This window comes from Weissella cibaria (assembly GCF_004521965.1).
Taxonomy (GTDB): Bacteria; Bacillota; Bacilli; order Lactobacillales; family Lactobacillaceae; genus Weissella; species Weissella cibaria_A.
Genome location: NZ_SDGK01000045.1, coordinates 1 through 57,671, shown reverse-complemented (window position 1 = coordinate 57,671; position 57,671 = coordinate 1). Strand labels below are relative to the sequence as shown.

Genomic DNA, 57,671 nt, shown 5'->3' with positions numbered 1-57,671 from the left:
ATGGTTGGCGAGAGTTTGACTTCAGTTCGGATTCCCTCAATTTATACTGATCATACAGCCTTGCTAGAGCCCACAATGGACCATATTGTCATTCGTTTTCCAGTGTTTGCATTTGGTGAACTTGAGACAGCTGGTATTAAGACTGAAAATCGGTTAGATACGGTTCAAAAGTCAGTTGGGGCAACAATTGGTGTGGGGCGCAGTGTTGAAGAAGCATTGGAAAAAGCGATTCGAGCAGCACACTTTAATAACCGTAATTTTTCACCAACATTGATGAACGCGTTAACGGATAACGAGATTGTTGAGCAGTTAATTCACCCACGTGATAATCGAATTTTGGTTTTACTTGAGGCTTTGCGACGGGGATATACTGTTGATGAATTGGCAGAATTAACTAAAATTAATGCTTTTTATTTCTATAAATTGCAACGACTTAATAATCTGGAGCAGGCTGTGAAATATAATCCGTGGGAAGCGGATGTGCTCCAACAAGCCAAGTATTACGGCTTGTCAGACGGGTTAGTTGCTAAATTATGGGATGAAAAGTACGAAGCGGTGCGCCGTTATCGTTGGGATAATGGTATTTTACCAACCTACAAGGCGTTTGAACCATCGGCAGGTGAGTTTGAAGAGTCGGTCTCACAGTTTTATTCGACTTTTGAATCCGAAAACGAAAGTGAGCGATTGGGTGACGATTCAGCTTTGATTATCGGAACTGGTGCCTTTCGCTTAGGTGATGGTGCGGCGGCATCATATGTGATAGCGACAGTGGCTGATGAGCTTCGTAGTCGAGGGTTAAAAACAATTTTGATGAATAATAATCCGACTGATTTGACTTTCATACCGCAATTAGGCGATAAGCAATATTATGAACCGCTTGAAATTTCAGATGTGATGAATGTGATTGAAATTGAACAGCCAACCCGTGTTTTCGTCCCTGGTAATCGCATTAAGTTGATTACTCAGTTACGTAAGATGGGTATCAATGTGCAAGTGATTGCTAAGGAAAAATACTTACCAAGTAGCATGCTGAGTGAAGGTGAACAGACGGTCGTTAATTATTTCTATGACGGGGTCGAATTGCACATCATTGGTATTGGACATCAAGATAATGGTGGCATTTTATTAGATCAGTCTGCAATGACGCCTTCGTTATGGGAAACCTTACCCCGGCCGGAACTTGAAATCGACACGCCGGGAATGTACCAATTAATTGTTGATCGGTTACCAATAGATGGTGAGATTACCGCGGCTGATATCCGGCCCATGCCTTTCACACATATTGCCTTTCTAGATAAGGTGACGGGTGTATCATGGTTGCGACTGGTTATTCGCTATATGCTTGGAACGCCATCTGCGGCTGATGAACAGTTGGTTGATCAACTCATGACACTACAATGGCGTCTTAAAACGGCACGTCTGCGGTATCGTGATGCGGATTTTGCTGAACATCTCAATACAACGCAACCCTTAGACAATGGGCGCTTTGCAATGGGCGCAACGTATCAGGTACTATAAGCAAACTTAAAGATAGTATGGTAAACTGATACACATAATAAATTTTTGAAAGAAGGAATTTTTCCATGTGGAAGAAAGTAGTGGCTATTTTGGTTGTCGTTGCGGCAGCCTTGGGATTGGCTGTTTGGGGCGTAGGCCCTAAGTCAATCGCAACTACCGATTCAGGAAGTATTTCGCAAGCGGATTACTACAAGAAGTTAAAGAGCACCACTGAAGGACAGCAACAATTGGCTAACATGATTATCCACAAGGTGTTGGATAAGAAGTATGGTGACAAGGTATCGGCAAAGGCAATTACAAAGCAATATGATGACGTGAAGGCGCAATACGGTTCACAGTTCTCAACGGCTTTGGCTAACAACGGTATGACTGAAGACTCATTTAAGGAATCTTTGGAGTTGCAAGCTTTGGAGAAGGCAGCGGTTGAAGCAAACTCAAAGTTTACGACAAAGCAACTAAAGGAACAATACAAGAACTACACGCCTAATGTGAATGTTTCTGTTATCTTGGTATCTTCAGAAGACGAAGCCAAGGATATGATTTCTAAGTTGGACGATGGTGATAAATTCGCCACGTTGGCTAAGAAGTACTCAACAGACTCTTCAACAAAGGACAAGGGTGGTAAGATGGACGCCTTTGATTCAACCAACACAACATTGGAGGACAACTTTAAGACGGCTGCTTTCAAGTTGAAGAAGGGTGAATACACAAAGACGCCTGTTAAGTCAGATACGTACTCAGGTTACTTTGTCATTAAGATGGATTCACGTGAGGACAAGAAGTCATTCACAACTTTGAAGTCTAAGATGAAGGAAATTTTGGTGACAAACGAGATGTCTGATTCATCAAAGGTGCAAGCAATTATTGGTAACGAATTGGCTAAGGCTAACGTTAACATTAAGGATTCACAATTGAAGAATGTTTTGGCAACTTACACGCAAGCCGCTGCAACTGCTAAGGCTGCTAAGACGTCATCTTCTTCATCTGAATCTTCATCAAGTGCAAGTTCAAGTGAAGCAAGCTCAAGTTCAGCAGCTTCATCTGAATCTTCAGATAAGTAAACTAAAAGAGACTGGAATTTTCGGTTCAAAGTCAAATGGCACTGATGACCGGTAAAATTTAATGTTTTGAACCTTGCTTAGGCAGCTGACTTCACATTGTTGAGATTAGCTGCCTTTTGCTTATAGTTCATCAGAGATCACCAGTAGGCCGTCGATAACTTCTTTAAATCGAGTGCGGTTCCGTGCTTCATAAGTAGTTTCCAGAACCGTTTTAGTTGGCGATACTCTTTGCTATCTAATCCGAATTGCTTCATAACGCTGACTCGAACCTTATTGAGTTCGCGGTATGCTTGAGTTACAACGTGAAATCTGTCAGCCACGATGTTTGCGTTTGGAAACAGTTCCATAATCATGGCTCGGTAAGGGGTAAATAAGTCTACCATTATGGTTTTAACGGTAGCTCGAGCTGCTGGACTGTATTGGTTGAAATAGGCTCGGAGCTGACCAGCGCCACAATCCTTCATGACATCTAGAATACGATGGTTCACTGAATCGATTAAAATCATGCTCATTCCGCTAGTTGCGAACTTACCTGATTTGAAGTCATCGAACGCGATGTGCTTTTGACTAACGTCTTCACTTAGTTCCATTGCCGCGTTTTGTTTAACCTTATCGATGATATGGTTGTTTGGTTGAATGTCAGTGAGGTGTGCAATGGACATGTATCCACATTTCTTGCATAGGAATTTTTGCTTTCGAATTCTATAGTTTTGAAACTTGAAGGCGCTACGTGGCCCTTTATGAGTAACCATTTTGGTACCGTTGTTAACGATTGGAGTTCCACACTTTTCACAGCTGGTAACGTATGTCAGAAGGAGGTTCCAAGTGACTGTATCTGTTCCATTGCGGTTAGCTTCATTGAAGTGTTGTTCTGATTTTGGATCAAACTGGATATTTGGGTCTGTTAATCCAATTAAAATTCTGATATCGTTATCCATGTTAAAATATCCTTTCGTGGTTATTTTTGGACATACTGGTTGTAACCGGGCTGTCCTTTTTTTATTTTTACACCAATATTTTAGAACCGAATTTTCTGTTCTCTTTTTTCATGCGCTAAAAATAAAACATTTTTGAATCGCCTTGAAATATCATTCGGAAATAATGTACAATAATTAATGTTAAAAACGTTTCGTTCGCGTTTACGAGTTTGAGAGGGGTTATATTATGATTGATCGCTACGCGCGACCTGAAATGCGTCACATTTGGTCTTTGGAAAATCAGTACCAATCGTGGTTGGATGTTGAAATTGCCGTGACAGCGGGCTGGGTAGCAGAGGGCCACGTTCCTGAGGCAGACTTAGCAGCTATTCGGGCGAGTGCTCGCTTTGATGCCGCTCGCATTGCGGAGATTGAAGCGACAACCCGCCATGACATGGTAGCGTTTACTCGAAATGTGTCTGAATCATTGGGTGAAGAACGGAAGTGGATTCATTATGGTTTGACGTCGACTGACGTTGTCGATACAGCGCAAGCCTTACGCCTACGCCAGGCAAATGAGGTTATCAAAGCAGATTTGGTGGCATATCGTGATATTTTGGGTGAACTCGCCCTTCGTTATAAAGACACTGTGATGATGGGTCGAACTCACGGTGTACATGCTGAACCAACAACGTTTGGTTTGAAGATGGCCCGTTTCTATCAGGCAGCCAAGCGTGACATTGATCGCTTTGAACGAGTGGCCGAGATGGTTGAGACTGGCAAGCTATCAGGGGCCGTGGGTACGTTTGCGAACGTACCACCGACCGTTGAAGAAGTTGCGATGAACGAGTTGGGCTTGTCGCCCCAACCTGTTGGATCCCAAGTGTTACCACGCGATTTGCACGCCGATTACATGACGACGATTGCCTTAATCGGAACGACCTTAGAAGAAGTTGCCACGGAAATTCGTGGGCTGCAACGTTCTGAAATTCATGAAGTTGAAGAAGGCTTTAAGGGTGGCCAAAAGGGGTCTTCGGCCATGCCGCACAAACGTAATCCGATTGGATCTGAAAATATCGTTGGCTTGTCACGTGTGCTTCGTGGTTATTCAGTTACGGCGATGGAAGATGTTACGCTATGGCATGAACGTGATATTTCACATTCGAGTGCGGAACGTATTATTTTGGCAGATAGTACAACGGTTCTAGATTATATGTTGCACCGCTTGACAGGTATCTTGGCTAATTTGCAAGTTTTCCCTGAAACAATGAAGACAAATATGACCCGTACGTATGGTTTGATTTATTCACAGCGTTTGTTGTTGAAATTGGTAGATGCAGGAATGTCACGTGAAGCGGCATATGATACTGTACAACCATTGACGGCGAAGTCTTGGGATGAACAAAAACAGTTCCGTGATTTGGTGGATGCCGATCCAACCATTCAAAGTAAACTGATGGCAGCCGAAGTTGATGACGCATTCGATTATCATTGGCATCTTAAGCATGTTGATGACATCTTTAAGCGGGTCGGGTTACAGTAATTTCCCAAATGGCTAATCTTCAAATGTTTTTGGTAGCGCTTTCTTCTGAGTTCAGGTATGATTTAAGCAATCACAGATATGGAGGAATTTACTGATGGCATTAGAAGATCAAGTAAAAGGCAAGTTCGATGAAGTCTCAGGTAAGACCAAGGAAGTTGCTGGTGCAGCAACTGGTGATGCAAAGCTAGAGGCTGATGGAAAGGCCCAAGGTTTAACTGGTAAGGCGCGTGAAGCGCTAGGGGATTTGAAGGACAAGGCCGAGGATGCGGTAGATAATCTGAAGGACAAGTTCGATAAGAAGGATTAACAAGTACGGGACACGCTATAAATTATGAGCGTGTTTTTATTTATTTTTTTGTAAGTGGATGAATAAATATTGAATAAATTGTGAACACGTCATTATCACGTTACGCAGAAAACGCCCAAAAACAGGCGTTTTCTGCGTTTTTTGTGTTAATTGTAAATGGGGTATACGCATATTTATTGGAGAAGTCGTGTTGACAATTCGATGAAAGTAAAATAATATTTGAATATCGAATATTTCGATATTCGAAATACTTTCTGGAAGGAGCGGGACTATGGCGGTTTTGAGAACCATGGAAATTATGGATTTGATTCCAAATCGTTATCCAATTTTATACATGGATTACGTTGATGAGATGGTGCCTGGCGAGTCATTGATTGCGACAAAGAATGTCACTATTAATGAACAGTTCTTTCAAGGACACTTTCCAGGTAATCCAGTTATGCCTGGAGTACTAATTATTGAGTCGCTTGCACAAGCGGCATCGATTCTGATTTTGTCATCACCGCAGTTCGTTGGTAAGACGGCTTACATGACGGGTATTGATAATGCCAAGTTCAAGCGCATGGTTAAACCAGGTGACGTCTTGAAGTTACACGTAGAATTCGGTAATCTGAGAGAGAACATGGGAACAGTAAACGTCAAGGCAATGGTAGATGGCAAGTTAGCAACTAGTGCTGAACTGATGTTTGTTGTTTCACCTGAAGAGCAATCGGCAGAAAATGCCAAGAGTGAGACGGAGAAGTAAGTATGGTAGCTAGTGAAGAAGCATCATTCGAACAGATTAATGAGGCATTGGTCAACGTATTTAATAACGTTGTGTGGATTGAGGAAGCCTCATTACGCGAATCAAAATTCAATGACATCACGATTAAAGATATGCACACGATTGCGGCAATCTCGATGTATGAGACCCGGACCGCATCGCAAGTTGCAGAAATGGTGCACTTAACACCAAGTGCGATGACGAGTGTTATTGATAAATTAGTCAAAAAGGGCTACGTCGAACGTCATCGTGATGACAATGATCGACGGGTTGTCCATTTGGTGCTGACTCACAACGGACGTACAGTTTTCCGTGCCCACGAGGCTTTTCACCGCGGTATGGCGCACTCGTTATTTGATTCTCTATCTGACGATGAAACCGAGGCGGTGAAAAAGGCCGTACTTAATTTGCAAGAATATCTTCACGAGCTAATCCAGTTCTAAGAGAGGGCGATATGGAAAGATTTACCATCGTCCAGTCAGCGCGAGTCGTGCCAGAAAGGGTCGTAACTAATGATGAGTTAGCGACATTTATGGATACATCCGATGAATGGATTCAACCGCGTACCGGCATTCGCCAACGGCATATCGTAACGACTGAGGATACGAGTGATTTAGCTGTTGGTGTTGCAACAAAACTATTGAATCAAGCTGGTTTAACAGCTGATCAATTAGATTTCATTTTAGTGGGAACAATGTCTCCTGACACGTTATCACCAAGTGTGGCACAAATTGTGCAAGGAAAGATTGGCGCTACGAACGCTTTCGCTTGGGATCTAAGCGCGGCATGCTCAGGGTTTGTTTATACGCTGAGTATGGCGAGCGCGTTGTTAACGACACGTTATCGACACGGTTTAGTTATTGGAGCAGAGGTCTTAAGTAAGTTAGTTGATTGGGATGACCGATCAACAGCCGTGTTGTTTGGTGACGGTGCGGCCGGGGTTTTGCTTGAACGTACCGTAGCAGAAACAGGCTTACTAGCGGAATCATTGAAAACCTTTGGTGAACGATCAGAATTCCTGACGGCTGGTCAACAACGAAACGCAAATTATTTTGCGGGTGAGTTAAAGGTTACTGATCAGTATTTTAAGATGAATGGTCGTGAAGTGTATAATTTCGCGACACGCGAAGTGCCGGCGGTCTTAAACGAGGCGCTTGCAAAAGCAGGCCTCACACCTGATGAGATTGATTATTATCTGTTGCATCAGGCAAATGGACGAATCGTTAGCAGCATTGCGAAGCGATTCGGTCAGCCGATCGAAAAGTTTCCAACGAACATGGCGTTCTATGGTAATACTAGTGCAGCTAGTATCGGTATTTTACTTGATGAACTGCGTGAAGCTGGGACGATTAAGCCTGGGCAAACAATTGCGATTGCCGGGTTTGGTGGTGGCTTAACGGTTGGTGCCTTGATTATTAAGGTGTAGTGTAGTTTATTTAACCATTTTTGTATATGACCTATACATTTAAATTATCCAATTATTAAATTATTAAACAAAAGAAATAGAGGACAATAACATGACTGAAGCAGAAATTTTGAACAAGGTAACTGAAATCTTGGTAGACCAATTTGACTTGGAAGATGGCGAAGTTAAGCCTGAAACGAACTTAACGGAAGACATCGACGCAGATTCATTGGATTTGTTTGAAGTGTTGAACCGTGTGGAAGACGACTTCGACATTAAGTTGGCTGTTGCTGAAGAAATCCAAACGGTACAAGACTTGGTTAACAAGGTAGCTGCACAAGTTAACGCCTAAATATTCAGCACCAAGAGAAAGGAACCACAAAATGAGCGTTAAGCTAAATAATCCATTATTTGAAAAGTTGGGTATGAAGTACCCTATCATCCAAGGCGGAATGGCCTGGGCGGGTACGGGACATCTTGCTGGTGCCGTCTCTGAGGCTGGAGGTTTGGGAATTATCGGAACAGGTTATTGGAAGGCTGACAAGGTGCGTGAAGAAATTCGTCGTGCCCGTGAAGTGACTGATAGGCCGTTTGGTGTCAATGTGATGTTGCTATCACGCCACATCCGTGAAGTTTTCGATGTCATTATCGAAGAAGGTGTGCAAGTTGTGGCAACCGGTGCAGGTGATCCATCACCGTTTATTGAAGAGTTGCACAGCCACGATATCCTGGTTATCCCGGTCGTTCCATCTGTTGGCTTGGCTAAAATGATGGAAAAGAAGGGTGTTGATGCGGTTGTTGCCGAAGGAATGGAGTCAGGTGGTCACATTGGTATGTTGACGACGATGACGTTGGTTCCACAGGTGGTTGACGCGTTGAACATTCCGGTTATTGCGGCAGGTGGGATTGCAGATGGTCGTGGTGTTACTGCGGCCTTCATGCTAGGTGCCTCTGGTGTTCAAATGGGAACACGCTTCTTGGCTTCAGCTGAGTCGGAGGTCCACGAAAACTTTAAGAATGCTGTTGTGAAAGCAAAGGATATCGATACGCTTGTGACGGGGGAGTTACTCGGTAACCGTGCCCGTGTCTTGAAGACTAAGATGTCAAAGAACTTTGTCAAGCAAGAGCGCATTGAAATTACGAAGCCAAAGCCAGATGCAGATGCAATCGAAGAACTTGAGAATGGGTCTCTTCGTCGAGCAGTGCTTGATGGTGATAAAGAAAATGGGGCCTTCATGGCTGGCCAAATTTCAGGAATGATTCATGAGATAAAGCCAGTGGCTGAAATTCTAGAAGATGTTTGGTCACAAGCTGAAGATTTGCTGAAGTAACCAAACAACGAGGTAAAAAACATGAAACTAGGACTATTGATGAGCGGGCAAGGGGCTCAACAAGTTGGTATGGGTGCCGATTTGTATGCCACTCTACCTAAATATCAAGAAACAATCGACCATGCGAGTGAACTACTTGGCTACGATGTGATGACCACTATTGTGAATAGTGAAGATAACATCAAGCAAACGAAGTACACACAACCTGCTATTTTGGCAATGAGCATGGGTATCTACAACGCTTTGTCAGATGTGATGCCTGAACCAGCCGGTGCATTGGGCCTGAGTTTGGGTGAGTACAGTGCATTAACAGCCGCTGGGTCAATGACATTTGAACAAGGTATGGCCATTATTAAGGATCGTGGTGCGTACATGCAAGACGCCGGTGATGCAAACCCAGGTAAGATGGTTGCCGTAATGACGGATGATCAAGACTTGGTTGTTGCAACGCTTGAAAAATTGCGAGCTACGGGAAAGCGCGTGTACCCAGCGAACTTTAACACGTTCAATCAATTGGTCATTGGTGGAATCGAAGCAGATGTTGATGAGGCAATGGTCGCATTGACGGAAGTCGGTGTTTCACGCATAGTCGAATTGCCAGTTTCAGGTGCATTCCACACACCATTGTTGCAAACGGCGGTTGATCAACTAGCAGATCGTTTAACGGATGAAACGTTTAGTACACCAGCATTTGCAGTGTACTCAAATACAACGGGCCAAAAGTTTGACGATGTTAAAGCAACTTTGTTAAAGCAGATTACGTCACCAACTTATTTCGCACAAGCATTGCAAGCGATGGTTGATAATGGCGTTGATACGCTAATTGAGTTTGGACCAAGTGATACCTTGATGAAATTCGCAAAGAAAATCGTTGGTAAAGATATCAGGCGCTACTGCGTTAAGGATTTGGCTTCATTTAATGAGGTTCGCAATATGTTGATTGCGGCACAGGAGACAGTGTAATGGATTTAACAAACAAAAATGTGTTAATCACAGGATCAACGCGTGGTATTGGCTTAGCGGTTGCAAAAGCCTTTGATGCGGCTGGAGCTCGGGTGATTTTGCACGGCCGTTCGGCCGTTAGACCAGACATGATGGCTGAATTTGGTGAGAACACACTAGCTATTACAGCGGATATTGCTGATGAGGAAAGCGTTAATAACGCCCTTGCGGGTTTGTTTGAAGAAATTGTCGGCATTGATATTTTGATTAACAATGCTGGAATTGTTGACGACAAATTGACAATGGGCATGAAGCCAAGTGAATTTGCCAACGTTGTGAATACAAACTTAAACGGAACGTTTAATGTGACACAGCCAATCTTTAAAAAGATGTTGCGTGCCCGCTCAGGAAATATCATTAACATGGCATCTGTTGTGGGGCTGATGGGAAATGTTGGACAAGCAAATTACGCAGCGTCAAAGGCTGGTATTGTTGGTTTGACAAAGTCATTGGCTAAAGAAGGTGCAATGCGTGGCATTCGGGTTAATGCAATTGCACCCGGCATGATTGTATCAGACATGACAGATGCGTTGTCTGACAAGGTTAAGGAACAGGTCCTAGAGGCTGTGCCTTTGAAGCGTTTTGGAAACGCGACGGAAATCGCACAAACTGCCTTGTTCTTGGCTCAAAACGATTACATCACTGGCCAAACTATTACGGTCGATGGTGGATTGTACATCTAAGGAAAACGGATACGACTTAATGCACTTATTCTTTTACAACTTATTAATAAGTCGTATCCAAGCTTTAGGAAAGTAGAGGAGAACAACATGACACGAGTTGTCGTAACAGGTTTGGGTGCAGTTACACCCGTTGGTAATACAGCAAATGATTTTTTGGATGGGATTTTTAACAGCCAAGTTGGAATTGCGCCAATTACAAAGTTTGACGCAACTGAGACGGGTGTCACAGTTGCTGGTGAAGTGAAAAACTTCGATTCTGCTGCTCGCATTGGTAAGCGTGAGTCGCGCAAGATGGACTTGTTTTCACAATACGCCGTTCACGCTACTGGTGAAGCTTTGGAAAACGCCGGCTTAGCCGATGGTGTGGATAAGCCTGATCGTTTCGGCGTTATCATGGGTAATGGAATCGGTGGTTTGACGACTATCGAAGAACAAGTTATCAAGATGCATGACAAGGGACCACAACGTGTGAGCCCAATGTTCGTGCCGAACGCGATTCCTAACATGGTGTCAGGTAACGTGTCAATGCGTTACGGGGCCAAGGGAATTAACTACACATTGTCAACGGCGTGTGCCAGTGCGACGAACGCGATTGGTGAAGCTTTCTGGCGTATCCAATCAGGTAAGTATGATGTGATGGTTACGGGTGGATCTGAAGCGACGGTTAACGAAATAGGAATCTCAGGGTTCGCAGCGTTGACTGCCTTGTCAACCGAACCAAATCCACTTGAAGCATCAAAGCCATTTGATGTAAATCGGCACGGTTTCGTCATGGGTGAGGGTTCAGGAATCTTGGTTTTGGAATCATTGGAACACGCGCAAGCCCGCGGTGCAGAAATCATCGCCGAAGTGGTTGGTTACGGGGCAAACTCTGATGCTTACCACTTGACCAGCCCAACTCCTGATGGATCAGGACCAGCTGGTTCAGTTAAGTTGGCTTTGCAAGACGCCGGTATCCAAGCGAGCGACATTGATTATGTCAACGCACACGGAACGGCAACTGGTGCCAATGACGCGGCTGAATCAAAAGCCATGGAATTGGTCTTTGGTAAGAACGGCGTCTTGGTTTCATCAACTAAGGGTATGACTGGACACTTGTTGGGAGCAGCTGGTGCCATTGAGGCTATTGCCGCAATTGGTGCGTTGGTTCGTGAACAATTGCCAGTTAATGTTGGTGTAACGGAACAAGATCCTGAAACTGCTGGTGTGACGCTGGTTAATGACGACAACAAGTTTGTTGCGCCTAACTACGTTTTGTCAGCTAACTATGGTTTCGGTGGCCACAATGCCGCTGTAATTTTCAAGAAGTGGAGTGAGAATTAATGGGTTTGCAATTAGATGACATTCGCGCTTTGATGCAAGATTTGGAAAACAGTTCGATGCGTGAGTTTTCATTGCAATCAGATGATTTCAGCTTGCATTTGAGTAAGAACGAAATCACGCAACCTGTTGTCACGACACCTGCGCAGCCAACTGTTGCGAGTGTCGCGACAGCAGAGGTGCCTGTCGCAAAGGAACCTCATCCTTTGGACAAGGAACAAAAGCAAGGCGTAACGATTGATGCACCATTGGTTGGAACGGTTTACTTGAAGGCCAATCCGGATGCTGCGCCTTTCAAGCAAGTAGGCGACCACGTTGCTGTGGGTGAACAAGTTGCGATTGTTGAAGCAATGAAGCTAATGACACCAGTGAAGAGTGAAGTTGCCGGTGTCATCACTGAAATTTTGGTAGAGGAAGAGGATGTGGTTGATTACGGTCATGCAATCTTCCGTGTCGAACTAGGTGCTTAAGGAAGGGCGGCAATGTCAGTACTAAATACACAACAAATTCAAGAAATTTTGCCACACCGTTACCCAATGTTAATGTTGGATACGGTTGAGGAATTGGTGCCGGGCGAAAAAACGGTTGCCATCAAAAATGTCACCATCAATGAAGAAGTCTTCCAAGGTCACTTTCCGGGCAATCCAACATTTCCTGGTGCATTGACGGTTGAAGCCTTAGCACAAGCAGGTGCCGTAGCATTACTTTCGATGCCTGAATTTAAGGGTAAGACAGCTTACTTTGGTGGTATTAAGAAGGCTCGTTTCCGTAAGATGGTTCAACCTGGTGATCAAATGCGTCTAGAAGTGACACTTGATCGTTTGCGCGGTCCAATCGGTGAAGGTAAGGGTGTTGCTTACGTTAATGGTAAGAAGGCTACTACTGCCGATTTGACGTTTATTATTGGAGATTAAAATGTTCAAGAAAGTGTTAGTCGCGAACCGTGGTGAAATCGCTGTTCGTGTCATTCGTACACTGAAGGAAATGGGCATTAAATCTGTTGCTATCTATTCTTCAGCTGATGCGGATAGCCTCCATGTGAAATTAGCCGACGAAGCGATTTCAGTCGGGGGGCCAAAGTCTAAAGATAGTTACCTTAACATGAAGAATATCTTGAGTGCGGCGTTGTTAACGGGTGCTGAAGCGATTCATCCCGGTTACGGTTTCTTATCAGAAAATGAATTATTTGTTGAAATGGTTGAGGCTGTTGGTTTGAAGTGGATCGGGCCAAGCCCCCATGTCATCGAATTAATGGGTAATAAGGCAAATGCACGTGAATCAATGCGTGCGGCTGGCGTACCAGTTATTCCGGGTTCTGAAGGGTTCATTCGTGATGCTAATGAAGCTAAACCGGTCGCTGACCGGGTTGGCTATCCGTTGTTGCTGAAAGCTGCCGCCGGTGGTGGTGGTAAAGGGATGCGATTTGTTTATTCAGAAGATGAATTAGCAGATAAGTTCGATGACGCCCAACGTGAAGCAAAAGCTGCGTTTGGGGATGAACACATGTACGTCGAGAAGGTGATGGAGAATGTTCGTCACATCGAGATGCAAGTGATGCGTGACCAGTTTGGTCAGGTGTTGTACTTCCCAGAACGTAACTGCTCACTTCAACGTAATAACCAAAAGGTCATGGAAGAAAGTCCAGCGCTCGGTGTGACGCCAGCGATGCGTGAAAACCTCGGTGACATTGCAACTAAGGCTGTGAATGCTTTGCAATATGAAAATACGGGGACGTTGGAGTTCTTGCAAGATCATGATGGTCATTTCTACTTCATGGAGATGAATACGCGTATTCAAGTTGAACATCCAGTAACCGAAATGGTCACCGGGGTGGATTTGATTCGGATGCAAATTGAAGTGGCTGCGGGTGAACCTTTGAAGGTGTCACAAGCTGATATTGCCCTTAAGGGTCATGCTTTAGAGGTCCGATTAAACGCGGAGCAACCAGCTAAGAACTTTGCACCCAGTGCCGGTACAATTGATTTCGCTTTTCTACCAACTGGTGGACCTGGTATTCGAATTGACTCTGCCATTTATACGGGTGATAAGATTCAGCCATTCTACGATTCAATGATTGGTAAGCTTTTGGTCCACGCGGATAATCGTTTGGACGCGGTCACGAAAATGGACCGTATCTTGGATGAATTAGTTATTCAAGGTGTTAATACAAACGCCAATTTCCAAAAAGCTTTGTTACACGACCCAACAGTAGCACGTGGCATGTTTGACACGCGCTATCTGGAAAAGGAATTTTTGCCACGTTGGCAAGCTAGTTTGCCAGCCGCTGATTAAGGAGGCGATTCAATGGATTTATTTAATAACACCACGGTTTCAACTCCCAAGATCAAACGCGATGCGAACTTGAATGATCGTATTCCAGATGGTTTGTTCTTGGCTTGTCCATACTGTGGCGCCCAACTATATTCAAAGCAGTTAGGCGACCACCGTGTCTGCCCAGCCTGTGGCTATGGCTTCCGCCTACAAGCGCGTGAACGTATTGCGCTGATGACAACTGATTTTGAAGAGCTTGATGCTGATTTGAAGTTGGCTGATACTGATTTCCCGGGTTATGCTGGTAAATTGGAACGCGCGCAACAACAAACAGACTTGGGCGATTCAGTTCTGACAGGGATAGCGACTTTGGAAGATCAAAAGGTTGCCTTGGGAATTATGGATTCATACTTCATTATGGGGTCACTTGGTACGATTACAGGTGAAAAAATCACCCGCCTCTTTGAACATGCGACGGCAGCTAAGTTGCCGGTCACCCTGTTTACGGCTTCTGGTGGTGCCCGAATGCAAGAAGGAATTCACTCGTTGATGCAAATGGCGAAGGTTAGTGCAGCAGTTGCAGCGCATCAAGAAGCAGGGCTACCTTACATCGTGATCCTAACCGATCCAACGATGGGGGGTGTGACAGCTTCATTTGCAATGCAAGGTGACATTACTTTGGCTGAGCCACATGCGTTAGTTGGATTCGCTGGTAAGCGGGTTATCGAACAAACGATTCATGAGAAGCTACCAAAGGAATTCCAACGGGCTGAAACAGTGCTTGAAAATGGGTTTATTGATGCAATTGTACAGCGACCAGCCATGACGGCAACGCTTGCACAATTGGTCCGATTCCACCAAACGCAGGAGGTTAAGTAATGGCAGCATTATTTCGTCGTGAATTAACCCCGGTGCAGGTGGTTAAGAAATCACGTGAAGATCGTTTCTCTGCACGTGAGATTATTTCAGGTATCTTTACTGATTTTATCGAGTTACATGGTGACCGTTATGCTGGGGATGATGCAAGTGTGATTGGTGGACTTGCTAACCTTGGTGGTCAACCCGTAACGGTGATTGCTATCGATAAAGGAACTGATATTAAGGATAAGCTAGCGAAACGCAATGGTTCACCCGAACCATATGGTTATCGTAAGGCGACCCGGTTGATGGATCAAGCAGCTAAGTTTGGTCGACCAATTATTACATTCATTAATACGCCAGGTGCATTTCCTGGTAAGTCCGCGGAAGACCAAGGACAAGGTGAAGCAATTGCCGACAGTATCTTGCAAAGCATGAAGTACCCAGTTCCCATGATCGCTATCGTTTATGGAGAAGGGGGCTCAGGTGGTGCGCTTGCATTAGCAACATCCGACCAAGTTTGGATGTTCCAAAATGCGACGTACTCAATTCTCTCTCCTGAAGGCTTTGCAGCCATTTTGTGGAAAGATGCTAAACGCAGTGGCGAGGCGGCTGAATTAATGGGACTAACACCCAATGATCTTTTAGCGAACGGTATCATTGAGTACATTGTGCCAGAAAGTCGCTCACACAACCGAGTTTTCAATTTGGTTCGGGCAAAGTTGCTAGAAGAAATTCAGCAACTCCAAAGCGTAACAACGACTGAGTTAGTTGCCAAGCGACGTGCCCGTTTCCGCGCATTCTAAAATTTGCAATTATTCATTTTGAACGCCAGATTATCATAATCTGGCGTTTTGTGTGTGTGGCCGTTACAATAAAGGCAGTAAAAAACGACAGTTGTCGCGGTAAAGGGGAAAGCCATGGACAAACAAACGGAACAAAAGCGCGCAGCTGGTGAATATGCGGCAAGTCTTATTGAAGACGGGATGGTTGTTGGTTTAGGAACGGGCTCAACGGTAAAATTCTTTATTGAGCGATTGGCCGCGCGAATTAATCAAGAAGGTCTTGATATTGTGGGGGTTACCACGTCGCGTCAGACCTCCTCGCTGGCTAAGGGGTGGGGGATTAAATTAAAATCTGTTGACGAAGTACCGGGAATTGATATCACGATAGACGGAGCAGATGAAGTTGATACTGCTTTAAACGGCATTAAAGGTGGAGGTGCGGCACTGCTGTTTGAGAAGATTGTTGCGCTGAATTCAAAACGAAATGTCTGGATTATTGACGAATCTAAGTATCATTCAAAGCTGGGAACGTTTCCGTTGCCAGTAGAGGTCGTGCCGTATGGTAGTCACCAATTATTAAAACGGTTTGCAGATGCTGATTTGCATCCCCAATTCCGGCGGAACGCAGATGGGCTGCGTTTGACGACGGATGCGGGTAATTACATTATTGATTTACAGCTAGCTGAAATCACGCATCCCCAAGTGCTCGCCTATTATCTTGAGCAAACGACTGGGGTAGTCGAACACGGGCTATTTTTGCAAGTGGCCGATGCAGTGATTATTGGTGGTGATGAAATTGCAATTATAGAGAGACAGGCATAAGCGAATAGTTAAACGGATTGTGTGGGCAGTCTTATTGGTAATTTCGCTAATATTGGTGTGGGTGGGGCTTGCACACCAACTCTTGTTCACCAAATAACTAAACATTTGGCGAAAGGACAAGCTTAGCAAACACCACTGTATACTGAAAATCGGTTGCGAACTAATTTGGTACAGCCCCCCAATTACGGGCTGACATCCAACGGAGGATTCCGATGCCAGGCTTACAGGGAGCGTGGACGTTGGCCAAAAATAAATCAGTCACAGCACCGCATCGCCAAATGCTTTCGGTAATTTTACACTTGGCCAAAATGCGGGCGAGCAGGATGAGTCGACTGTAGCGGCCACTAAGGTGTATGCCTCAGTGGGGCAGTTATAGGGGTTGACTGCTAATCAGCGACATGTTCTGATGACCTCATCTTTTGGAAATGTTGATTCAGCATGACCGTGAAGCAGGTGATAAGTTCACCAAGGGGGGTCAGTCACGATGCCACCGTATTTGGAAGCTGTTTTATATGATGGCGATACAAATCGGTTCTACATGATATTTGAAAGTGCCACGCCGTTCACACCATTGTTGCAACCAGAGTTTATGGATTTAACCCGTCCCAGGACGATTAAATAGCAAACGTGTTCTGAAAGGTGCTTTGAACACGTATAAAAGCCGCCAATTTGCCGATTTTGAATCGGTAGATTGGCGGCTTTTGATTTCGTTAGTGTTGCTGATCAGGTTGACGCACCAGTTCGTCGTAAATCGCGTCATCTAAGACAACGTCAATTTCACCAATGTACTCGGTTGGGTCTTGGCGGACAAAATTGCGCTTGAACTTATACAGGCCATCAGTATTATCGGCATGATCGATGCCTCCGATGTCGTAACGCTTTAAGCCAGCATCAAGCGCCCATTGTACCATGTGGACACGGGTGGCGTAATGGGCATTGGTCAAATCGTGGTCGATTGAACCAGCGTACATATCCCAAATTTTATCGCCCATCTTGAAGCCAATTGTTGTCGCTAACAATACATCATCCTTCTTAGCTCGGTAAATCCGCATAATATCCGTACCGGCATACGTCTGCATCATGCGTTCAAAGTAGTCTTTTGGGCGGTGGGTGATGCCGTGACGATTTGACATGATGACGTAGGTTTCAAAGAAGTCGTCTAGGAACGACTGGTCTAGTCCGTAGTCAACGACGACGCCTTCACGCTCAGGCTTGCGCAACTTGTTTTTTGTTTTAGAAGGAACCATATCATACAGCGACGTTGCGTCTGGGTAGTTAGCGAAATCAATCACCATATTTAGGCGTGGCTGAATGGTTGCGTGCATCCCTTGATCTGCCACATTACGACCACGGACTTCGTAACCGTGAGCTCGTAAATCCGCTTCAAGTTGTGCATCATAGCACACTTCAGGATCCAAACGGAGCAAATAGGCGTCGTCGCCCAACACTTGCTTTGCGGTCGCGATGAGTTGATCAAAAGTGGCGAGGTCGGACATGTCCATGACGGGTCCCTTTGACGCGTACGCAAATTTTTTCCCACTCGGTGTCATCGTTAATAACATTGATAGGGCAGCCGTGATGTTTCCGGCAGCATCCTCTAGGTAGACATAGCAAGGTTCCCAATTATTTTTGACCTTTGTCCAGCCTAAATCCTGGCTGATTTGGGCATTGGGCGATTGGCGGATAAAAGCATTATATTTAGCGACAGCAGCGTCGTCATTTAAATTTAGTACAGGCATCTTTTTTTCTCCTCTAAAACATGAAGCATTAAACTAATTAACTCTAGTCTATACTTTTGGGGTTAACTGTGCCTTATCTGTGAATTAAAAATAGCTTTAATTTTTAGAAATGCTAATAAAATGCATATCGTAAAATCAGCATATGGTATAATTGTTTCATTAGTGATAAGCGTGGGGACTTATACAAAGGAGAATTTTGAAACATGACTTGGCAAGATAATTACCAAATTTGGGCAGATCGCACTGATTTGCCAGCGAACTTGCAAGCTGATATGCAACAACTTGCAAATGATGACAAAGCGGCTGAAGACGCTTTTTACCAACCACTTTCATTCGGAACAGCTGGTATGCGTGGTATCCTGGGCGCTGGAATTAACCGAATGAACATCTTTACGGTACGTCAGGCGACTGAGGGATTGGCCCGTTTGATGGATTCATTGGATGTCGCAGTTAAGGGACGAGGTGTTGCGATTTCTTACGATTCACGTCACTTCTCACCAGAATTTGCAATTGAATCTGCTAAAGTGTTGGGAGCTCACGGTATTAAGGTGTACGTCTTCGAGACGTTGCGTCCAACACCTGAATTGTCATTTACGGTACGCCACTTGAATGCGTATGCCGGTATTATGATTACGGCGTCACACAACCCAAAGGATTACAACGGATACAAGATTTACGGTGAAGATGGTGGTCAAATGCCACCGAAGGAATCCGACATCATTACCGCTTCAATTCGTGAAGCTGACATGTTCGAAGTGCCGGTTAAGGATGAAGCTGAGCTCGTGGCTGCCGGCTTGTTGGTCAAGATTGGTAAGAAAGTCGATGACGCTTACTTGGCTGAAGTCAAGACGGTGACGGTTAACCAAGAATTGATTGATACGGTTGGTAAGGACATGAAGTTGGTGTACTCACCATTACACGGAACGGGTGCTTTGATTGCGGGTCAAGCTTTGCAAAATGATGGCTTTGAAAACGTGACCATCGTGCCGGAACAAGCAGAGGCAAATGGTGATTTTCCAACGGTTAAATTGCCAAATCCTGAAGACCCAGAAGCTTTGGCCATGGGAATTGCTTTGGCAAAGGAACAAGGTGCTGATGTCGTTATTGCAGTTGATCCAGACGCTGACCGGATGGGTACGGCGGTGCGCCAACCATCAGGCGAATACCAATTGTTGACGGGTAACCAAATTGGGGCCGTGTTATTGAACTACCTGTTGACGGCCAAGAAGGCTGCGGGAACTTTGCCTGCAAACGGGGCGTTGGTTAAGTCAATCGTTTCTTCAGAATTCGCGACAGATATTGCGAAGAGTTTTGGGGTTGAAACCATCAACGTGTTGACTGGCTTCAAGTACATCGCTGAGCAAATTCAACACTTCGAAGACACAAACGAGCACACATTCTTGTTTGGTTTTGAAGAGTCATATGGTTACTTGGTGAAGTCGTTTGTGCGTGACAAGGATTCAGTCCAAGCAACGGTTTTATTGGCCGAAGTGGCGGCTTACTACAAGTCATTGGGTAAGACGTTGTACGATGGTTTGCAAGAGTTGTTCGAACAATACGGTTATTTCGTTGAAAACACGAAGTCATTGACGTTTGCAGGTGTTGATGGGGCTGAAAAGATTGAAGATTTGATGAACAAGTTCCGTGCTGAAACGCCAGCTGAATTTGGTGGTGTTCAGGTTGCTAAGGTCGAAGACTTCTCATTGCAAACTGAGACGGAAACAACGACGGGGGCTGTTACGCCAATGACGTTGCCAAAGGCTAATGTGGTGAAGTACTGGTTGGCTGATGGTTCATGGGTTGCTGTTCGTCCTTCAGGAACTGAGCCAAAGATTAAGTTCTATGTCGGTACCAAGGGGGTTACGGCTCAAGCTGCTGCTGATGAATTGGCTGCAATTCAAGCAACAATCGCGACTTATGTAGACTAATAATAACAATTGACTGCTACAACTTATCTGGTTGTGGCGGTCTTTTTTAAACGAACTGTTTTTTTCGCATGATATGATAGCCATATAAAGCAAGAGATGAGGTGATACCTAATGGTAATGAAAGCAGCTAAAAAGCTAGCCGACGGCATGCGGGACGGTAAAAAGATGATTTTTACCGAACAAGCATTCGACGACTATCAATACTTTTTGACACAAGATCCAAAGACGATTAAAAAAATTAACAAACTATTGAAAGAAGTCTTTCGCACGCCCTTTGAGGGGACTGGGAAACCTGAGTTACAAGCTGGCTTAGATGGCGGTTGGTCCCGCCGAATTGATAGTGCGAATCGCATGATTTATTTCCCAGAAGGTAATGGGGATGTGACGATTGCCCAGCTTCGGTACCACTATATGAAAAGCATGACTTCGTGAGGTTGCACAATGGATCAATTAATTGAACGGCTTGAAAAAATTGCGCAAACGATGGTTGATGATGGTCGTTTGTTTGGGGCAACAGTTGGGGTGGTTAACTTCAAAGGCCAAAAAGAAATCGCGTCAGTCGGTAAAGTTGGCACTGGTCATTTTGCGAATGAGTTATTGTCGGTTAACCACATCTATGATTTGGCCAGCTTGACGAAGTTATATACGACCATGCGTTTCATCCAACTCTTCAAAGCAGGCCAAGTGACGCCGAATGCAACTGTCAAAAGCATTCTACCGGATTACGGTAATGACCGTGTTACGGTCAGCCAGTTACTCTTACATAATGCTGGCTTACCAAGTAGTGTGCGACAAGTACCAGCATTAACGAAATCGATGCTGGAAACAGACATCATGGCTGGTGACTTAATAAATGAACCTGGCCGGGTGACGAAATACTCAGATGTTGGGTTTATATTACTCGGCAAAGTTTTAACCGCCGTGACTGGTTTGCCACTGGTGACGGATATGACGGCTAATTTGCTGACCCCGAAAAAGTTAATGGCGAGTGGGTATCGCGTCCCGGGCATTGGTGGCTTGCAGGCACCAACGTCCCGCTTTGTGCCAACAGAAGACGTGCCGGTTCGTGGCGGCATCCTACAGGGGCAAGTTGATGATTTCAAAGCGTACCTACTGGGTGGTGCGGCTGGCCATGCAGGGATGTTTGCGACCGCATCTGATGCATTGTCATTTGTACACGAGTGGTTGTTGCCAGATGATGATTTACCGGCAAACATGGCCGGCTATTTGGCAGAAAATCAGGCTGGCATTCGAACGTTTGGCTGGCATTTTTGGACCTATGGTGGTGAAGATAACCCAGTCGTCGTGACTGATTGGCTGTACCAAACGGGCTTCACAGGGACAATTATGGCGGTTAATTATCGGACGATGCAGGGACTCGTAGTTTTGGCAAATCGTGTTCACCCATCACGTGATAACACGTCTTGGTTAAAAGATCGTTATGAATTTACACAGGCATTTTTCGATCAAGTGTAATTTTGTCACGACAAAGTTGAATTTCTGGTAGAATGAAAGTAGTACAGAATAGACCACTAGGGGGATAGAACATGACGATTTTAATTATAATTGCAGTCGTTGTTGTCATTGGATTGATTTGGATGTCAATCTACAACGGTTTGGTACGTTCACGTATGCAAACCCAGGAATCTTGGAGCCAAATTGATGTGCAACTGAAGCGTCGAAATGACTTGATTCCTAACTTGCTGGAAACGGTTAAGGGGTATGCCAAGTTTGAACAAGGTACGCTAGAAAAAGTGGTGTCATTGCGTAACGCATTGACACAAGTCCCAGCCGGTGACCACCAACAAGCAATGGAGATTTCTGACCAATTGACAACGAGTTTGAAGTCAGTATTTGCGGTTGCCGAGGCGTACCCTGATTTGAAGGCATCAGCCCAATACAACAAGTTGATGGATGAGTTGACGAACACGGAAAATAAAATTGCGTACTCACGTCAACTGTTCAACACGACGACGGCAAACTACAACACGAAGTTGCAATCGTTCCCATCAAACATTGTGGCTAAGATGCATCACTTCCAACCAAGTGAATTCTTACAAACGCCAGAAGAAGAAAAGGCAGTTGTTAAGGTATCATTTGACGATCGAGGATTATAAACGGAGAACAGTGACCTATGCTATTTGAACAAATTGCCAAAAACAAGCGCAAAACGATTTTGCTATTCTTTGGTTTCTTTCTGTTCATGGGCGTGGTTGGGGCAGCGTTAGGGACCTATATGTTTGGGCGCTGGATGCCGGGTGTCGTGATAGCGTTAGTCGCAGGAATTGTGTATGCCGTCTTTATGTTTGGCCAATCAACTGATGTTGTGATGTCGATGAATCACGCGACAGAGGTGACATCAGCGGATCAAGCGCCTGACTTGTGGCATATCGTGGAAGACATGGCGATGGTCGCACAAGTGCCGATGCCACGTGTCTTCATCATTAACGATCCCAGCCCCAATGCATTTGCAACCGGAAACGATCCGCAACACGCAGCCGTGGCAGCGACAACTGGCATTCTGCAACGCTTGAATCGTGAAGAACTTGAAGGGGTTATGGCCCACGAAATGACGCACGTGCGTAACTATGATATTCGCATTCAAACGATTGCTGTGGCGATGACCTCAGCAATCGCGTTGTTGTCAAATTTAGGCACGCATTTTTGGTATTTTGGTGGTGGTAACCGTGATCGGGATCGCGAAGGCGGTGGTAGTAATATTATCGGTATCGTCGTATCGCTCTTGGTACTACTATTAGCGCCAATGGCGGCAACCTTGGTCCAGTTGGCTATCTCACGAAATCGTGAATACCTGGCTGATGCAGGGGCCGTCGAATTGACCCGTAACCCACAAGGTCTGATTAATGCGTTGACGAAAATCTCGCAGAGTGAACCTATGTCAGAACAGAATGTTTCACCAGAGAGCGCAGCCTTATACATCGCGAACCCATTAAAGGGCGATAAGTTAGCAGGTTTATTTGCGACTCACCCACCGATGGATAAGCGGATTGAAGCATTGCGTAATATGTAATAATAAAAATCCCACTCCTCAGATACAGTATGTGTATCAGGAGTGGGATTTTTTATGCGCGTGGTGTTGGGTTAGTGGCAATCTGTTCAACTTGGTTGCCGGTAACTTGTTCGAATTTTTGGATAGTTAAGGCGTGCACTTGATTGTATAACATCGTAATTTGTGGAATCGTTGGAATTTCTTGCCAGACGAACCTGGGACGTGATTGCTCAGCGGTCAGGGCAAAGTCAGCGATGTATACATCACTTTGCGCCGTAAAGAGTTTAGTGACTAAAATATTCGCACCAAATATGTCTGCTAAGAGACGTTGCATGTACCGGGCTAGTGAGGCACGTGCTGGTAAATCAACTGTCACCGTTAGTAGTGGGAAAATTTGCTCACGTGGTAAGCGGTCGATGAAGGTGTTCAGATACTCTGTGAACAATGTTTTATCTACCGTCTTGAAGGACAGTTTAAAACGTGTTGCAATTCGTCGTAGTACATGCACGTGTACGCGGTATGAAGTGGGTAAAATTGATACGCGTTCATAATGTTTGGGTGACTATCAATCGGGTGTTGGTTGAAATGAAGTAAGTGTAAATGTAACGGGTACAACGTTTGCCCAATTTTGGCTAGTATTGTGGTTTCTAAGCCATCCTGCGACTTGAAAAAATTTACGTAACTTGATTGCATAATGTCAGTAAACACATCCAATGTGGCTAAGGTTTCTGCCGTTGCACTACCAGCCGGGGTTGCCTCAGGAATAAAGCCCATGGCAACTAGAGTTGTGATTGCGTAACGAATTTCGATGTCTAATGTTTCAGCTGATAGACCGGTTTCTTTACACAGTAAATCAGTTAAAGCAGCAGTATACTGTCGAACTGAGCCAGTCAACGTTTCTGTTGTTCGGAACAAACAATCAGTAACCGTGGCGTGTAATTGATGGCCTTGAGCAATCCGAAAATGCCAAATGCCAAACTGATAATAGCAGGCTAGTTTGGCTGATTCGGGTAGTGTTTGTGACAAGGTGGCTAAAAAAGTTCCGAAGATTGCTTTGAGTTGTGGACGCTCTGCGACCGGAAAAGGTTTCTTGCGCAGCGTAGTAGTGGTAGACGATTTGGAACCCAAGTTGGCGTACGTCACGTTCATTCCCAATTAATTTTAAATCATCACTAATACTAATATCGAATTGTGCTAAGTTTTTAGCCAAATCGAGTTTAATTTCACGAACTGTAGAAATGCTGGTATTATGACGCTCAGCAAAATCTTACAAACTTGTTAGGCATTCAAAAAACAAATCGTTAAGAAACGCATTCCGCAAAGATTGGTCAAGATAGGGGGGATACAGGGCGTGTTCAACGGTTTCCAAAGCAGGATTAATTGAAAACACTTTTTTATGCTCGTCATATGCAATGAGTGTCGGTACGTCAGGCTGCAAGGCCTGTAGATCACGTACTAAGTCAATGCCATTGCTTTGGACCAGGTATCGTGATCAGCCCGCCCAATCCTTTCACAACTTGTTTGACGGCAACCGTGTTCGTATTCTGTTGTAGCAAATAGTTGTTTAACCAAATTTTTTCACGTTCTTTTTTCTGTAGCATCCAGTCTATATTGATGCCTGCTATATTGTTTTAATCATTAAGTTAATTCTCGCAAGTCTCGTTTCTGAATACGAAATGTCTTTTTTAGTTTTCATGAAATTTTCTAAATGCGGATTCTCACGGGGATTTCATTAAGTGAGAGCTGCGATTATGCTATAATGTAAGTACGTTTGGTCGTCGAAAAGGCCAACTAAAGGAGATTATGATGAAGAAAAAAGCGCCAGTGGTGAAGAACCAAGAATTTGACGCAACAGTCATCGACTTAACGTACGAAGGAAACGGAGTTGTTAAGGTAGATGATTTCCCAATCTTCGTAGCAAACGCTGTTCCGGGTGAAGAAATCCGGGTCGGTATTACGAAGGTTGCAGGAACATATGCATTTGGTCGCGTGATTAAGACGTTGAAGGAATCTACTGATCGTAATAAGGACGTTGATGTGGCTGCATTGACAACTGGTATTGCACCTTTGGCTCATTTGAACTATGACGCGCAATTGCGGTTCAAGCAAACGCAAATCCAAGAATTGTTCAAGAAGCAACACGTTGATGTTGAAGTTTCTGAGACACTCGGTATGGAAAACCCAACTGGTTACCGTAACAAGGCACAAATTCCAACACGTGAATTGCGTGGTGAGTTGACGACTGGTTTCTTCCGCCGTGGTTCACACAATTTGATGCCGATTGAAGATTTCTATATTCAAGATCCTGAAATTGATAAGGCAATCGTGGTGGTTCGTGATATTTTGCGTAAGTATCACATTCCAGCGTATAACGAGTTTGAGCATACTGGTGTTATCCGTAACATCGTGGTCCGTCGTGGTTACTACAGTCACGAAATGATGATTGTTTTGGTCACACGTTCAAAGAAGTTACCTGGAGCTGAAATGATTGTCGCGGATATTCGCGAAGCGTTGCCAGAAGTAAAGGCAATTATTCAAAACGTGAACCAAGAGAAGACGAATGTCATCTTGGGTGAAAAGAATAACACGCTTTGGGGTAAGGATGTGATTACCGACACGTTGTTCGGTAAGAAGTTCGTCATTGGACCAAACTCATTCTACCAAGTTAACCCACAAACAACGGAGACGTTGTACCAATTGGCTGCTGATAAGGCCGGTTTGACTGGTGATGAAGAAGTTATTGATGCCTACTCAGGTATCGGAACGATTTCATTGACCATCGCTGATCGTGTTAAGTCTGTTTTGGGTGTTGAAGTTGTGCCTGGTGCCGTAGATGACGCCAAGCGTAACGCCGACATTAACGGGGTTAACAATGCTAAGTTTGAACTTGGTAAGGCTGAAGAGAAGATGGTTGAATGGCACGAAGCTGGTATGCGACCAGACGTCATCTTCGTGGATCCGCCACGTAAGGGATTGACACCAGAATTGATTAATGCTGCAACTGGTATGGAACCAGAAAAGTTCGTGTATATTAGTTGCAACCCAGCAACTTTGGCACGCGATACGGTTCAAATTTTGGAGAACGGTTACCACATTCAAGGACCAGTTCAACCAATTGACCAATTCCCACAAACGACACACATTGAATCTGTTACTGTGTTCGTTAAGGACTAATTTAATAGAACTAAAAACTATCGATAACCCAATTAAACTCATTAGTCATTTCAAATGATTGATGAGCTTTTTTAGTTTTTGATGGTACAATAGCATTATTGAAAGCGCTTTAAAATCGGATATAGATTAACTAAGGAGTGAATGATGACGTTAAAGTTAGGAATTATTGGCACAAATTGGATTACGAAGATGTTGGTGGAAGCGGCGCATGAATCGCAAGCGTACCAACTGACAGCGGTTTACTCACGACGCGCCGAATCTGGTGAGGCGTTTGCCAAAGATTTTGGTGAAGTTGCGGTATATACAGATTTGGCTGCCTTTTATGAGAGTGGCATTGAAGTCGTTTATATTGCATCACCAAACAGTTTGCATTATGAGCAAACGCTGCAGGCGATTGCGCATGATCTTCATGTGATTGTTGAAAAGTCAGCCTTTTCAAATACTAAGGAATATGAAGCCATTTACTCAGCCTTGCGTGAGCACCCAAATGTCCGCTTATTTGAGGCTGCTCGGCATGTACATCAGGATAATTTTAAAGCGATTGAAGCGAAAGTTGCAGAGATGGCGCATATTTCGGGGGCAACGTTAGTGTACGAAAAGTATTCGTCACGCTTTGATGATTATTTGGCAGGCAAGGAGCCGAATGTCTTAACTCGTGAGTTTAGCGCAGGCGCATTGACTGATTTAGGCGTTTATCCACTATATGCCGCGATTAAGCTATTTGGGATGCCAAAAGAAAGTCACTACTTCGCAACGCCATTGCGTAATGGGGCAGACGGTCGCGGAATTGCCATTTTGCGTTATGCTGACTTTGATGTGACTATTCAATTCGGTAAGGGAGCCAACAGTTATTTGCATTCAGAAATTTTGGGGATGCGTGACACGATTGTGATTGATTCAATCGCTGAATTGGGTTCAGTCGTTTATAAAGATGGCGCTGGTAACAACACCGAAATTAGCACACCAGCACCAGAAAATCCAATGGTGCCAGAGATGCAAGTGTTCGCAGCGATTATTAATGACCCAGTTGGTCAAGATGCGACATATCGTGAATTGCTCACGTTGAGCCAACGCGTGAATATTGTGTTAACTAATTTGCGTCAAGACGCTGGCATTGTTTTCCCGGCAGATAAGTAATTCTTAAAAGCACGCTTCATAATCTGTTCGTGAACAGTTATGAAGCGTGCTTTTCTGTTACAATGAAAAGAACGAAAAGTAAACGAAATGACATGAGGAAAAAGAATGGATACTCGTTTTGAAGAACGTTTGGCATCAGTAGGCTTTACAACCCTAACGCCAATCCAAGAAGCCGTGGCTGAACCACTGGTAAATGGTGAATCAATCGATGCGCTGGCTCCAACAGGAACTGGTAAGACATTAGCCTTTACATGGCCCTTGTTACCGACTTTAGTGCCAGGGGATGGTGAGCAACTCCTTATTTTGGCACCATCACAAGAGTTGGCCATGCAGACGACACGGGTGGTCCGTGAGTGGGCGACACTATTAGACTTAAAGGTGTTGGCCTTAACAGGTGGCGCCAATGTTAAGCGTCAATTGGATGCCTTAAAGAAGCATCCTGAAGTGATCGTGGGGACACCAGGGCGTGTGGCTGAGCTTGTTGATAATGGTAAGTTAAAGTTGCGTCGTTTGCGCACATTGCTATTGGACGAAGCGGATGAACTCCTAACCGAAGATACGGCTAAGCAAATTGATGCCATTTGGGATACCGTCGATGAGCAAGATGTACAGGTGGCGTTATTTGGTGCCACGGAAGTCGATCGAACAATCGCGGCTGGGTTATTCAACCGTGAATTTAACCGCATTGACCAACGTAATGTGCCAATCCCAACCGCAATTGCCCATGAGTTCTGGCCAACAGCCCGTGAGCAACGCAATAAGCGGTTGCGTCAGTTAGCTGCCCGCAAGAATTTCCAAGCCATCGTGTTCTTTAACACGACGAAGCAATTGAAGATTACGGCTAGTTTCCTAGCCCACGAGCACGTCGCCATGGCAACGTTAGTTCGTGGTGATTCTAGTTCAACGCGTGCAAAGGCATTGGACAACTTCCGCAAGGGGACAGCAAAATTCTTACTGACGACTGATGTGGCAGCCCGCGGTTTGGACATTCCTGATTTGCCTGCAATTATTAACTTTGATTTGACGCGCACTGGTGAGACGTATACGCACCGCGCCGGCCGTACTGGACGCATGGGTAAGCATGGTTTGGTCATTTCGTTTGGAAATGACCATGATTTACGTGATTTGCGTCGTTTGGTTGCTGTTGACATCCAACTTGTAACGGGAGTTGAACAAGCGGCTAAACCTAAGTCATTTTCTGGCTCAACTGGCGCACCAACACCCGCGCCGGCAGAAGTGGTTGGTCAACAACCAAGTTTAGTAAAACCAAAGCAACCAGCAAAGCCCCGTCTAGGTAAGAAAGCGCCTAAGAAGCAAGCCGCAGAGGAAGTTGTGTCACGAACGGACCGCTTTGCAAAGGAGAAAAAGGCGAAGCGTAAGCACAGCAAAAACAAGGGTAAGCCAAAGCATTAATGAAAAAATATTGACTAAAAATCCGTTTGAAAAACGGCAATATTTAGGCATTGGGACCACTTTTTCGGACGAGTGGTCCATTTCTTTTGTGAAAAACAATTGTTATTTAGTTCACATAAGGGCGGTTATATGTTACTATTAACAAGGATAGAGAGTTCACAAGTGATAATTTATTTGTGAAATAACTTAGAGATAAAAAATAAAGAATAATGAGGACGGCTGACATGGCAGAACATGACATCCCACGTGCAACCGCAAAGCGATTGCCAATTTATTACCGTTATTTGAAGCTTTTGTTGGATGCGGGCACAACACGTGTTTCATCAAATGAGCTTTCTGATGCAGTAAAGTTTGACGCAGCAACAATTCGTCGTGATTTTTCATACTTCGGTGCTTTGGGAAAGCGCGGATATGGATACGACGTTAAGGCGTTGATGACTTTCTTTGGTGAAATTTTGAATCAAGATACTTTGGCTTCAGTTGCCCTAGTTGGAGTTGGAAATCTTGGTCAAGCTTTGTTGAACTTTAACTTCCACCAAAGTTCGAATGCACGAATTTCAGCAGCTTTTGATATCAATGAGGATATCGTAAATACGATTCAAGCTGGTGTGCCAGTTTATAGTCTTGATGATTTGGAAAAGCAGATTTCAGATCAACGGATTGATGTGGCTATTTTGACGGTGCCAGCGCCAGTTGCCCAAGATTTGGCTAACCGTTTGGCGAAGGCTGGTGTGCACGGAATTTTGAACTTCACGCCACTACGTTTGGATGTGCCAAGTGACGTTCGCGTGCAGAACGTTGACTTGACAAACGAGTTGCAAACATTGCTTTACTTCATCAACAATTTTGGTGGGACTGAAGCCTAAATGTACGTAAAACACTTTGTTTACCGGTACGCGCTGGTGAACAAAGTGTTTTTTACCAAAACCGGGAAACCAATTCAAAATGCGAGCGATAATTTCATAAAAAGTGTCCTATGATTGGGACATGGGCGACCTGTTTAATCACAAAAATGTTTGATATACTGCTAATAATGACTATAAAAAAGAAGTAGTGGCGTAATGAATGAGCATAGTGAACGTCTGTTACAGACCATGAAGGTGGTGCGGCTATTCAGGCTGAAATCTAACAATTGCAAGAGCAGACTTGATACCGCCGCTATGGTGGATGCTTTATTTCAGGCAAAACACAGTTCGCGAAGATGACAAGCAACGGCAAGCAATTGTGGTGTTTACAGAATTACTGGCTTTCCCTTTTTGACACGCTATGAATTGGAATTAACCCAATGTGCGCTACCGTATTTGTCACCGGAAATCACCGTGCCTGTACTTGAAGCAATCGTTAAAATTAATTTGCGTAGTCGTTTTTTCTCAACAAGACATCATGAATGAAAGATTAATGGGTTAATCTTTGATCTGTTACAGCAAGTTACGAGTGGTCATAATGCACGACTATTTGTTAGCGCCTTACGATCGATTGTGTAGCGGTTTACCTTTGCGACAAATTATTCGGCAGTGATTTATATCAAGTTTATTCAGCTATTGTTAGCCCGTTATAATGGTGAATGTGTTGAGACGGCGTATACAACCACGATGGCCGAATTATTGGCGGATATAGACTATTTTTATACAGACAGTGAAATCAAGACGTTCAAGTCGCAGTTTGCATGGTTCGAAAAAATGACATTTGCAGAGGAGTAATGGCACAACGTTTGTCAATTGTCTTATGATTTTGGCCACGTCTGCGTCTTATTTTGATGGTTTCAAATGGGTATAATGGGAAAAGAAAGGTGGGGGGACAATGACAGAAAAAAAGAAACGGCGCGTGGGAACCTGGCTACGAGCGGTCATATTTATTGTGTTGCTACTTATTTCTTTGCTGTTGATTTTTCATAATCAGATTGCTAATGTCGCGTTAAAGACCTACGAGCCAGAGGTCACAAAGACGTCGATTAAGAAAGGAGCAGCTGAAAAGAAAACTGCCAACTATGATTGGCAAAAGGTTGGGTCGTTAACGGCCCAACAAGTATTGGCTGCTCGAGTAAATGCTGGAAAGATTAATTTTATTGGCTTTGTCGCGATCCCTGAGATTGGCCTATCAGTGCCGATTTCAAATGGCACAACTGATTTAAATCTATCATTAGGGGCTGGCACGATGTTTCCAGATCAAACCATGGGTGAAGGTAACTATGCACTTGCTAGTCACTTCATTCAAGGCGACTCTGGCCGAGATGTTTTGTTCTCACCAATTTACTACAAGGGTGCAGTTGGTCAGAAAATTTATCTAACGGATATGACTCACGTTTACGAGTATCGGGCAGTTGACTTTAAAGTTATTAAACCAACTGATGTCGATTGGGTCTATCCAGTAGCTGGTAAGAAGTTGGTCACGTTGATTACATGTGATTATACGGCTGACCGTGGGCGTGTGATGATGCGTGGTGAACTTCAACGGACCACAACATGGGATAAGACGGCTAAGTCAATTCAAACAGCATTTACAGTAGATAATCGTTGGATTAAGTAAATTAAACAGAAAAAAGCGGATGAGTGTTAGTCTCATCCGCTTTTTCTATTAATCGTTAATAAAAATAAAGTCGGCAGCGTGTTGGGTGACTTGCACATCACGTGAACCGTCAGACAATACAAGTGGGCCATCGAATGGCAGACGTTCCTTAATTGTCCAAGTTGTTCCTAGTTCAAGGCCAACCGTTTCGACATATTGTAGTAGTTCCAAATCTTCAGTAAAACTGTTTAAAGTAACCGTTTCTGAATCCTTGGCCTCACGTAAAGTGCGGAACTTCTCTTGTTCATAGTTAAAGTTGACGTCAGGAATTGGTAGGCCATGAGGACTGTACTTCGGGAAATCTAAGAAACGTTCAAGGGCGTCAACAAATTCAACATCAGCATCGTGATCCAAATTGTCAGCGTTAAAGTGTGCTTCTGAAATCGACAAACCTAGCTTTGTTGCACCGAAAGTCTCAATCAAACGGTGTGATCGAATCAAGCGTAACGCTGTTTGTCGACCGGATACGGTAAGTGTTACCCCGTAGTAAGGCACAACGTCAACTTCGCCAGCTTCTTGTAACTTTGTCAGCATGTTTGATACTGAAGAAGGCGTTACATTCAAGTGTTCAGCGATTTGGTTATTTGAAATCTTAGTTGTTTCATCCCCACTGCTGAGCTCCAAAATAGTTTGGAGATACTGGGTTTTTGAAATTGATTCGCTCATAATAGCAGTCCTTTTTTGTTTGAAATGTTTCGTATGTCCATTATAACACGCGGGGTTTGATAATAGGGTTAACTGGTTGGTTAAAATATTTTTAATCGCCTTTAAAATAAAATTACATGTTATAATTAATTATAGATTAAGTCACTCTGACGTCCGTCAGATAACACGTTTTGGAGGCCCAAATGCGAGGAAACGAGATTCGCCAAGGAAACAAGTTAGTGGGTATGCAAAAGTTGCACACTCTAATGCAAAGCACCCGGGAAATGCCGGTGCAGACGGCAAAACTGCTGCAAGGAGCGGTTGAATCAACGATGACAAAGACCAGCCCAATATTTGTCGGGCGGGTCTATGACAGTTGTATCTACCGCATTGGTTGTGGCAGTATCTATGAAGAATTCGCACTTAAATTTGCGACAACCGATGAGCGAAACAAGTTTGCCAATCAGTTTGAAGCAGTTTGTCGTGAAATCGGCTTGGTCGTCCATCAAAGTTACTAAAACCTAACACAACTAATAAACCCCAGCTTTAGTGCAAAGCTGGGGTTTTTACTCAGTTGTTACTTAAATAATAGGCGTTCGCGCATCTGTTCAAGCGTGGGGTGATTCAAGAAAAAATACAAGATAATTGCTTGAATTGGCAAGAAAATAATTTGCTTAATCCCACGAACCCAAAGCAATGATGTAATCGCCTTTGGATCCGTCATCCCTCCCATAATCACAATCCATAGGGTATTCAAAACGACGTTAACCAAGAATAGGACCAAGATAACTGTGACAATGACCCGCAACCAACTAATGTGTTCGCGACCATAAAAAGCGAAACCATAAATGGCGGCGCCTACTAATGCTGAAACGGCGAATCCCCAAAAATAGCTATAACCGCTAATCATCGTTGATAGAAAGTCGTTAAAAAAGGCAACAATCATGCCCCAATAAGGCCCATACCACTTTGCGATCAAACCAACGACAATAAATGTGAAGCCCACCTTTACAGAAGCTGGGCCAAATGTAAAGCGACCGATAATAATTTCGAGGGCCATTAGAATGCCCAATAAGGCTAGCTGCGTCGTGCGTAGACGAGGTAATGCGTAACTTAATGTCTTCATATCGAAAACACCTCCTTTAGTATTTGGAGGGTTTCACTTCTTACAGTGAATGTGACAATGGTATCGCGAACACGTTGTTCTTCGTCCGTGGCCCACATTCCGTTTCCACGGCACTTAACGCACCACAGTCTACCCTGCATCTGTTACAGAATTTATTATAGCGCAATTTATGGACTGGTGACAGGAAAAGTGGGGTGATATTATAAGTAAAATGTTAAATGACGAAAATATTTTGATGTAAACGATTTAATTGTTAGTTTCATGTCCAATAATAGGCAGTGTAATGGGAAGTCTTGCACGGTTTTCTTAATAAATTAAGAACAAACTGTAGGTGAGGGGCTGTCATTTTTAGTAAAAATTGGTAAAATGTTTACAAAGTAATTTTACGAAGAAAGAGACCCGCATGATAACAATAAAAGTACCCGCAACATTAGGAGATTTTGGTCCCGGCGTCGCGTCAATTGGTATTGCGCTCGATCGCTATTTAACGCTTGAAGTTATTTCTGCCAATGATGTCTGGTTGGTAGAACACAATTTAGGTGAGACAATCCCGACCGATGCCACAAATTATATCGTCGCTGTTGCCCAAAACTTATATCCTAATATAACGCCACACCGAATCCGCGTAACGTCGGATATTCCGCTTCGTCAAGGATTGGGATCTTCAACGGCTGCATTGTTGGCTGCGATTGAGTTAGCTAACCAATTGGGTGAATTGGATTTAGACGACTATACGAAATTAACGTTGGCAGCACGGACTGAAGGTCAACCAGCCAACGTGACGGCCGCACTACTGGGAGGCGTGACGGTGAGTTATCTAGAGGCGGGGAATGTTTTTGCGAGTGGTGTTGTCGCACCAGCTTATCAAGCGGTTATTTACTTGCCTGAGTACCGTCGTGAGGTGACAACATATCGGTCGAATCAGTTTTCGCAAGAAGTGGCTATGGCGACAGCAGCAGCGGGAAACATGTTGCTAGCTGCGTGGCAGAATCAGCAAGTGGTTCTTGCTGGGCAATTATTGGAGACAGCTGGATTGGATACTGCCCGTCACGCTAAGGTACCCGAATTAGCCAAGATTCGACAAGCCTCACACGCGCTGGAGATTTATGGGACGGTATTAGCCGGTGCTGGGCCAGCGATTGTAACGTTGGTAGAGCCAGAAAAAGTCAACGATTTAGTGGATGTGTTGGCTTACTTGGCGTTGCCAGGTAAGTTTGAAGTGGTTGATATTGCAAACACGGGGATGAGTGTGAATTAAGAAGGAGACGGATAATGGGGAAGGCCTCAATTCGAGACGTTGCAAATTTGGCAGGCGTTTCAATTGCAACTGTGTCACAAGTGTTAAACGGTAAAGGGGAGCGTTTTTCGGATGCCACCAAGCAGAGGGTCTTTGCGGCACGTGATGAAGTCGGCTATGTGCCAAATGCCAGTGCCCGTAGTTTAAAGCGTGGGACGACAACGATGATTGGTGTGTTGGTACCAAGCTTGCGGAATCCTTACTTTGGGGATATTGTGCAACGTATGCAGGAAGGTTTACCGGATAATGTGTCACTATCGATTATGACTGCAGAAACGGCAACTGCTGATCAAACGGTTGAGACGTTAGTTGCTGCCGGGGTTCAAGGCATTGTGGTGGCGAGCCAGCTGTCAAATCCACCCGCCGTTGCTCGAAGTTTGAAGCGTCGCGGCATCGCGATGGTTGTCTTGGAAAATCATGATGAGCTGGCGGATGCCGACGCGGTTTATTCATCAGATACGCAGGGTGGCCGTAAAGCAGCTGAGCACTTAATTGCATTGGGACACAAACACGTGGTGTTGTTAGGTAACCAAGTGTATACCGATAATTTGTTGTATCGGACGGCAAGCTTCAAGGAAGCGATGGCCGAAGCGGGAGTCAAGGTGAGTGAAGTGGCCACTCGAAATTTGACGAAGCACGCTGGTAGGGCTGCGGCAATGGCTGTTTCGGTGACACATGCAACCGCTGCCTTTGCCCTTAATGATGAATTGGCAATTGGCTTGATTTCCGGGCTGAATGCGATTGGCATTAAGGTACCCACAGAAATATCAGTCATTGGTTATGATGATACAGACTATGCGGAATTTTTCCGTCCAGCGCTAACGACAATTGAACAACCGGTTTGGGATATTGCAAAGTCAGCATTAGATTTGGTGTTGCACCGTATTGCCCAACCTGCTGGTGAACGACAGGTGGCGGCGTTTGATGCGAACCTAATTGTCCGTGAATCAACTGCGCCATTTGCTTAATTATGGTAAGCTGGTGGGAAGAGGAGGTGTGCATATGCTTTTTAAGCGAACACGCGAACTGATAGAAAACCCTAAGGGCGTTGATGTCCACCGGGCTGCGATGTCAGCGGCACTTTTGGGCCAGGCTGAAGTACTTACGGCAGACGGGTGGTTACCAAAGGCGGTGGCGGCTTATGTTGAGGCTGTGGCAACTGCACCCGAACTAACGGATGATACGATGACGGGTGTCTTAACGCAAAAGTGGTATGAGGCGCACCGGATTGGGTCATCATTATTTACTAAAATGTTAATTTCAGGTTTCCACCGGGGTAGTGCAACGGCAACGGATCGGTTGGGAATGCTTTATCAAGTGTTGGGATTGCAACGTGATGACACGAATTTTGTCCAAATGACTCATTTGGGCGATTGGTCCAAGCGTGATATGACGCCGAACTTGTATTACCTACAGTTAGTGAATGAAACGGATTTGCAAGACTATTGGGATTTCGTTAACCGAGTTGCATTTTTGATGCGTCTGAAGTATCGGGCGTGGAACGGTATTCGGTCGCGATATGCCACGAGTAGGCAATTAACAGCAACGTTTGACAACCAGCTACGCTATTATCTAGGTAAGCCGGTGTCTGATTTTGTGCGCCACATGAGTTGGACGCGTGCCCAGTATGAGGCTAAGGTCTTGTTGTTTACCAGCAAAGAGGTTTTGCACCCAGGTGTGACTTTGCATAATCGGGGTGTAGCGGACCAAAGTAATGTTAAGGTCGTGACACCGGATTATCACGTTGAGCTAATTTTTGATCGGGATAATCACATTGTGTCGCTTTGGGATGCTTTGGAAGAGCAACAAATCGAAATGGCTGATGGTTCATTGCGATTTGTACAAGACCCTGCTGCGTACACTTTGACTCAATTGCAACAGATTGCCAACACCGAATCGGCTAATTACGCTGGTCAAGGCGGCGAAATTCACGAAGCACTGGATGTGAAGCCAGCTGCGCGGACGGCGGGTCTGGAATCAGGTCTACGCAACTATGCCAAAAATCAATTTTAATGAAAAAGACACCTGCAATGGTTGCAGGTGTCTTTTTTGGTAGCCAATAAGGACGTTAAAAGACCGCGTCATAAATCACCCGGACGGCATCTTTCACTTGTTCAGCGCGTACGCCAAGCATTAGAGAAATTTGGGAAGCGCCTTGGTTGATCATAGGTAACGTAATCCCAGCGTTGGATAATGGGGTGGCGATTTCTGAAAAGGCGCCGATACGATTATTCATTCCTTCGCCAACCACCATAATAATGGCAAAATCATCAATCCATTCCAAATGGTCTGGTTCTAAAGTAGCCTGAATTTCATCGCAAATCGCATCACGCATTGCTTCAGTAATTTGCGTCTTATCGAAAATGATGGTCATGTCATCGATACCAGATGGCATGTGTTCATAACTAACCCCATGCTTGGCTAAAATTTCTAGAATTCGCAAGGTAAAGCCGACTTCTTTATTGAGCAAATAGCGGTGTAGGTATAGGGCTGCAAAACGGATATCACTCGCAATGCCAGTCACGGGACGTGGGTTAGTAACTTGTTTGACGGGTACAATCATCGTGCCAGGCGCCGTGGGATTATTTGTGTTTTTGACGTTAATTGGAATATTAGCTTCAATTACTGGAATGATCGCTTCATCGTGGAACACCGCAAAGCCAGCATAAGCTAATTCTCGCATTTCACGGTAGGACATCGTGGTGATGGCGGCAGGATGATCAATGATGTGTGGATCGACAGCATAAATTGCTGAGACATCAGTGAAATTTTCATATAAATCTGCGCGCAATCCGCGCGCCAAAATAGCGCCGGTAATATCTGATCCACCACGTGAAAAGGTAGCCATTAACCCCTCATTGGTATAGGCAAGAAAACCGGGCACGATAATAATCTCATCAGCTGCAATTTGGAAGTTTGCTAGGCGGATATAGCTATCTTCGCGAAGACGTGCTGCGCGGGGTGTCCCGGTGACAATCATCCCCAAATCGGCTGGCGACACAAACCGGGCGTTATGACCAAGACCACGCATGACATAGGCAATCAGTTGGGCGTTTAGTAATTCACCATGGCCCATGAAGGCGGCGTATAAGTAGTCAAACGAGGGATAGTGGACCCGACTTAGCCTTGCCAGTTGTTCAGATAAGGTCCCAATAATCTCCGTTTCGTCAAGGTTGAAATACGTGACAATTTGACGGTATCGGTTAATAATTTCGGCCTGAATGGCGACGGTAGAGTCGCCAGCAATGGCTTGTTCTGCATAGCTGGCAAGTAGGTCGGTAACCTTGATGTCGTCCTTGAAACGCTTGCCTGGCGCAGACACGACTACAACTTGACGGGCGGTATCTGCGCTGATAATGGCAATAACTTTTTCTAATTGTGATCCCTCAGCTAAGGAAGAACCACCAAACTTGATTACATGCATACTAATTTCCTCTTGTGTATTCATTCATTTGTTGATGATAATTCAAAATTAAAAAATGGCAGATGTCAAGTGTTGACAGTTATAATTTTTAAGGGTATTCTAATGTTACGTTAATGATTGATAGAGGTTGCAATAGACATGAGTAACTTTGTTGAGCCGGCACAGGCGAAGATGCAAAGCGAAAGGGGACATTGCCGAAACGATTCAGCGCAACTGAATCGTTGGGCCTTTGGTTAAGAGCCAATGGACTGTCGCTGTGGAAGCAGCGGGGAGCTATCGTCACAGTCAATGAATGTTTTTTAGTGAGACGCTCAATTGATGGTGCGATGGTGCCGTTAATTGAGCGTCTTTTTTGCGGAAAAGCCTCACAATTAGCGTGACACTAATGAAAGTGAGGACACAAGTTATGGTAGTAGCAGTTACCCGACCAACCCGGTTAAACATTTCACAAGCAGCGGTGACACACAATATTCAAGAAGTGCGTCAGGCATCCCAAGCCTCGTTTATGTTCTTAGCAGTTAAGGCCAATGCCTATGGTTTCGGTTTGATTCCGATGAGTCAAGCGGCTGTTGCGGGGGGCATTGATGGCTTAGCGGTGGCTTTGTTAGATGAAGGTTTGGCGTTACGTCAAGCAGGGTTAACGGAACCAACGTTAATTTTAGGAATTACGTTACCGCAATATGCGCGGTTAATCGCGGAAAATAACTTGATTGCAACGGTCGGATCGGTGGCGTGGTTGGAAGCGGCATTACAATATCTGCCGGTTAACGGACAGCGTTTGCAAGTTAACCTAGCTGTTGATACCGGTATGGGACGCATTGGATTTCGTGAGCGCACTGAATTAAAAGCTGCGATTGCTTTTATGCATAAACATAGTGAGGCCTTCGCATATGCCAGTATCATGACCCACTTTGCCGAAGCCGATGCGCCGGAAGTTGATTATTTTCACCAACAATTAAAGCGGTGGCATGTGCTAACGGATGGTGTTGAAATGCCGCCCTTAGTGCACTTAGCAAATTCAGGGGCCGCGATGTATCACGCGGATGAAATGCCGACGGATGTGATTCGAGCAGGCACTGTGGTTTACGGTGTTGAACCGTCACGCGGTGAATTGCGATCAGATGATTACTTAGAGCCGGTCCTCACATTGGAAACGGAATTGGTGTTTGTTAAAAAATGCCATGAAGGTGAAGGTGTTAGCTATGGCCATACTTATTACGCCCATGAAGGTGAGTGGATTGGCACCGTGCCATTGGGATATGGCGATGGTCTGCCACGTAAATTGCAGGGCTTTGAGGTAATCGTTGACGGGGTGAAACGCCCGATTGTGGGTAAGCTGGCAATGGATCAAATGATGATTTCATTACCATATGAATTACCAATTGGCACTACCGTCACGATTATTGGTCGGCAAGGTGAACAAGAGAATACCTTGGAGGATGTCGGTCAATATACCGACCTGGCACCATGGGAAATTTCAACGAATTTACAAGAACGCATTTATCGACAAATTACAGATTAACGGGGAAGAGAATATGCAAACACCTTATCAAACAAATGCAGCAGGTCATTTGAGTATTGGCGGTGTTGATGCCAATGAATTAGCACAACGCTTTGGCACGCCACTATACGCGTATGATGTGGGGGCCATGCGCCAACAGATGCGCGATTTCAAGCGCGTATTTGAAGCGCGTCATTTGAATTATGCGGTGTCATATGCATCGAAGGCATTTGCAACGATTGCGATGTATGAAGTTGCTGCTCAAGAGGGGATGCACATTGATGTCGTATCCGGTGGCGAAATTTATACGGCTTTGCGGGCAAAATTTCCGATGGCGAATGTGTCGTTTAATGGTAATAACAAGTCGGTTGAAGAATTAACGATGGCGATTGAGAATGGCTTAGGCACGATTATTATTGATAACTTCTACGAATTACAGGTATTGCATGAGTTATTAGCGGAACGTCAGCAAACACAAGATATTCTCCTACGAATTACCCCTGGGGTTGAAGCGCACACCCATGATTACATCTCAACCGGTCAGACAGATAGTAAGTTTGGGTTTGATGTTAATAGTGGTCAAGCCGAAGCCGCGTTGCAACAAGCCTTGGCAGATCCTAATTTAAATGTTTTAGGGGTTCATGCACACATCGGTTCTCAAATTTTTGATGTGACAGGTTTCCAGATGGCCGCTGCAAAGTTGGTGGATTTGGTGCATGAATGGGATTTCGAGCCGCAAGTGATTAATGCCGGCGGTGGTTTTGGCATTCGGTACACCGCAGATGATGAACCATTACCAGCCGCAACATTCGTTGAAGCAATTATCGATACGATTGCTGAAAAGACGGCGGCGTATGGTATGCAGATGCCAGCCATTTGGATCGAACCAGGGCGTTCGATTGTTGGACCAGCGGGGTATAGTCTCTACACGATTGGATCGCGCAAGGACGTCCCAGGAATTCGTTCGTATCTCGCTGTCGATGGTGGTATGGGGGATAATATTCGTCCGGCGTTGTACCAGGCAAAGTATGAAGCAGTCTTAGCTACTCAGCCAGATGAACCGTCTAATGAGGTTGTCCGTGTGGCAGGTAAGTATTGTGAGTCGGGGGATGTGTTGGTTTGGGAGCAAGCTTTACCAAAGACAAAGCCAGGGGATGTCCTAGCAGTGTTGGCAACCGGAGCGTATGGCTACTCGATGGCGTCAAACTACAACCGAAATGGGCGACCAGCCGTGGTATTTGTTGAAAACGGTCAAGCTAAGGTCGTCGTGGAACGAGAAACATTGGCAGATTTGGTTCGCTTGGATCAACACTATTTATAGAAGGAAAAGTAAAAAATGGCAGAATTAGATGCACAAACGATTATTAATTTCATTGCAAATACGCCAAAGCAAACCCCAGCACGGGTGACATTGGCCGGCGAACTTGCTGATATCACCTGGCCCACGGACGTACAAGTATTTATTGAAACACGCACGGGCACAGTGATTGGTGACTATGTGCTGATTGCACCGGTTTTAACCGCAAATGCTGATAAAATTACGGCACAACATGTTGAGTTATTGGCCCGCAATTCAGGGGTACCATTGTTGAACTATGACGGTGTGAAGGCGCGAATCGAACCAGGTGCGGTTATTCGTGAGCAGGTAGAAATTGGTGATAATGCGGTCATAATGATGGGGGCCATCATTAATATCGGTGCCGAAATTGGTCCAGGGACCATGATTGATATGGGCGCTGTGCTAGGTGGCCGTGCGATTGTTGGCGCGCATAGTCACATTGGCGCGGGGGCCGTCTTGGCCGGGGTGGTTGAACCAGCCTCAGCGACCCCTGTGACGATTGGTGATAATGTCCTCATCGGTGCGAACGCAGTGGTGATTGAAGGGGTGCAAGTCGGCGAGGGTGCCGTTGTTGCAGCCGGCGCGATTGTCACCAAGGATGTGCCAGCGCATACGGTTGTGGCTGGCGTGCCGGCACGTGTCATTAAGGAAATTGATGCGCAGACTGAAGGCAAGACGGCTTTGGTTGACGCCTTGCGGAACTTAGATTAACGAGGTACTGACATGACGCCGATTGATTTAAAACAAGTCCGGCGTGACTTGCACCGCATCCCAGAACTGGCGTTACGCGAAACGCAGACACACCAGTATTTGAAACAGCTGGTCACACAATGGCAGCAATCCTGGGTCACAATACGTGAAATACCTGAACTACCAACGGCGTTGCTCGTTCGGGTTGCTGGAACCGATCCACAACGAACAATTGGGTATCGGGCGGATATTGATGCGTTGCCAATTACTGAGGCGACGGGGTTGCCATTTGCTTCAGAACATATAGGCCTGATGCATGCGTGCGGTCATGATATGCATATGACCGTGGGGTTAGGCATTTTAGCGTACTTTACCCAGCATCAACCGAAGGATAATTTGATTTTCTTTTTCCAACCAGCTGAGGAAGCCAATTATGGAGGTAAACGGGCGTACGATTTGGGTGTGTTTACCGATGAATGGCGCCCAGATGAGTTTTATGGCTTACATGATCATCCAGGTTTGCCAACTGGGCAAATTGCGACGCGTCAAGGGACATTGTTTGCGGGGACGACGGAGATTCATGTAACCTTTACAGGTAAAGGTGGTCACGCTGCTTACCCACATGAAGCTGTCGATGCGGTTGTTGCGGGTGCGATGTTTGTCAATCAAGTGCAAACGATTGTGTCACGTAATATTGACCCAGTCCGAGGTGGTGTGGTGACATTAGGCACTTTTCATGCTGGCACGGTCGGTAATGTGATTGCTGAAACAGCCCATTTAGATGGGACGATTCGGGCCTTCCGCCAGCAGGATATCGACATGATGCAGCAACGTGTGCGGGATATCGTGTCAGGGGTGGCATTGGCAACCGGTGTAACGGCTGACTTGCAGTTGATTCAAGGGGGGTACATGCCGGTTGAAAATAACAATACGACAACGGCCCACTTTATGGCTTATATGACGGAAGCACCGACTGTTAATTTTTCAGAAATTGCGCCGGCGATGACTGGCGAAGATTTTGGCTTCTTGCTACAAAAATTCCCAGGTACGATGTTTTGGTTAGGGGTTGGTGATCCAACTCATGCGCTACACAATGCCGGATTGTCACCTGATGAGGCCGCCTTGCAACCGGGTGTTGACGCAATGGTCGGCTACTTAAATTGGCGAATGATGCAATAAATAATAAGAAGAGGCAACTGTTATGTACGATGAAGTTGAGTTGATTACGGCGATTATTACGCCTTTTACAGCAGAAGATACGATTGATTATCCAGCGTTGGATTCGTTGACCGAAAGATTGTTGGCAGAAGGCACGCAAGGATTTGTCATCGGTGGTACCACTGGCGAGTCGCCAACCTTGACGCGTGAAGAAAAGCTAGCTTTATATGCTTACTTTGCCGCTAAGGTGGGAAACCGCGGGCCGGTGATTGCAAATGTCGGTGATAATAATACTGCCCAATCAGTCGCGTTGGTCACCGAGGTTAGTGCAATCCCTGGGATAGATGCTATTTTGGCTGTGACGCCTTACTACAATAAGCCAAGTCAGAAGGGGATGTTAGCCCACTTTACGGCGATTGCGGATGCATCAGCTGTACCAGTTATGCTGTATAACATCCCAGGCCGTTCAGCGGTTGGCTTGACAAATGATAGTGTGGTGACATTAGCACAGCATCCAAATATCAATGCCGTCAAGCAAGTCACAAGTATTGATGATTTGGCTTACTTGGTTGAACACACACCAGCAGATTTTGCAGTCTATACCGGTGAGGATGCCCAGACTTTAGCGGCAAAGGCAATTGGGGCGACAGGCACTATTTCAGTGGCGGCACACCTGTATAGTCCTGAAATGCGCGACTTGTTCTTGGCGTTCCATGATGGTGATTTAGGTAAGGCGGGGCAGCTGCAACGGTGGTTAACACCACGGATGAATACGCTATTTAGTTACCCTTCGCCAGCACCAGTTAAAGCAGTTTTGGCGGAAAAGGGTGAGGTGCAAAACCTAACGCGTTTGCCAATTTTGCCTTTGGATGAAAATGAAACGGCAGATGTCATCACACATCTTGCGTAAAGATGAGAGAGGAATTTTTATGACAACCGTATTTCTAGCGGGTGGATTTGGTAAAATGGGAGTAGCCATCCAAAATATGTTGACCGAACTGGCCGATTTGACGTTGGTTGGTATTCTAGGTCGGACACCACACGAGGCGACAGTGCCGGTTTTTACGGAATTAAACGAAATTGATGTCGTAGCAGACGTTTGGGTAGATGTGACGTTACCCGAATCAGCCTTTGATAATGCAACTTATGCGTTGTCACACGGCTTTGATTTAGTGGTTGGGACAAGTGGCTTGCCAGCTGATCAAGTTTCACAACTTCGCCATCTAGCTGAAAAGCATGCGTGCCATGCGATTATCGTACCTAATTTTTCGTTATCAGCGGTGTTGTTGATGCAATTTGCTGAAAAAGCAGCGCAATATTTCCCGGATGCGGAAGTGCTAGAAATTCATAACCCCAATAAGGTGGATTCACCGTCTGGGACAGCTCGGGTAACCGCCAGTCGCATTGCAGCGGCTCGTACGGCTAAACCAATTACCCAGTATCGGGCGGATGCTGCTCGTGGGGAAGCAATCGACCAGGTGCCGGTTCATGCGATGCGTTTACCTGGCTATGTGGCCGAGGAAGAAGTTATCTTCGGGGCACCCGGGGAAACATTACGACTCAAGCAAACATCATTCACCCGTGAATCGTTTATGGGGGGCGTTGCCTTAGCAATTCGTAACGTTACGCAGGTGGATGGCCTAGCGGTCGGCCTAGATCAACTATTGTAAAGCCGCGACAAAGTCCGGTGAGACTTGATAAGATGGCCAGTGAGCTAAAGGAGAAAAACATGCCAGAATTAAATGCTGCCCTTGCTGATCGCTTTAACACACGATTGGCCCAGATTTTACCATCTCCAATTCGAGTGGTGGACCAAAAATTTTCTGCCATCGACGGCATTTTAAAGTTGACACTTGGTGAGCCTGATTTTGCTGTGCCAATGCACATAAAGGACGCTGCCAAAGTTGCGATTGACGAAGACGACTCACACTACGCAGCGCCACATGGGCATTTGGCTTTACGTGAAGCAATTAGTGACTACTTAGTTGAACGGTTTGATACACCACGTTACGAACCAAACGGTGAAGTAGTGGTTACTGTGGGCGCTTCGGAAGCCTTGTTCGCGACGATGAACGCGTTGTTTAATGCGGGGGATGAAATTATTATCCCGACACCGACTTTCCCAATGTATGAAGCAATTGCGAATATCATTGGCCTTAAAGTGATTGGTATCAATACAGCGCCTGATTTTGTCTTGACACCAGAAAAACTACAAGCGACTTTAGCTGAACATCCAAATGTGAAAGCTGTGTTGTTTAACTACCCATCAAATCCAACGGGTGTCACGTATACTGGTGCGCAAGTGCAAGTAATTGCTGATATTTTGGCTGAACACCAATTGTTGGTCTTGTCTGATGAAATTTATGCCGAGTTAGTTTACGATGGTGAACACGTTTCAATGGCGAAGTTGTTGCCAGAACAAACCATCTTGGTGAGCGGATTGTCAAAATCACATGCGATGACTGGCTACCGTGTGGGTTATGTGGCCGGACCGGCTGCGTTGATGACGCACGTTGGTAAAATGCACCAATTCTTGGTAACGACAGTGCCAGGGCCGATGATGGCAGCGGCAAATGAGGCGTTGCGTCATGGCCGTGCTGATGCGGCTGAGATGCGTGATATCTACAAGGAGCGCCGTGATTTGGTGATGGCAGGTTTGGCAGAAGCCGGTTTTACTGCCGCACAACCAGGGGGGGCCTTCTACATTTTCGCGAAGATTCCAGCAAACTTGAACACTGATGATATGGCGTTTGTATACGACTTAGCGGAAACGGTTAAGCTTGGAATCGCACCGGGATCAATTTTTGGTGCCGGTGGTGAAGGCTATGTGCGTCTATCATACGCAGCCTCAACGGAAGATTTGCAGACGGCGATGGTGCGCTTGAAGCATTACGTCGACCTCAGGGGTTAGTGAGAAAATACTAATAATTAATGGCACAACTGATTAATTTCAGCTTGTGCTTTTAATGTACCCAAATTTCGGGTTTTTATTAAAATTTAAGGAGAAAATATTATGTCAGAACGTGAGTACACAGTTGCGATTTTAGGAGCTACCGGAGCGGTTGGTACCCGCTTGATTCAACAATTGGAACAATCAACGATTTCGGTTAAGTCGTTGAAGTTGTTGGCTTCGTCTCGTTCAGCTGGTCAAAACCGCCAATTCCGTGGCTCAGATATCGTGATTGAAGAAGCCAAACCCGAATCATTTGAGGGGGTTGATTTAGTCTTGTCATCAGCCGGCGGTTCTGTGTCAGCCCGCTTGTTGCCTGAAGCGGTTAAGCGTGGGGCGGTGGCCGTGGATAACACGTCATTTTGGCGGATGAACGATAACGTGCCGCTGGTGGTGCCCGAGGTTAATGAACAGGCTCTTTATCAACACAATGGAATCGTTGCTAACCCGAACTGCTCAACGATTCAAATGGTGGTCGCACTTGAACCAATCCGTCAAAATTTCGGTTTGAAGCAAGTCGTTGTCTCAACCTACCAAGCTGCCTCTGGGGCAGGGCAATCTGCTTGGAACGAACTATTAAACCAGGCGCAACAACACTTGAATGGTGAGACCGAAACGGCTGAAATTTTGCCAACCAAGGGTGACAAGAAGCATTACCCATTGGCCTTTAACTTGTTGCCTCAAATTGACGTCTTTGAAGATGAAGGCTACACGCATGAAGAGTACAAGATGATTCATGAGACGAAGAAGATTATGTTGGGTGATAAGAATGCGCCAGACATCAAGGTGACGGCCACGGCTGTTCGTGTACCAGTACCAGTTGGCCACGGTGAGACGGTTTACTTTGAAGTCACAGACAAGGACGGTACTAGCACAAAGGGCATCCAACAAGCATTGTCGGATGCGCCTGGCGTTGTCTTGGAAGATGATCCGGATCACCAAATTTACCCACAACCAATTAACGCTGAAGGAAAGCGGGATACATTTGTTGGTCGTGTCCGTCCTGATTTAGAAAATAATGGCAACTACCACATGTGGGTGGTTTCTGATAACTTGTTGAAAGGTGCCGCTTGGAATGCCGTGCAAATTGCTGAACGTTTGGTGGCACTTGATTTGGTCCGAGTACCAGCTGGTTCGGCTGAATTGTTTATGGGCTAAATCTAATGGGAAGTCTGGAGATGAACTCAGGCTTTTTTCTTATGGTGAATTGTCAATTCAACCGGAACACTTGAGATAAATAATATTCTTTAGCCGATCTCCAGCCGAAAAGCTTTCGAGGTCGGCTATTAATTTGCTCAACCATTTGTTCAATGTATTCGTCTGAATAATCTTCGATTGCAGTCCCTTTAGGGACGTACTCACGGATTAGCCCATTTGTATTTTCGTTGGTCCCGCGTTGCCATGGAGCGTGGGGATCAGGAAAGTAAAACTGGACATCGAATTTCTTTGTTATCTCATCTTGCGCACTGAATTCATTTCCGCGGTCTGGAGTTAAAGTCTGTATCTGACTGGTTGGAAGGGAATCTAGCATTGAACCTATGATTCTCATAACATCGACGGTCTTCTTTGATGCCGCTCGTTTTGAAAGTAATATTCTGGTCTTCCTATCAACCATTGTGACCAATACTTGACCGCCTTTACGGCCAATAACAGTGTCCAGTTCCCAATCTCCAATTCGAGAGCGACAACCTGCTTCTGCAGGTCGCTCGTCAATCGTATTTGGAATTCTAATCTTACCTCGACGTTCGACATGACCTTTAGTATGTCGAGTTTTTCCTCTATGCCGAAGCGCACGAGCAATGCCCCGAGCTTTGTGACTTTTCACCGGCTGGCCCAAGTTATCTCTATAAATCGCTCGGTAGATTGTATTTGCGCTAATAATCGTATGACCTCTTGAAATCTTTAGTCGACCAGCTATCTGTTCAGGCGACCAATGTTTTTGATTGATTCCATATATAACTAGTTCTCGCAGTTCAGTGTTATCTAACTTTCGGCGTTTATGCGACTTCGTTCGAGCAAGCATGTGCTTTTGATCGGCATCCTCAGCTTCATAAGTTGAGCCAACACAGCGGGCAATCTCACGAGAGATTGTCGAAGCGCTTCTACCAATTTCTTTTGCAATGCTACGCATTGACAACCCTTCTCTGAGTAAAACTTCTATACGTCCGCGATCAAATGCGGTAAGCTGATGATAATGACTCATAATGTTTCCTCGCGTTCTGTATGTTCTAGACAAACTACATTTTACGCTGGTTCATTATGAGTCAGTTTTTATTTAGCTTAGTGTTGCACTTGAATTGTAAATTCAAGAACAAAAAAACCCCTCAATTCGGCCAAACCAAATTGAGAGGATTTTATATTTTATGCGATTGGCGGGGGTCGAACCCGCACGGTATCTCTACCACAGGATCCTTAATCCTGCGCGTCTGCCAATTCCGCCACAACCGCATGTCTGTGCCAAAACTACCAGCACAGATTATATTATCAGATATACCGATGATATGCAAGTCGCTTAAATCTCGTCATCCTTGTGTTGACGCGGTTGCAAGACTTCTGGTTGCTTATCTGGTTCTGCAACGTCCTCATACTTTAGTACGATATCCTCATCAGCCGGTGTGACGTCCTTACGTTCTTTTGGTTCAACTGGTTCTTCCGCTTGTTGTTCTGTCTTGTCCTTCGCGAACAGACCAGTCACCTTATCCTTGATTTCATCAACTTTTGCATTAATTTTAGCTTGATTCTCAGGATCAGCGAGATACTCCCCACCCTTTTGTGCCTGTGCGCCAATTTCCGACACCACGTTACCGGTTGCTTTCGCGACCTTACTTAATCCGTCTAAAAATGCCATGTTTTCATTCCTCCTCATTGTTGCTATTATACCCGCTTGCATCAAAAAAGAGCGAACAATTCTGCTCACTCTTTTGCTTAATTTTCCTTTGGTGCAACCATCGACAGACCGATACGTTCACGTTTTACATCCACGTCAACGACCCAAACTGTCACAATATCACCAACGGCCACAATCTCATGAGGTTTTTTGACCATCCGCTTGGCCATCCGTGAAATATGGACCAGGCCATCTTCGTGGACACCCAAGTCGACAAAGGCACCGAAGTCAACCACGTTTCGAACGGTTCCTTGCAACTGCATCCCCGGCTTCAAATCCTTTAATGACAACACATCTGAACGCAACACCGCTCCTGGTGCATCGTCACGTAAATCACGTCCTGGATTACCCAGCGAGGCAATCACGTCCTGCAAGGTTGGTAACCCAATCCCAAGTCGATCAGCTGTGACCTGGTTATTAAAGCGACGCAACGCTTGACCAGCTTCCGCTCCTGGCGTTGTCACACCAGCCTCTTTTAACAGAGCTTCAGCGATTTTGTATGACTCAGGGTGAATATCTGTGTTATCCAATGCGTTCTTAGCATCTGGTAAACGCAAGAAACCAGCAGCCTGTTCAAACGCCTTAGGGCCAAGCTTTGGCACCTTCTTTAATTGCGCTCGCGATGTAAACTGACCATTTTCATCACGATACGTCACAATGTTAGTCGCCGTGGTTTTCGTCAAACCAGCGATATGGGTCAATAATTGTGGTGAAGCTGTATTCAAGTTAACCCCAACTTGGTTAACGGTCGTTTCCAGTACCGCATCCAGTTCAGCATCGAGCTCTTTGGTTGGCAAATCGTGCTGATATTGCCCCACACCAACCGCCTGCGGATCAATTTTAATAAGTTCTGCCATTGGGTCTTGCAAACGACGGGCAATTGAAATTGCTGAACGCTGCTCAACCTGCAGGTCTGGGAACTCTTCTCGCGCCACATCGCTAGCTGAATAAACAGACGCCCCAGACTCATTAACCACTACGTATTGCAAATCAGGTAAGTCTGACTTGATAATGTCCGCAATAAACGTTTGTGACTCACGCGATGCCGTTCCATTACCAATCGCTACCAGTGAAACACCGTACTGTTTAACTAGCTTGATAATCGTCTCTTTGGCACTTTGCGGATCGTACTTGGCAGCGCGATGTGGATAGATAATCGCCTTTTCCAGGAATTTACCGTTTTCATCAACCACAGCCAACTTTGAACCAGTTCGAATCCCTGGGTCGAATCCTAGTACCACCCGGCCGCGCAACGGTGCTGCCATAAGTAGGTGATACAAATTCGTACCAAAGACCTTGATTGCATCCCCAGCTGCCCGTTCGAAAAGCTCTTTACGCAATTCGCGTTCGATAGCGGGACCAATAAAGCGCTTGTACGCGTCATTGGCAGCCGCAACCAACATGCCGGCTGCCTCACCCGTTTTTGAACCAACCAAACGGAACTTCAAATAACGGGCAATCGCTTCAGCGTCCGCTTCGATACTACCCGACAAAACGCCTTCATTCTCACCGCGGTTAATAGCCAAAATTTGGTGATTTGCTACCTTACTGACTGGCATACTGAACTCATAGTACAACTTAAAGACTTCTTGGGTATCCTTGTCACCCGCACCACGCTTCAGCTTTGAGACTAGGTGACCATTATCACGCGTGTACTTACGTGTCCAATTACGTAACCCCGCATTTTCACCAATCACTTCCGCAAAAATTTCATGCACGCCGGCCATAACGGCCGCGATATCGGGCAAGTCTTTCTCCGGGTTCACAAACTTTGCCGCCTCGGCTTGTAAGCCAGTCGTTGGAAACTTTTGCACCAATTGTGCCAATGGCATCAATCCGGCTTCCTTAGCAATTGTGGCCTTGGTACGGCGCTTTTGCTTATAAGGCAGATAAATATCTTCAACTGCTTGCATTGTTTCAGCCGCTGCCAAAGCTTTCAACAAGTTTGGCGTCATTGCCTTTTGTTCAGCAATTGCCTTTTGAACGGTTCGCTTACGTGCTTGCAAATCTTCTAAGCGCTTCGTAACCGCCTGGATATCACGAATCTGAACTTCATCCAAATTACCCGTGACTTCCTTACGGTAACGCGCCACGAATGGCACCGTATTCCCATCAGCTAATAATTCTGTTGTCGCCGTCACTTTCGTTAGTGGCAACGCTAATTCTTTTGCTACTGCACTAGCAATATCAATTGTCAGTGCGTCGTTATCCACCATCGTCATTACATTGCCGTCGTCAAAATACGACGTACTTGTACCAAGAACTTCTCCATCAATGAGTCTTGATCAGCCTCTGATTGCTTGAACTTGTCCATATCGATTGATTGGTCAGCAACGTTCAACGATTCGGCCATTGCTTCAGTCGCAGCAGCGTATTCCGTAAACGTCTTCTTCATTGATTGGTGCAAGCCCATCAAACGAACGGGTGCAGCCATGGCGTTAATCTTAGCTGATGCATCCTTGTACACTGCCACTGCTTCATCAAATTCAACTGAAATCTCTTGAAAATCAGCCTTTGGCATGTCCGCAACTTGGTCAGCCTTAATGGCATCATCAAGCTTCTCGAAGAATGGTGCAACCTTGTTACCAGCATCTTCAGTTGATTGAATAACTTGACCCAAGTTATTTGCATATTGTTGTGGTGACACGAACTTCATCTTAGCCATGAATAAATCTCCTCTTGCCATTTAGGCGGTTAACTTTTTAAACAATGCTTTTATTATACCAGTTCGCCACCACAAAATAAGCCCACCTCATACATCGGTGGGCAAACAATTATGATTCAGTTACTGCCCCCTGCAACGCCTGATCAAGATCAGCAATCAGGTCAGCCACGTCCTCAATCCCAACTGATAAACGGAGCGTTTCAGGACGTGTTCCTGATGCCAACAATTCTGCCGGACTTAATTGCGCATGTGAGGTTGAGGCCGGATGCAAAATTGATGATTTTCCTTCACCAGACGAAGCAAAATGCGTAAAGACTTGGACACTATCCAAGACTTTTTGACCAGCTGTCGCCCCACCAACAACCCCAAAGGTAAAGATTGATCCCGGCCCCTTTGGCAAGTATGTTTGCGCCAACTCATAGTACGGGCTATCAGGTAATCCCGCATAATTTACCCACTCCACAGCCGGATGTTGGGCTAAGAATTCAGCAATTTTCTGGGCATTGTCAACGTGGCGTTGTACACGCAATGACAACGTCTCTAGTCCCAACAGAATTAACCAGGCATTAAAAGGAGATAAGGTTGCCCCAGAATCCCGTAACAAATTATAACGAATCCGATTGACGTACGCAGCGGTGCCAAACTTTTCGGTATACACTAACCCGTGATAACTTTCGTCAGGTTCTGTTAGACCCGGGAATTTGTCATTTTGCGCCCAGTCAAAATGACCGCTATCGACCACGATACCACCCAACGCAGCCCCGTGACCCGATAGGAATTTCGTGGCAGAGTAAACGACAATATCAGCGCCAAAATCAAACACTCGATTGAGATATGCTGTTGCAAATGTATTATCCACAATCAATGGAATGCCAGATGCATGGGCGACTTCGGCTAAGGCGCGTAAATCTGCGATGTTTGAATTTGGATTACCAATTAACTCAATGTAGAGTGCCTTTGTATTAGGCTGAATGGCCGCCTTGACTGCTGCCAAATTATCGATATCCACAAATGTCGTGGTCACGCCGCGCCGAGGGTACGCTGTTGCCAACAAGTTGTGGGTCCCACCATATAGCGTATTCGCAGCAACCAAATGATCACCCGCAACCGTGATATTTTCCAGCGCATAATTAATTGCTGCCATTCCCGATGCCACTGCAACGGCCCCAACACCACCTTCAAGCTCAGCCAAACGTTTTTCAAGCACTTCGGTCGTTGGATTCGTAAAACGAGTGTACAGCTGTCCTGGCTTATCCAAAGCAAATTGTTCTGCAGCATCTTCTGCGCTGTCATAAACATACGAAGTGGTTTGATAAATTGGCACGCTGGTTGCGTGGGCCTCAGCGTCGGGCGTGTAGCCACCATGAAGTGCGATTGTATCAAAGTTTAGTGCCGTCATTTTAGATTCCTTTCTGTGCAAAAAGCCCGTTCCTACCCCGTTATTTACTGGAATAGAAACGAGATTGTCGTGTTACCATTCTATCTTTATTGTCCCAGTTACCCGGGACAACCTTACAACGTGCGGTCAGAGCGCGACATGATTTGATGAAGATACGCGTGTCCGTTAACGGAGACCAACCCGTAAACCGCTCATGAACTTGCCACTTACGATTTCCAATCACAGGCCATTTTCTTTGTCATCTCCCCAACTGTCTCACACCAACCAACAGCTCTCTGTTTGGCGAACGACAAATACTTTCCTGATCACTTTGTTTCTCATTGTTTTCTAACATTTTTGATTGTAAACTTTCACTTACTTAATGTCAACGTCTACACCAAACAAAAACCGCCAATCGATGCCCTATCATCAATCAGCAGTTTTGTTTTTAATGTGCTGTGTCCCATAACCACACCACTTTATTATAGGTTTTATGCGTAACGCCTAATCTCTTAGTAATTATGCTTCAGTGTCCAACAAGGCATACTTGCCATCGCGACGCTTGTATACGACAGCAGCCGTATCAGTTTCAGCATCTTGGAAAATGAAGAACTCGTGGCCCAGCAATTCCATTTGCAAAACTGCTTCTTCAGCGTCCATTGGCTTCAAAGCAACATGCTTTGTACGTACAATGTCCAATGCTTCAGACTCTTCTGCCTCAAGTTCTTCCGGTGCAGCTGCAAAGTCCAATTCTTCAATACCCTTGTAGCCCTTCTCACGTGACTTACGGTTGACCTTAGTCTTATACTTACGAATTTGACGCTCCAACTTTTCAGAAACGAAATCAACAGTTTGATACATGTCGGCTTGCGTATCTTCAGCTCGCAACAACAAGTATGGCAATTGAATCGTAACTTCCGTCTTGAACGTACCTTCCTTGTATGAACGAACGTTAACGTGGGCAACATACTTTGCGTCATCGTTCAAATAACGCTCCAAGCGTGACAAACGCTTCTCGATGTAGTCGGTCATTGCATCAGTGACCTCAATGTTTTCACCACGTACCTTAAATTCTAGCATAATCCTGTCTCCTGTCTGACTAGATTTGCGTGATGCTATGTCCCCATAACACGTAACCACGCAGTTCCCAAAGTATCTATCTAGATGCCCTTTCGGTAACTATATTGTAACACCAATATAACAATAAAAGAAAGCGTTTTCATCCTCTCTTCATGAACATATCATCTTGTTAACGTGACTGTGCATATTTGGGTCGCACCACTTTCATACAAACACGACGTCGCGTGACGTAACGTGCGTCCTGTCGTATAAACATCATCAACTATACAAATTCTTTGTCCAGTTAAATCAAGATTTTCTGTGACGAGACAGAACGGCTGCGTTGTCTGTAAACGCTCCCGCCGTGTTTTCCTAGATTGTACCGCCTTACTGGTTGAGACACAAGTTAAAATTTCATTTATTTCACATTTTTCTAACCATGCACTCACTTGGTTGAAACCACGTCGGCTTTGTGTTTCCGCTGTTACTGGGATTGGCACAATCATAGTCGGTGCAACTTTAGCCAACCTTTGCGCGAGGATCTCCTGAAATACATCCCTTAAATGATAACCACCGTGAAACTTATACTGCTTAAAGTACTGTTGCATCTGCTCATCATAGGCAAATAAAGCTTGATTATAAATGGCCGGGTATCCTGCTGCTAGCCAAAGCTCACACTCAGCACAAGGTGAAATTTGGCTTTGACACCCACATTCAGCACACACCGGTCCCGTAATCCGCGTGAACTGTTGTCGACACCCTTCGCAAATTGATAACATCTGCGGCTGATGAAAGATGAAAAAATCAGCTAAAGACCATTCTACTTGCTGTACCCGCCCGCACAATTCACACGTCATACTGTTTTCCTTTCATATTTAAATACCGAATCTCGTTCCGGGCTTGGATCACCGTTCGCGTTCGTTCCGTAACCCCGGTCCAAACTTTACCGGTTGGTCGAGAAGCGCTACGTCCACAACGTCCAGCAATTTGAATCAAGGCTGCTTGACTAAAAACAGGGTCGTCAGCACCTAAAATAATCACATCAATGCCTTTAAATGTCACCCCACGTTCCAAGATAGTTGTCGTAATCAACGCTTGCAACTCACTTGCTCGCATCGCCTGTACCTTCACCTGACGGTCAGGATCGCCAGCGTGTGTCGCCGCAATTTTAAGCGATGGTTGTAACCGTGTTATCTCGTTCAGTGTTGCAGTTAAATCAGCAACGTGGGGCACGAAAATTAAAAAGCGTTGTTTTGACATAACATACGTACGGAGAATACGCTGGATACGCCTCGCTAATTTTTTGCGCCAATTGCCAATCTTAATAATCGAAAAATTTGGCAGCGGTTGTCCATGATACCGGCGGGGCAATAAACTAATCAGCAATCGTTGTTTGCGAACTTCGCGCAAAAGTCGCCCACTGGGGGTTGCCGTAAGATAAAAATGACACCCTTGTGGCTTAGTTGCTCGCTGTACGGCACCTTCTAATTGCGCATTTTCAGCGTAAGGGAACGCATCCACTTCATCCACAACAATCACATCAAATGCTGCCTGAAAACGCAGCAACTGATGCGTAGAGGATAATACCAACTGTGTATAACGATACGTCTCTGGTGAATCGCCATAGAGAACCACGAAATCCGTTTTAAACGCATCACGCAAACGTGGTGCTAACTCTACAATCACATCCACGCGCGGGGATACTAAGGCAATGCGCTTTCCTTCCTGTAAAGCCGATGTCAACATTGGAAACAGCATTTCGGTCTTTCCTGCTCCGGTTACTGCGTAGGTTAAATGTGAACGCCCTGCTACGAGTGCCTGTACCTGTTCATCTGCCACCCGGCGTTGGGCCGGCGTTAACTCACCTTGCCACTGACACGGCGTTGCATTCCTTTCAAACACATTTGGCTCTGGTATAGTTGCCAAAAATTGGTCATCTGACAACCGACCTAAATTTGCACAAGCCCAACAGTAGGCGCTTGCTGGTGTGCGCCATATCGCATCAATTTTTGTGGCACACCGCTGGCATATCCCATCTTTAATGGCTGGTATCGTCACAGCTCCCGCAGGTAATGCTTCCATTTGGTCGCGTCGCACAGGTACCAAGCGACCATAGAAATCTGATTTATCCATTCTTGAACTACCACCTCCTCTGACTATAGACGGCTAACACACAAAAAATTCCAAACAAAAATGCCGACTCACTGGACGGCAATTATTTCATTTACTAATTTACTTTTCTTAACATCACCGTCAGCGTTCCTAACAACGTTCATATCAGAAACTGGAAAGTAACCAAGTTTCTTAATGGTCTTCTTCATTGCTGAAGATTTCACGAATTTAATGTAGACTTTGGTATTCTTGTCTGTCTTCTTTGCCGTATAAATATGCCCGTATGCCCAAATTTGCCACTTATTTGATCGGACATTTTTGTCAGTTGGAGAAACTTTATCAATTGATAGCGTTCGTAAGCCCTTGGCATTTGGCCCACTCGTATATGAGAAGGCCAGGTATGAGATAGCACCCGGTGTCTTGCTAACAATTTTTTGAACTGCTCCGTTATCGTCTTGTTCTTGGGCAGTTTTTGTATCCTCACCGTTCATGACTTCGCGTTCGAATGTGAACCGAGTACCCGAACCTTGTGCACGATTAATTAGGACAATCATTTCATCTTGACCACCAACGTCCTTCCAGTTCGTTATCTTACCTGAGAAGATATCACGTAACTGATTCATCGTTAACGACTTAACTTTAATATCTTCATTCACAACTGGTACGATACCGACAACAGCTACCTTATGGTCTTTCAGCTTCTTTGCATCAACACCAGCCTTTTGGCTAGCAAAAATATCTGAATTACCAATTGTGACACCGCCTTTACCAACCTGGCTTAGACCGGCACCCGATCCACCACCTTGAACAACGACATTTACACCGGCATGTTTCTCTCCAAACATTTCGGCAGCCTGCGTAGCTAGCGGTTGTAGGGCTGTTGACCCAACCGCCATGACGCGACTATCAGAGGCTGCATGAACAGCACCTCCACTCACCAATCCCCCGGCTAATACTAATGCAACAGAACTCCCCACAGCAAGATATAACTTACCCTTCATGACAATCTCCTAACGTTTGACTAGATATTATTCGAGTTAGGTCGCAGGTTCGAAGCTTAGTAGTAGCAGTTAGAGACGTTCTCCCCTACGACACTTATTAGTATAGAGGTAATTTGTAGCGGCTTTGCCGGGGTTCTGTTCAGATTAGATATTAGTTTTGTAAGATTATTCTTTACAAAACAAAAGCGTCGTAAATCTGCCAAGTTTGATTTAGCAAATTTACGCCTGGAATGATTTATTTGATTAGAAAGACAATGATCAACATAATTAAAATTTCTATAACACCCTTAATGACTAGTCCTCTGTATGCCTTATCATACTACTCAGCGTCAACGATAATTGTCTCGTACTCAGTCTGTGTATCCCGCGTCATTCCATTGTCTATCTCGAACACATAATCTTGGTTTTGATAGTTATCCGGATTTTTATTGCGCCACCGACTCAATGCCCAATACATGAATACCGTAATTAAAAAGCGAAAAATTGCCAGTGCCACTAAAGCAATCGCTAAATAGCCAATATACTTTAAGGCCGTATCTGATAACGGCGCAAATAAATCGATTACATGCGTTATCACAGCCAAAAAGACTGGAATCTCAACAGCCTGTTGATCATCACTAATCTGATTATGACCTTGTTTGACATGATATGAGACTTTCATCGCACCGTTCGATCTTTTCGTTTTTATCACAGCAGCTATTGGTCTAAAATCTCAGACATTCCCAGTCTGCTTTATTATGTATCATTGGTGGCTGTACTTTAATACATAACTTGGCTATTTTAGCACGAGATTAAGTCACCTGGGTGCATCGGCCTTCTTCACCAATGTTTTACTTTATTCTAGCCAAAAAGAAAACCACACCCGAGTTGGGTGTGGTTTCAAGTTG

General features: G+C 45.2%; 58 protein-coding genes, 1 tRNA gene, 1 pseudogene, 2 riboswitches and 1 other annotated feature (1 of these 63 running past the window's edge). Of the genes and pseudogenes, 41 read left to right on the top strand and 19 right to left on the bottom strand.

Features of this window, described 5'->3' with window-relative positions; all coding sequences use genetic code 11:
- Positions 1–1,518, top strand: the 3' portion of a protein-coding gene (locus EST42_RS06655) for an ATP-binding protein (protein WP_134644760.1). The gene continues 951 nt to the left of window position 1, outside the view; only the last 1,518 of its 2,469 coding nucleotides appear in the window; its start codon lies beyond the left edge, outside the window; the stop codon is at positions 1,516–1,518.
- Between the two features lie 65 nt (positions 1,519–1,583).
- A complete protein-coding gene (locus EST42_RS06650; RefSeq protein WP_134644759.1) occupies positions 1,584–2,579 on the top strand; it encodes a peptidylprolyl isomerase in 996 nt (331 codons plus the stop codon).
- A 137-nt stretch (positions 2,580–2,716) separates the two neighbouring features.
- On the opposite strand, the gene EST42_RS06645 is transcribed toward EST42_RS06650, so the two are convergent.
- Entirely contained in the window at positions 2,717–3,517 is an 801-nt protein-coding gene (locus tag EST42_RS06645) for a transposase (protein WP_134644758.1), read from the bottom strand.
- A 226-nt stretch (positions 3,518–3,743) separates the two neighbouring features.
- On the opposite strand from EST42_RS06645, the gene purB reads away from it, so the two are divergent.
- The 17 genes from purB (at position 3,744) to EST42_RS10545 (ending at position 17,208) form a co-directional block, all read left to right on the top strand.
- Positions 3,744–5,039, top strand: coding sequence for an adenylosuccinate lyase (gene purB, locus EST42_RS06640; protein WP_134644757.1), 1,296 nt, complete (start codon positions 3,744–3,746; stop codon positions 5,037–5,039).
- Between the two features lie 94 nt (positions 5,040–5,133).
- Entirely contained in the window at positions 5,134–5,346 is a 213-nt protein-coding gene (locus EST42_RS06635) for a CsbD family protein (protein ID WP_134644756.1), read from the top strand.
- Positions 5,347–5,617: 271 nt separating this feature from the next.
- A complete protein-coding gene (gene fabZ / locus EST42_RS06630; RefSeq protein WP_134644755.1) occupies positions 5,618–6,091 on the top strand; it encodes a 3-hydroxyacyl-ACP dehydratase FabZ in 474 nt (157 codons plus the stop codon).
- A 2-nt stretch (positions 6,092–6,093) separates the two neighbouring features.
- On the top strand, positions 6,094–6,552 hold the full coding sequence (locus EST42_RS06625; protein ID WP_134644754.1) for a MarR family winged helix-turn-helix transcriptional regulator: 459 nt from the start codon (positions 6,094–6,096) through the stop codon (positions 6,550–6,552).
- An 11-nt stretch (positions 6,553–6,563) separates the two neighbouring features.
- Positions 6,564–7,535: a beta-ketoacyl-ACP synthase III gene (locus EST42_RS06620; protein WP_134644753.1), complete on the top strand. Its 972-nt coding sequence runs from the start codon at positions 6,564–6,566 to the stop codon at positions 7,533–7,535.
- A gap of 91 nt (positions 7,536–7,626) precedes the next feature.
- Positions 7,627–7,866, top strand: a complete 240-nt coding sequence (locus EST42_RS06615) for an acyl carrier protein (protein ID WP_010374178.1) — start codon at positions 7,627–7,629, stop codon at positions 7,864–7,866.
- A gap of 31 nt (positions 7,867–7,897) precedes the next feature.
- On the top strand, positions 7,898–8,845 hold the full coding sequence (locus EST42_RS06610; protein ID WP_134644752.1) for a DUF561 domain-containing protein: 948 nt from the start codon (positions 7,898–7,900) through the stop codon (positions 8,843–8,845).
- Positions 8,846–8,866: 21 nt separating this feature from the next.
- Positions 8,867–9,808, top strand: coding sequence for an ACP S-malonyltransferase (locus EST42_RS06605; protein WP_134644751.1), 942 nt, complete (start codon positions 8,867–8,869; stop codon positions 9,806–9,808).
- Entirely contained in the window at positions 9,808–10,530 is a 723-nt protein-coding gene (locus EST42_RS06600) for a 3-oxoacyl-ACP reductase family protein (protein WP_134644750.1), read from the top strand. Before EST42_RS06605 ends, EST42_RS06600 begins: the two co-directional genes overlap by 1 nt.
- Before the next feature lie 87 nt (positions 10,531–10,617).
- Positions 10,618–11,853: a beta-ketoacyl-ACP synthase II gene (gene fabF, locus EST42_RS06595; RefSeq protein WP_134644749.1), complete on the top strand. Its 1,236-nt coding sequence runs from the start codon at positions 10,618–10,620 to the stop codon at positions 11,851–11,853.
- A complete protein-coding gene (gene accB / locus EST42_RS06590; protein WP_134644748.1) occupies positions 11,853–12,320 on the top strand; it encodes an acetyl-CoA carboxylase biotin carboxyl carrier protein in 468 nt (155 codons plus the stop codon). The genes fabF and accB overlap by 1 nt, the downstream gene beginning before the upstream one ends.
- A 12-nt stretch (positions 12,321–12,332) precedes the next feature.
- Complete coding sequence (fabZ, locus tag EST42_RS06585; RefSeq protein ID WP_099087825.1) at positions 12,333–12,764, top strand: 3-hydroxyacyl-ACP dehydratase FabZ; 432 nt, start codon at positions 12,333–12,335, stop codon at positions 12,762–12,764.
- A gap of 1 nt (position 12,765) precedes the next feature.
- Positions 12,766–14,142 (top strand): acetyl-CoA carboxylase biotin carboxylase subunit, encoded by a 1,377-nt coding sequence (gene accC / locus EST42_RS06580; protein WP_134644747.1) that lies wholly within the window; start codon positions 12,766–12,768, stop codon positions 14,140–14,142.
- A 12-nt stretch (positions 14,143–14,154) separates the two neighbouring features.
- Positions 14,155–15,000, top strand: coding sequence for an acetyl-CoA carboxylase, carboxyltransferase subunit beta (gene accD, locus EST42_RS11430; RefSeq protein ID WP_134644746.1), 846 nt, complete (start codon positions 14,155–14,157; stop codon positions 14,998–15,000).
- Positions 15,000–15,785: a carboxyltransferase subunit alpha gene (gene accA / locus EST42_RS11425; RefSeq protein ID WP_134644745.1), complete on the top strand. Its 786-nt coding sequence runs from the start codon at positions 15,000–15,002 to the stop codon at positions 15,783–15,785. Before accD ends, accA begins: the two co-directional genes overlap by 1 nt.
- Before the next feature lie 114 nt (positions 15,786–15,899).
- On the top strand, positions 15,900–16,586 hold the full coding sequence (gene rpiA / locus EST42_RS06565) for a ribose-5-phosphate isomerase RpiA (RefSeq protein ID WP_134644744.1): 687 nt from the start codon (positions 15,900–15,902) through the stop codon (positions 16,584–16,586).
- Between the two features lie 484 nt (positions 16,587–17,070).
- Positions 17,071–17,208 (top strand): hypothetical protein, encoded by a 138-nt coding sequence (locus tag EST42_RS10545; RefSeq protein WP_167711151.1) that lies wholly within the window; start codon positions 17,071–17,073, stop codon positions 17,206–17,208.
- Between the two features lie 88 nt (positions 17,209–17,296).
- Here EST42_RS10545 and femX read toward each other — a convergent pair whose 3' ends face one another.
- Positions 17,297–18,325 carry a UDP-N-acetylmuramoylpentapeptide-lysine N(6)-alanyltransferase gene (femX, locus tag EST42_RS06560; RefSeq protein WP_134644743.1) on the bottom strand — a complete coding sequence of 343 codons (1,029 nt, stop codon included), beginning with the start codon at positions 18,323–18,325 and terminating at the stop codon, positions 17,297–17,299.
- Positions 18,326–18,528: 203 nt separating this feature from the next.
- On the opposite strand from femX, the gene EST42_RS06555 reads away from it, so the two are divergent.
- The 5 genes from EST42_RS06555 to htpX all read left to right on the top strand — a co-directional run bounded on the left by EST42_RS06555 (position 18,529) and on the right by htpX (position 23,284).
- Entirely contained in the window at positions 18,529–20,253 is a 1,725-nt protein-coding gene (locus tag EST42_RS06555) for a phospho-sugar mutase (RefSeq protein ID WP_134644742.1), read from the top strand.
- A gap of 111 nt (positions 20,254–20,364) precedes the next feature.
- Complete coding sequence (locus tag EST42_RS06550; protein ID WP_134644741.1) at positions 20,365–20,685, top strand: Txe/YoeB family addiction module toxin; 321 nt, start codon at positions 20,365–20,367, stop codon at positions 20,683–20,685.
- A 9-nt stretch (positions 20,686–20,694) separates the two neighbouring features.
- Positions 20,695–21,729: a serine hydrolase domain-containing protein gene (locus tag EST42_RS06545; RefSeq protein WP_134644740.1), complete on the top strand. Its 1,035-nt coding sequence runs from the start codon at positions 20,695–20,697 to the stop codon at positions 21,727–21,729.
- Between the two features lie 71 nt (positions 21,730–21,800).
- Positions 21,801–22,370 (top strand): LemA family protein, encoded by a 570-nt coding sequence (locus EST42_RS06540; RefSeq protein WP_134644739.1) that lies wholly within the window; start codon positions 21,801–21,803, stop codon positions 22,368–22,370.
- Positions 22,371–22,387: 17 nt separating this feature from the next.
- On the top strand, positions 22,388–23,284 hold the full coding sequence (htpX, locus tag EST42_RS06535; RefSeq protein WP_134644738.1) for a zinc metalloprotease HtpX: 897 nt from the start codon (positions 22,388–22,390) through the stop codon (positions 23,282–23,284).
- Between the two features lie 52 nt (positions 23,285–23,336).
- Here htpX and EST42_RS06530 read toward each other — a convergent pair whose 3' ends face one another.
- The 3 genes and pseudogenes from EST42_RS06530 to EST42_RS11585 all read right to left on the bottom strand — a co-directional run.
- Positions 23,337–23,708 carry a hypothetical protein gene (locus EST42_RS06530; RefSeq protein ID WP_134644737.1) on the bottom strand — a complete coding sequence of 124 codons (372 nt, stop codon included), beginning with the start codon at positions 23,706–23,708 and terminating at the stop codon, positions 23,337–23,339.
- Between the two features lie 8 nt (positions 23,709–23,716).
- Entirely contained in the window at positions 23,717–24,289 is a 573-nt protein-coding gene (locus tag EST42_RS10540) for a hypothetical protein (protein WP_167711149.1), read from the bottom strand.
- Positions 24,183–24,518, bottom strand: a pseudogene (locus EST42_RS11585) (helix-turn-helix domain-containing protein); the annotation flags it as partial. The gene EST42_RS10540 and the pseudogene EST42_RS11585, both read right to left, overlap by 107 nt.
- A gap of 551 nt (positions 24,519–25,069) precedes the next feature.
- Here EST42_RS11585 and rlmD point away from each other — a divergent pair.
- The 5 genes from rlmD to EST42_RS06500 all read left to right on the top strand — a co-directional run bounded on the left by rlmD (position 25,070) and on the right by EST42_RS06500 (position 31,513).
- Positions 25,070–26,437 carry a 23S rRNA (uracil(1939)-C(5))-methyltransferase RlmD gene (gene rlmD, locus EST42_RS06520; protein ID WP_134644774.1) on the top strand — a complete coding sequence of 456 codons (1,368 nt, stop codon included), beginning with the start codon at positions 25,070–25,072 and terminating at the stop codon, positions 26,435–26,437.
- Positions 26,438–26,581: 144 nt separating this feature from the next.
- The gene (locus EST42_RS06515; RefSeq protein WP_134644773.1) at positions 26,582–27,574 is read left to right on the top strand and encodes a Gfo/Idh/MocA family protein; all 993 of its coding nucleotides are present in this window, start codon (positions 26,582–26,584) and stop codon (positions 27,572–27,574) included.
- Positions 27,575–27,679: 105 nt separating this feature from the next.
- Positions 27,680–28,987 carry a DEAD/DEAH box helicase gene (locus tag EST42_RS06510; protein WP_134644736.1) on the top strand — a complete coding sequence of 436 codons (1,308 nt, stop codon included), beginning with the start codon at positions 27,680–27,682 and terminating at the stop codon, positions 28,985–28,987.
- Between the two features lie 224 nt (positions 28,988–29,211).
- Positions 29,212–29,853: a redox-sensing transcriptional repressor Rex gene (locus EST42_RS06505; protein WP_134644735.1), complete on the top strand. Its 642-nt coding sequence runs from the start codon at positions 29,212–29,214 to the stop codon at positions 29,851–29,853.
- A 934-nt stretch (positions 29,854–30,787) separates the two neighbouring features.
- Complete coding sequence (locus EST42_RS06500; RefSeq protein WP_134644734.1) at positions 30,788–31,513, top strand: class A sortase; 726 nt, start codon at positions 30,788–30,790, stop codon at positions 31,511–31,513.
- A gap of 48 nt (positions 31,514–31,561) precedes the next feature.
- Here the strand turns inward: EST42_RS06500 and EST42_RS06495 are convergent, their stop codons facing one another.
- Positions 31,562–32,218: a metal-dependent transcriptional regulator gene (locus EST42_RS06495; protein WP_134644733.1), complete on the bottom strand. Its 657-nt coding sequence runs from the start codon at positions 32,216–32,218 to the stop codon at positions 31,562–31,564.
- A gap of 182 nt (positions 32,219–32,400) precedes the next feature.
- On the opposite strand from EST42_RS06495, the gene EST42_RS06490 reads away from it, so the two are divergent.
- Positions 32,401–32,715, top strand: coding sequence for a hypothetical protein (locus EST42_RS06490; protein WP_134644732.1), 315 nt, complete (start codon positions 32,401–32,403; stop codon positions 32,713–32,715).
- Positions 32,716–32,774: 59 nt separating this feature from the next.
- Here the strand turns inward: EST42_RS06490 and EST42_RS06485 are convergent, their stop codons facing one another.
- Entirely contained in the window at positions 32,775–33,323 is a 549-nt protein-coding gene (locus EST42_RS06485) for a folate family ECF transporter S component (RefSeq protein ID WP_134644731.1), read from the bottom strand.
- Between the two features lie 41 nt (positions 33,324–33,364).
- Positions 33,365–33,462, bottom strand: a riboswitch (THF riboswitch).
- 264 nt (positions 33,463–33,726) lie between these two features.
- Here EST42_RS06485 and EST42_RS06480 point away from each other — a divergent pair.
- Genes EST42_RS06480 through EST42_RS06470 form a run of 3 tightly spaced genes read left to right on the top strand, consistent with a single transcriptional unit; the run spans position 33,727 to position 36,633 of the window.
- Positions 33,727–34,581, top strand: a complete 855-nt coding sequence (locus EST42_RS06480) for a GHMP family kinase ATP-binding protein (protein ID WP_134644730.1) — start codon at positions 33,727–33,729, stop codon at positions 34,579–34,581.
- A gap of 14 nt (positions 34,582–34,595) precedes the next feature.
- A complete protein-coding gene (rbsR, locus tag EST42_RS06475; RefSeq protein WP_134644729.1) occupies positions 34,596–35,588 on the top strand; it encodes a ribose utilization transcriptional repressor RbsR in 993 nt (330 codons plus the stop codon).
- A gap of 34 nt (positions 35,589–35,622) precedes the next feature.
- Entirely contained in the window at positions 35,623–36,633 is a 1,011-nt protein-coding gene (locus tag EST42_RS06470) for a DUF3114 domain-containing protein (RefSeq protein ID WP_134644728.1), read from the top strand.
- 55 nt (positions 36,634–36,688) lie between these two features.
- Here the strand turns inward: EST42_RS06470 and EST42_RS06465 are convergent, their stop codons facing one another.
- The gene (locus EST42_RS06465) at positions 36,689–38,044 is read right to left on the bottom strand and encodes an aspartate kinase (protein ID WP_134644727.1); all 1,356 of its coding nucleotides are present in this window, start codon (positions 38,042–38,044) and stop codon (positions 36,689–36,691) included.
- A 113-nt stretch (positions 38,045–38,157) separates the two neighbouring features.
- A riboswitch (Lysine riboswitch) is annotated at positions 38,158–38,328 on the top strand.
- Between the two features lie 122 nt (positions 38,329–38,450).
- On the opposite strand from EST42_RS06465, the gene alr reads away from it, so the two are divergent.
- The 8 genes from alr (at position 38,451) to EST42_RS06425 (ending at position 46,840) form a co-directional block, all read left to right on the top strand.
- Positions 38,451–39,566, top strand: a complete 1,116-nt coding sequence (alr, locus tag EST42_RS06460; RefSeq protein WP_134644726.1) for an alanine racemase — start codon at positions 38,451–38,453, stop codon at positions 39,564–39,566.
- A 13-nt stretch (positions 39,567–39,579) separates the two neighbouring features.
- Complete coding sequence (gene lysA / locus EST42_RS06455; RefSeq protein WP_134644725.1) at positions 39,580–40,866, top strand: diaminopimelate decarboxylase; 1,287 nt, start codon at positions 39,580–39,582, stop codon at positions 40,864–40,866.
- 15 nt (positions 40,867–40,881) lie between these two features.
- Positions 40,882–41,595 (top strand): 2,3,4,5-tetrahydropyridine-2,6-dicarboxylate N-acetyltransferase, encoded by a 714-nt coding sequence (gene dapD / locus EST42_RS06450; protein ID WP_134644724.1) that lies wholly within the window; start codon positions 40,882–40,884, stop codon positions 41,593–41,595.
- 12 nt (positions 41,596–41,607) lie between these two features.
- Positions 41,608–42,753 carry an N-acetyldiaminopimelate deacetylase gene (locus EST42_RS06445; RefSeq protein WP_134644723.1) on the top strand — a complete coding sequence of 382 codons (1,146 nt, stop codon included), beginning with the start codon at positions 41,608–41,610 and terminating at the stop codon, positions 42,751–42,753.
- 22 nt (positions 42,754–42,775) lie between these two features.
- Positions 42,776–43,642 (top strand): 4-hydroxy-tetrahydrodipicolinate synthase, encoded by an 867-nt coding sequence (gene dapA / locus EST42_RS06440; RefSeq protein ID WP_134644722.1) that lies wholly within the window; start codon positions 42,776–42,778, stop codon positions 43,640–43,642.
- A 19-nt stretch (positions 43,643–43,661) separates the two neighbouring features.
- Positions 43,662–44,402 (top strand): 4-hydroxy-tetrahydrodipicolinate reductase, encoded by a 741-nt coding sequence (gene dapB, locus EST42_RS06435; protein ID WP_134644721.1) that lies wholly within the window; start codon positions 43,662–43,664, stop codon positions 44,400–44,402.
- A gap of 59 nt (positions 44,403–44,461) precedes the next feature.
- Entirely contained in the window at positions 44,462–45,643 is a 1,182-nt protein-coding gene (locus tag EST42_RS06430; RefSeq protein WP_134644720.1) for an aminotransferase class I/II-fold pyridoxal phosphate-dependent enzyme, read from the top strand.
- Between the two features lie 102 nt (positions 45,644–45,745).
- The gene (locus EST42_RS06425; RefSeq protein WP_134644719.1) at positions 45,746–46,840 is read left to right on the top strand and encodes an aspartate-semialdehyde dehydrogenase; all 1,095 of its coding nucleotides are present in this window, start codon (positions 45,746–45,748) and stop codon (positions 46,838–46,840) included.
- A gap of 52 nt (positions 46,841–46,892) precedes the next feature.
- Here the strand turns inward: EST42_RS06425 and EST42_RS06420 are convergent, their stop codons facing one another.
- The 11 genes from EST42_RS06420 to EST42_RS06370 all read right to left on the bottom strand — a co-directional run bounded on the left by EST42_RS06420 (position 46,893) and on the right by EST42_RS06370 (position 57,445).
- Complete coding sequence (locus tag EST42_RS06420) at positions 46,893–47,885, bottom strand: IS30 family transposase (RefSeq protein ID WP_134643832.1); 993 nt, start codon at positions 47,883–47,885, stop codon at positions 46,893–46,895.
- Between the two features lie 161 nt (positions 47,886–48,046).
- Positions 48,047–48,130: transfer RNA gene (locus EST42_RS06415), tRNA-Leu, on the bottom strand.
- A gap of 64 nt (positions 48,131–48,194) precedes the next feature.
- Positions 48,195–48,530, bottom strand: a complete 336-nt coding sequence (locus EST42_RS06410; RefSeq protein ID WP_134644718.1) for a hypothetical protein — start codon at positions 48,528–48,530, stop codon at positions 48,195–48,197.
- Between the two features lie 77 nt (positions 48,531–48,607).
- The gene (locus EST42_RS06405; protein ID WP_134644717.1) at positions 48,608–50,791 is read right to left on the bottom strand and encodes a Tex family protein; all 2,184 of its coding nucleotides are present in this window, start codon (positions 50,789–50,791) and stop codon (positions 48,608–48,610) included.
- Positions 50,791–51,234 carry a hypothetical protein gene (locus EST42_RS06400; protein ID WP_134644716.1) on the bottom strand — a complete coding sequence of 148 codons (444 nt, stop codon included), beginning with the start codon at positions 51,232–51,234 and terminating at the stop codon, positions 50,791–50,793. The genes EST42_RS06405 and EST42_RS06400 overlap by 1 nt, the downstream gene beginning before the upstream one ends.
- Before the next feature lie 109 nt (positions 51,235–51,343).
- Positions 51,344–52,633 (bottom strand): O-acetylhomoserine aminocarboxypropyltransferase/cysteine synthase family protein, encoded by a 1,290-nt coding sequence (locus EST42_RS06395; RefSeq protein WP_134644715.1) that lies wholly within the window; start codon positions 52,631–52,633, stop codon positions 51,344–51,346.
- A 51-nt stretch (positions 52,634–52,684) separates the two neighbouring features.
- Positions 52,685–52,951, bottom strand: a binding site (T-box leader).
- 180 nt (positions 52,952–53,131) lie between these two features.
- The gene (gene hpf / locus EST42_RS06390) at positions 53,132–53,692 is read right to left on the bottom strand and encodes a ribosome hibernation-promoting factor, HPF/YfiA family (protein ID WP_010374259.1); all 561 of its coding nucleotides are present in this window, start codon (positions 53,690–53,692) and stop codon (positions 53,132–53,134) included.
- Positions 53,693–53,853: 161 nt separating this feature from the next.
- A complete protein-coding gene (locus tag EST42_RS06385) occupies positions 53,854–54,528 on the bottom strand; it encodes a ComF family protein (protein ID WP_134644714.1) in 675 nt (224 codons plus the stop codon).
- Complete coding sequence (locus EST42_RS06380; RefSeq protein ID WP_134644713.1) at positions 54,518–55,804, bottom strand: ATP-dependent helicase ComFA; 1,287 nt, start codon at positions 55,802–55,804, stop codon at positions 54,518–54,520. The genes EST42_RS06385 and EST42_RS06380 overlap by 11 nt, the downstream gene beginning before the upstream one ends.
- A 68-nt stretch (positions 55,805–55,872) precedes the next feature.
- Complete coding sequence (locus EST42_RS06375) at positions 55,873–56,784, bottom strand: phosphate ABC transporter substrate-binding protein PstS family protein (RefSeq protein ID WP_134644712.1); 912 nt, start codon at positions 56,782–56,784, stop codon at positions 55,873–55,875.
- Between the two features lie 319 nt (positions 56,785–57,103).
- Positions 57,104–57,445 (bottom strand): hypothetical protein, encoded by a 342-nt coding sequence (locus EST42_RS06370; protein ID WP_134644711.1) that lies wholly within the window; start codon positions 57,443–57,445, stop codon positions 57,104–57,106.
- Positions 57,446–57,671 lie beyond the last annotated feature (226 nt).

Coding starts and splice junctions, on each gene's coding strand:
- fabZ (WP_134644755.1), top strand. CDS start 5,618: ATGGCGGTTTTGAGAACCATGGAAATTATGGATTTGATTCCAAATCGT.
- fabZ (WP_099087825.1), top strand. CDS start 12,333: ATGTCAGTACTAAATACACAACAAATTCAAGAAATTTTGCCACACCGT.
- EST42_RS06605 (WP_134644751.1), top strand. CDS start 8,867: ATGAAACTAGGACTATTGATGAGCGGGCAAGGGGCTCAACAAGTTGGT.
- EST42_RS06545 (WP_134644740.1), top strand. CDS start 20,695: ATGGATCAATTAATTGAACGGCTTGAAAAAATTGCGCAAACGATGGTT.
- EST42_RS06420 (WP_134643832.1), bottom strand. CDS start 47,885: ATGAGTCATTATCATCAGCTTACCGCATTTGATCGCGGACGTATAGAA.
- EST42_RS06600 (WP_134644750.1), top strand. CDS start 9,808: ATGGATTTAACAAACAAAAATGTGTTAATCACAGGATCAACGCGTGGT.
- EST42_RS06500 (WP_134644734.1), top strand. CDS start 30,788: ATGACAGAAAAAAAGAAACGGCGCGTGGGAACCTGGCTACGAGCGGTC.
- EST42_RS06425 (WP_134644719.1), top strand. CDS start 45,746: ATGTCAGAACGTGAGTACACAGTTGCGATTTTAGGAGCTACCGGAGCG.
- htpX (WP_134644738.1), top strand. CDS start 22,388: ATGCTATTTGAACAAATTGCCAAAAACAAGCGCAAAACGATTTTGCTA.
- EST42_RS06490 (WP_134644732.1), top strand. CDS start 32,401: ATGCGAGGAAACGAGATTCGCCAAGGAAACAAGTTAGTGGGTATGCAA.
- dapD (WP_134644724.1), top strand. CDS start 40,882: ATGGCAGAATTAGATGCACAAACGATTATTAATTTCATTGCAAATACG.
- EST42_RS06480 (WP_134644730.1), top strand. CDS start 33,727: ATGATAACAATAAAAGTACCCGCAACATTAGGAGATTTTGGTCCCGGC.
- EST42_RS06375 (WP_134644712.1), bottom strand. CDS start 56,784: ATGAAGGGTAAGTTATATCTTGCTGTGGGGAGTTCTGTTGCATTAGTA.
- EST42_RS06635 (WP_134644756.1), top strand. CDS start 5,134: ATGGCATTAGAAGATCAAGTAAAAGGCAAGTTCGATGAAGTCTCAGGT.
- EST42_RS06610 (WP_134644752.1), top strand. CDS start 7,898: ATGAGCGTTAAGCTAAATAATCCATTATTTGAAAAGTTGGGTATGAAG.
- EST42_RS06515 (WP_134644773.1), top strand. CDS start 26,582: ATGACGTTAAAGTTAGGAATTATTGGCACAAATTGGATTACGAAGATG.
- EST42_RS06400 (WP_134644716.1), bottom strand. CDS start 51,234: ATGGCTAAGATGAAGTTCGTGTCACCACAACAATATGCAAATAACTTG.
- dapB (WP_134644721.1), top strand. CDS start 43,662: ATGACAACCGTATTTCTAGCGGGTGGATTTGGTAAAATGGGAGTAGCC.
- EST42_RS06615 (WP_010374178.1), top strand. CDS start 7,627: ATGACTGAAGCAGAAATTTTGAACAAGGTAACTGAAATCTTGGTAGAC.
- lysA (WP_134644725.1), top strand. CDS start 39,580: ATGCAAACACCTTATCAAACAAATGCAGCAGGTCATTTGAGTATTGGC.
- EST42_RS06555 (WP_134644742.1), top strand. CDS start 18,529: ATGACTTGGCAAGATAATTACCAAATTTGGGCAGATCGCACTGATTTG.
- EST42_RS06505 (WP_134644735.1), top strand. CDS start 29,212: ATGGCAGAACATGACATCCCACGTGCAACCGCAAAGCGATTGCCAATT.
- rpiA (WP_134644744.1), top strand. CDS start 15,900: ATGGACAAACAAACGGAACAAAAGCGCGCAGCTGGTGAATATGCGGCA.
- accD (WP_134644746.1), top strand. CDS start 14,155: ATGGATTTATTTAATAACACCACGGTTTCAACTCCCAAGATCAAACGC.
- EST42_RS06465 (WP_134644727.1), bottom strand. CDS start 38,044: ATGCATGTAATCAAGTTTGGTGGTTCTTCCTTAGCTGAGGGATCACAA.
- purB (WP_134644757.1), top strand. CDS start 3,744: ATGATTGATCGCTACGCGCGACCTGAAATGCGTCACATTTGGTCTTTG.
- fabF (WP_134644749.1), top strand. CDS start 10,618: ATGACACGAGTTGTCGTAACAGGTTTGGGTGCAGTTACACCCGTTGGT.
- alr (WP_134644726.1), top strand. CDS start 38,451: ATGGTAGTAGCAGTTACCCGACCAACCCGGTTAAACATTTCACAAGCA.
- accC (WP_134644747.1), top strand. CDS start 12,766: ATGTTCAAGAAAGTGTTAGTCGCGAACCGTGGTGAAATCGCTGTTCGT.
- EST42_RS06540 (WP_134644739.1), top strand. CDS start 21,801: ATGACGATTTTAATTATAATTGCAGTCGTTGTTGTCATTGGATTGATT.
- EST42_RS06410 (WP_134644718.1), bottom strand. CDS start 48,530: ATGGCATTTTTAGACGGATTAAGTAAGGTCGCGAAAGCAACCGGTAAC.
- EST42_RS06405 (WP_134644717.1), bottom strand. CDS start 50,791: ATGACGATGGTGGATAACGACGCACTGACAATTGATATTGCTAGTGCA.
- EST42_RS06495 (WP_134644733.1), bottom strand. CDS start 32,218: ATGAGCGAATCAATTTCAAAAACCCAGTATCTCCAAACTATTTTGGAG.
- dapA (WP_134644722.1), top strand. CDS start 42,776: ATGTACGATGAAGTTGAGTTGATTACGGCGATTATTACGCCTTTTACA.
- EST42_RS06625 (WP_134644754.1), top strand. CDS start 6,094: ATGGTAGCTAGTGAAGAAGCATCATTCGAACAGATTAATGAGGCATTG.
- rbsR (WP_134644729.1), top strand. CDS start 34,596: ATGGGGAAGGCCTCAATTCGAGACGTTGCAAATTTGGCAGGCGTTTCA.
- EST42_RS06470 (WP_134644728.1), top strand. CDS start 35,623: ATGCTTTTTAAGCGAACACGCGAACTGATAGAAAACCCTAAGGGCGTT.
- hpf (WP_010374259.1), bottom strand. CDS start 53,692: ATGCTAGAATTTAAGGTACGTGGTGAAAACATTGAGGTCACTGATGCA.
- EST42_RS06550 (WP_134644741.1), top strand. CDS start 20,365: ATGGTAATGAAAGCAGCTAAAAAGCTAGCCGACGGCATGCGGGACGGT.
- EST42_RS06385 (WP_134644714.1), bottom strand. CDS start 54,528: ATGACGTGTGAATTGTGCGGGCGGGTACAGCAAGTAGAATGGTCTTTA.
- EST42_RS10545 (WP_167711151.1), top strand. CDS start 17,071: ATGCCACCGTATTTGGAAGCTGTTTTATATGATGGCGATACAAATCGG.
- EST42_RS06395 (WP_134644715.1), bottom strand. CDS start 52,633: ATGACGGCACTAAACTTTGATACAATCGCACTTCATGGTGGCTACACG.
- EST42_RS06645 (WP_134644758.1), bottom strand. CDS start 3,517: ATGGATAACGATATCAGAATTTTAATTGGATTAACAGACCCAAATATC.
- EST42_RS06650 (WP_134644759.1), top strand. CDS start 1,584: ATGTGGAAGAAAGTAGTGGCTATTTTGGTTGTCGTTGCGGCAGCCTTG.
- EST42_RS06620 (WP_134644753.1), top strand. CDS start 6,564: ATGGAAAGATTTACCATCGTCCAGTCAGCGCGAGTCGTGCCAGAAAGG.
- EST42_RS06370 (WP_134644711.1), bottom strand. CDS start 57,445: ATGAAAGTCTCATATCATGTCAAACAAGGTCATAATCAGATTAGTGAT.
- accA (WP_134644745.1), top strand. CDS start 15,000: ATGGCAGCATTATTTCGTCGTGAATTAACCCCGGTGCAGGTGGTTAAG.
- femX (WP_134644743.1), bottom strand. CDS start 18,325: ATGCCTGTACTAAATTTAAATGACGACGCTGCTGTCGCTAAATATAAT.
- EST42_RS06485 (WP_134644731.1), bottom strand. CDS start 33,323: ATGAAGACATTAAGTTACGCATTACCTCGTCTACGCACGACGCAGCTA.
- EST42_RS06445 (WP_134644723.1), top strand. CDS start 41,608: ATGACGCCGATTGATTTAAAACAAGTCCGGCGTGACTTGCACCGCATC.
- EST42_RS06380 (WP_134644713.1), bottom strand. CDS start 55,804: ATGGATAAATCAGATTTCTATGGTCGCTTGGTACCTGTGCGACGCGAC.
- rlmD (WP_134644774.1), top strand. CDS start 25,070: ATGAAGAAAAAAGCGCCAGTGGTGAAGAACCAAGAATTTGACGCAACA.
- EST42_RS06510 (WP_134644736.1), top strand. CDS start 27,680: ATGGATACTCGTTTTGAAGAACGTTTGGCATCAGTAGGCTTTACAACC.
- accB (WP_134644748.1), top strand. CDS start 11,853: ATGGGTTTGCAATTAGATGACATTCGCGCTTTGATGCAAGATTTGGAA.
- EST42_RS06430 (WP_134644720.1), top strand. CDS start 44,462: ATGCCAGAATTAAATGCTGCCCTTGCTGATCGCTTTAACACACGATTG.